The following is a 57,671-nucleotide window of genomic DNA, read 5'->3' as shown; positions in this document are numbered from 1 at the left end:
TCAGGCTACTTTAGGAAACGTGGGAGAATGTTTAGCTGCCATGGACGACATCCGACTCAGGGTTGCTCATCGCACTATTGAATACCAAACCATGGTAACAAGAGCACTATTGAATGCACATTTTTTATCCCGTGAAGTTATTGAAGAAGTATGGAGATTTGTAAAAAAAGACATCCGTCGAGATCCTCGACCAGCCATCTACTATGTACCGAGACCATTTAGTTCCGATACGGCTGTCCAAATTGATCCGGAAACCTATGAATTTCCTCCGGGAAGGAAACCAAGTTTATTTGTACACGGAAAAGGGTATTCATCCTCGAAAAATTCTGCCTACTCATTTTTCTCGGATATAGAAGAGCATGTGCAAATCTTCAGCAACGGACATAACGAATTGAATGACGTGTACTTGGTTAGTTATGATACCGAGTTAACTGATGAGGACGAGATAATTATACGAGCAGCATTCCAATTATTGCTTGGTATTGGAACCGCAGGAGAAGCAGATCCTTTAATTTTGGCGGTTTTCTGGAGAGAACTAGAACGTCGTGCAGCCATTACTGGCGATTATATTCTGCCCTTCCTTAGACGAATAGCAGAAGCTCAAACTCCTGATTTAAGCCTTGCTGGGTTTGCCATCACACACTCTTTAGGATGTTTTACATTTGCATCAGCTGCTCAAAAGCTAATAAGAGAAAACGAAAATAATCGTTGTTTCTTAAACTGGCTTTGCATGGCAGCAGCTATCCCCTCCAATGGATTTACCTCCACAGGGGGCTTTACTTTTGCTCCTCTTATCGCAGGTGGAGGTGATGGGCCTCGATATGGTACGAGCGTTTGGTACTCGCGGTTAGACTTAGTGTTGAACCTAGCATATACTCTGGCCACTGGTCATTTAGCGTTAGGGGCGACAGGTTCTCTCGACTCAGTCCCTAGAGTTTATATCTCCGATATGGATGTAACCCAAATAACAAAAGAAGACCACTATATCGCATATTTTAAAAAGTTAGGCAATATGCTCCGAGATGAGGTGTTTAACAGATGAAATAATTTACATTATAAGAAATAACATCTGATTACTGTCTATATAGATCAGAACCTCAATCGGTGAAGCTCTTATTGCTGAGTTGCTGTTAATTAGTTGAGCTTTAATTAAAAAACATCCAGTTAATTTACTGGATGTTTTCTTATTTTGAAAGAGTGTTGGTTCAGCAACCAACTGGAATATAAAATTTACCTCTTGCATAAAGAACGTGTGTTCGGTTTATAATATATACAAACATACGTTCTTTAAATGTACGGGAGTGATACCAATGGCAACTAAACAACGAACAATCATGCTTATTGACATGCAATCATTTTATGCTTCAGTTGAAAAAGCAAAGATGCCCCAATATAAAAACAAACCCCTAGCCGTAGCGGGAGACCCCGCAAGACGTTCTGGTATTATACTTGCTGCATGTCCACTGGCTAAAGCAAAAGGGGTATCTACAGCTGAACCACTGTGGCAGGCACTTCAAAAGTGCCCGGAATTGATTGTCGTGAAACCCCATATGCAGGAGTATATCGAGGTTTCAACTCAAATTATGTCCATTATTGAGGAGTTTACTGACCTGGTGGAACCCTACAGCATAGACGAGCTATTTACGGACGTGACTGGATCACTGCATCTGTTTGGTAACGACCCCATAGACCTGGCCCAACAAATTCAAGCCAAAATACTTAATGAGACCGGCGTATATGCCAGAGCAGGTATTTCGACCAACAAAGTGATGAGTAAGCTTTGCTGTGATATGATCGCTAAAAAAATTGATGGTGGAGTATTCTTTTTAAAGAAGGAAGAACTGCATAAACATATCGGGCATAAACCTATACGTGAAATGTGGGGAATTGGATCGAGGATGGAAAAACATCTTTGGAAGATGGGGATCCGGACAATAGAAGATCTTGCCACTACACCATTATCCAAGCTAAGAAGCAAATGGGGGGTTAATGGAGAGGTCATATGGCGGGTTGCCAATGGTTTAGACGAAAGTCCGGTATCGATCTCAACACATAGCGTTCAAAAGGATATCGGAAACGGAATGACTCTTCCCAGAGACTATGCAGAGGCCTGGGAGATTGACGTGGTCATTCAAGATATCTGTACAGAAGTTTGCAGAAGAGCCCGCAAAAAGGGGCTGATGGGCAGCGTCGTTTCCGTCAGCTCCACTGGTGCAGATTTCGACCGGCCAACGGGGTTTCATAGACAGATTAAGTTACCCGACCCCACAAACATAACCGTGGATGTGTGTAAGGTTGCTAAGAAGCTCTTTCATCATCACTGGGACGGACAGCCCGTTCGTCGTGTCAGCGTATCACTCTCTGATTTATCTAATGCGGACACGTACCAATTATCTTTATTCGACGATCAAGAGCAGAAACGGGCGATTGATCGAGTCATGGATGACATCAAAGATCGATTTGGCGACATTGCCATACTACGAGCGAGCTCGATTACGGCTGCGGGTCAAGCGATAGATAGAGCATCTAAAATTGGAGGACACTATAAATGAGCAAAAAACTGGTAGCTAACGGATTATGGGAATCCAATCGGATGATGTTGCCGCAGCATAAAGAACGAATCAATGAACACCATGCAGAAAAAGACTATAGAGATAAACCGCTCTTACACGAAGATGAACGAGAGATCATTGGACAGAACATACGGATGTCTCTTAATTATACGTTGGAAGCTACCCTCGAAGTGTTTAACAAAACCGGGAGTACATTTATACAAGGGATCGTTACGTCTGTAAGTAACACTGGAAAACGAATTAAGATCGAATTAGAACAGGGTTATGATTGGATAGATTTTGATAAGCTACTCTCCGTTCGACTTAATGATGGAGGACCTGACTTTGAAACAGACATCTGAAGAATTAGCTTTAGTAAAGAGACACGTAGAAATCCCCTTCTTAATGGATACGATCGAGGAGGATAAAAAAAGAATATCCGCTTCAACGTTAAAAATGAAGGCTGCTTATGCGGATCATCTGGACACGATTCAGAGAAGGATCACTATCGAAATGGTTGAACTGAAGAAAACGCTCAAGCAAAAAGATATTAAAATAATCAAGCAGTACAGATCTACGGAAAGTTTAACTGTAGACTATTCCACTCGCGGATATGAACATAAAATGACACTATTATGGAGCAAAGTGAAGGTGGATATCACATTGATTCTTACAGAGTACATGCATGTAGACATCACAGCTTCACGTTAGAGGGGAGGGGAGAGTCAAATCCACACCTTAGACTTAGCTCTCAACAACGTTCAACTATTGGAGACCCTAGGACTGCTTCCCTCCGAGAAATGCTCCAGCCTTCCTATTGTCCATCTTCCCTAATTAGGTTATAATCACGATATTACGAATAACTATTAATTTTCTCGGCTGATATAATTCAGCTGTAGATGGAGCAGTTGTCAATCAGACAACGTATAAGATTGCCTTGAGGTAAATTAGTGTATGGCCTATTTGGTCATGCCTATTTTAACTTTCAGGGCTTTTTTTGTGTCTAAAAACAAATGACATTAAAGGGGGCTATAGAGATGGACCACATGCAAAATTATTGGTTAGATGAAATGGAACGCATATTAAAAGGTGTTAATAAACAGGATGGGTACATCACTACAATTTCCCGCCACTATATCAATGATCGTCTGCACAATGAGAATTATCCTGATCGTGTATTCGATGAACTTGATATCGTCTGGGCTATCGCTCATGGACAAATTGTCGAAGGGTTTGATAGTGGAGATAAGGGACGTAATCCTGAGCCTGAACGCACCATTGTTGGGCCAGCTATGTCTGGTGACTGGATTGTAGCAATCGTTCTCCTGAAGACAGATAAGCGATTTATCGTAAAGACTGTTTTTCCGGTGAATGACAATCCCAGATACACGAAGTACATACCTAATAATGATTAACGGGATGTGAGGATATGCCTACAAAAGATCGCCAGCAAGCACTCATGCTGCTAGCTTATATCATCGGGATCATCCTGGTGATCGATCATTTGGTTTTTGGCTAAAACGGACGGAAATCTTTTGGTGATTTTCTAAACTCATGATAAAATAAGGTCATAGGAGGGATGCTGAATGAGCTCTCAATGTGACCGGTGTAAAAAGGAGATTATAGAAATGACGACTTCAAATCAACGGCGTTTTGACGGGGGTACTTTGATTGTTACGGATATCCCCGTACAGAAATGTGGATGCGAGGAAGAGATTCACCTCGCGGATGGCGCGTTAATGGCAGGCTATGCACGATTGCTGGCTTCACACAAGATTGTTGGCAACGTCACCGTCTCATTAATGGATTTGGAAAAGAACTTCTCTATGCAGGATTTCTTTCCAAAAAGCGCCACTTTGTAATTAGTCAATTTTTATAGGATGAAATAGGGATGCTGCTATATGCAGCATCCCTTTTTTTGTTCCTAAAAACAGGGAGGAAATAGATATGATCAAAAAAGTTTCGATTCGCCTTTGCCAAAGCTTTATTTTTGGCGGGTTAGCCATTGTTGAAGTTGCTGGCGAAGAGATCTGTATTGACTTTGATGTAGCCACAAGTGGTCCTAAATTGATTGTGGTTGTGGGTGGACGTGGAAAAGCAAATAAAGTTGAAGAGTCTGTTGCGGCTCATTTTGAAAAAGAGCTACTAGAGCTCATTTCCAAACATAACGTGCTGCAACAAATCGGCGACTATCTCATTTCCGCATAAAAAGTCAAACAGGGGAGGTTCTATAGATATGGATTCCAAGAAAAAGAAAGTATGTCTTCTCGTGAATCTGGGTGGGTTTGAAAGACGAATGAGCGAAAACCTGCAGATGGCAAAAGCACTTGGTTATACCGTTTATGCCTTAACTGGAGATGGACTTGTTGATGTTGATGTTGTTCCGCTTGTACCAGTCAACGTGATGGAGTTATCAACCGCGGAATTGTTCATTTGGTCTTCATTGATCAACGAACAGTTACAGGACAGTGGCTTTCATCGTGAAGATATGGTTTTATTCGCTGCCGGCCGAAGCTATCGCGGAATACTCCCCGTTGGCACTACCATCGGTCAAGGCTTTCGGATTGGAGCGTGAGCCACATGAATATTCGTTACATCGCCTTCAAATGGCACGTGGATGCCAGGATTGATGCAGTTAAACCTGTAATTGAGCAGCTCACCTTCCGCCCAAAAGGACAGAATAACTGGGTTAGGAAGATTAACGAACATACGTTGGAAATTGAACATCGTGTTCGTATGAGCGATCAGGAACGGTCCTATTTTTGGATACGGTTTTCCCATCCTTCTGGCAATACAGATAAGACGGCACTAACCCGCGCGTTGTCAGAATGTTTTTTCGCAATGAATGGTCATTTCAAAACATATGTAAATTGGCTGCAAGTAGCCTTTGATAGGGATAAGATACGCTCCGTTTTAGGTTATACAGAAAAAACATCGAACATATGGACCAAAACTGTTGATAAGCAACTCGGTTTTACCGTGTATCCCATTCAGGATTACTATCTTTTTGAAGTCAAAAACCTGGATATACGGAAAACGATTAAACATCAGCAATACGCCGTATGGATCGATGAAATTACATATAACTTAACGGGGAAAGAGCAGCCAGACGATCAAATAGGATTCGAACTGGTTGGATAGTTATTTAAACAAAAGTTTCGAGGAGGATTCTGTAATGACAACCGAACTATCTGATGCACAACATGGCAACATCCTAACTTATGTAGCGGCATTGCCTGGAGATATTGGCCAAAATATCTTGTTGTGCGTTGAAAAATGGGTGAACGGAGAGCAGGCTTACGGGTACCCCCACCCGGTGCAGGTATGTAGTAATGTTCAAGCCATGCACAGCCGCCAGCCGATTCTAACAGATCAGCAGTGTCTAGATTTACAGATCTTAAAAATGCATTTAGGGCAAGCAGTCTAAACGCTCAATCTGGTGAACATATAAAAATCATTATTGGAGGGTTACAGATGAAAAATGTAGCTGAATATAAAGGGAAATTGATCGTGGCCACTTTTAATTTAACTGGTGATGTTCTTGCAAAAGGTAGGGTCATTGATACGGCTGGTTGCAACATGATTTTTGTTCTACAGGAATCCGGACATGAAGTATCTGTGACCGTTCATGAGAACACTACGATTAAAGTTATCGCTTAAATTCACAATAGACATTGAAGCAACACATGCAAGAAGCTGGAGGCAATAGATAATAACATATGTTGAGGAGGGAGTCCCTCTGCCGCAGTTTGGGGCAGTGCCCCTTCTCGGTATGGGCGCATAACGATGAACATGAATAACATTCAGATGATGAAATTACAGTATCAGGCTGCACGCCGTAAAAAGTTGTTGACCTACACTGTGATCGGGAAGATTCTTTCTCGTAGTTAAGTTCTGAGTTCCTGCAAGAAGCTGGAGGCAATAGATAACATTATACATTGAGGAGGGAGTCCCTCTGCCGCATTTGGGGCAGTGCCCCTTCTCCGGTATGGGCGCATAACGATGAACATGAATAACATTCAGATGATGAAATTACAGTACCAGGCTGCACGCCGTAAGAAGCTGTTAACCTACACTGTCATTGGGAAGATTCTATCCAGGAGTTAGAGGACTGGATTGATTATAGATAACTGAGACTTTTAAGAGTGAACCCCTGAATTAATAAGGGGTTCTTTCTATTTTTCTGACAATGAGGAGGTAATACGTTGAAACTGAAAGCGATAGAAATGACTGGCTTTAAAAATTATGCAGAGTACGCTTCTATATCTTTTGGCAGGATTAACCGCATTGTCGGTGATCGGGATAGAGGAAAAACCGCGCTCTGTGAAGGTATCGTATGGTCAGTCTTAGGTTGTGATCTTCAAGGCCACACCAAAGGGATTAAAAAATATGTGCAAAGCTGGAACACCAAGCATACCCGAGTTCTTACCGTATGGGAGTTTGAAGGGTATGACCAGCCAGTATCCATTTGTAGAGAGATAAAGGGGAAAACCGTTCATCTCTTCTTAGATGGAGTTGAAACCACTCAGAAGGACATAGACGCTATTGTGGGCCAAACCGATACATTCCTTTGCATTTTTGTTCCTGGCTATTTTGATTCTCTTACACCGGTGCGTAAACGGAATGTACTCCTGTCCCTCATGCCGAAGATTGAGTATTCAGCAGCAATGGCATGTCTCTCTATCGAGGATCAAGAGCGCCTAAAAACGATGACGGATCCTGTGGACCTTCTCAATGAACTTAATGACGAGATGATCGAATGGAACGAATACATCGGAGATATCGAAACCAGAATCCAGAAAATACGTATTGCCAGTAATTTCAATGGTGGTGCAGATACAAATTCTGAGATTACTCGAGAACTAGAAGAAAAAACGGCAGAACTGAATGAACTTTCAGCGGTCCAAGGTCCATCTATCCCTGATTATGTTACTGAATGGGAATCCGATCTTATTCTTCTCGGAAAGCGATATAGAGAAACGCACGATGAATGGCATGCCATTTATTACGATTGGAAGCCGGAGGATGCAGAGGGAAAGAAGGAACGTGCCCTTCTGATACAAGTAAAGAAAACGGAGTGCCAAGCCCTGCTAGATGAGGGTGTGCAAATAAAAGAGAACATTTCTCGTATGTATACACAGCACGAGGAAGAGACAGAGGACTTTAAACAGCGGAAGGAGCAGGAAATGCAGTTTTTGCAATCGGATATTCAGCGTCTGCAGGTCAAACAAACAATGTTGGCCAAAACCAGTGTAGATTCCGAGAAACTGCCACATCTGCAACAGAAGTTGTTGGAAGGACAGAAAGAGCAAAGAGAGATTTCTCTTCATATTCAGGCTGTTCAGCACTTTCTACTGCAATATGCGGAGCTGCAGGTAAGTAAAGCCAACCTGCAGATGACCTCATCTGAAATTGTGCTGGAACGGCGATCTGTGAAGGGTGTAATCCGCCTGCATCACAAATTGCTCTATCAAGGAAAAGAGTTTGGTTTAACCAGCTCAGAGCAAGCGCGGGTTTCTCTTGATCTGTCTCGTTTGGAGGAAGAAGTAAACGGCCGTTCAGTTCCCGTTTTCATTGAACACGGTGAACCTGTACAGAATTTTGGAGAAGAACAAGGACAAATCTTTGTGACGTCCATGATCCCACAGGCCGAGCTTTCTTATGAAATCATTGTGGCGTGAATAGGATAGGAGACAGTGCTGATCCAGCAACTGTCCCTATTTATTTTGAAGGAGGTAATATAAATGCATATGTTCATTGTAGGTGTACTGAGTACTTTGTATTTTGTAGTTCTGTTTATTGTAGCGATCATCCTGGGTTCCCTCTTGGTGACAGCTAAAAATAAACTGACGGGGAGATATTTAAACCGGTATTATATTGTCAGTTATAAGGGGAACGGCGTATACGAGCTGCATTTCAATCCACTTTTTGGTTTCTACTATGCCAAACCAAGCAAGTACTTTGAATTGAGACGTGCCGCGGTTAGCATTTTTGAATCCAAGTATCCGGATACCAGCCTTTTTGCGATTACGTCTACTATACAAGGTAAATACGCTAAAGATGGTATAGAGGGTATTACAATAGAGGAAAATGCATGGAAACGTTTCGTTGGGAGACAGATCAATTATTTTGTGATTCTGAGAAATCTGGCAAACTATCAGAAACGCACGGGTACCTTTGAGTGGCAATGGATGCATTTGATTCGGCGGGTCCGAGAGACACCCCCACGCAAATACTGGATAACAAAGAATCCGGAAGGAACCATCCACCATGAATCCATTTAAATCGTTGGTTAAAAGAGTAACCCGCTCGTTTGAAACTCTTTTTGGATTGGTCCCCTGGGTTAACGTCTACACGGTGAGCCGTGCTTATGGTGGAGCAGAAGCTGGCGGATGGTATTACCGGAAATATAAATGTGAGCAGAGTAAACAAACTTGGCGATGGGCTGCTGATGCACTTCAGTGTCAGTTACAACGGAAATTCGAAGGGTTAGCCTGGGGAATTCTCTCATCTGAAACGGATGGACAAGAGATCGTCGTTCTTATTGAACAACGTAAGGCCGGCAAAGAGTATGTATCTCGTCCGCCTTATGAGCCCCAGTATATCGTAGAGCAACCTGATCGAGCGAAGTTGGAAGCGCTGGAGCAACAGAAAGCAGCACAGGAGATGAAGCCTGCACCCAAGGCTTATAGAAAAAAGAGACCTTCTTTCTGGTCCAACTCTTCTTCTCATAAAACCAAGCCTTTAAAACAAACCTCATCCAAACAAATGAAGCGTTGTCTCCGATGCAATGGTACCGGAAAAACTCGCTATAAGCATATACAGAATGGTGTTTGTTTTATGTGCAAAGGCAGCGGGAAAGTAAGAACATACCGAAGTAAGGCTTCATAGAAATGGAGGAGCTCTATTATGCTTATAGAAAATCACTTTCAGAAGGATTGTTACGAGATTATGCGAGCTGAATACCTTCAAACCCTTACGAAAGATGAGATCCGGCGATCGCGCATTCACTGTGAAAAGCAACTTCAACAGTTCGATAGCATGGATATGGAGAAACGAAATGAATATATCGCTCTGGAAGTAATGAATTGGTCCCGTCATACGGTAGAACCACCATTTTACATTACTCAGAAAGATTATCTTAAAGTAGATTCCTTTCAACCTGCTCAGGAAATAGGGTCAGCGTTCCTTGTCTTTAATTATGTACTGGTTGAAGATAAAACATCGCTGGTAGCATGCGGGTCCGGTAAGGGCCGATTCTGGGCTGTCTACTATGAAGATACGTTCATTGGTGTTGGAGAAACAGCAGAAATGGCTATTTGTAAGGCATCCATCGTAATTAATGATGCTGTAGTCATGAAGCTGAATACGGTTTGATGTAATATGCCTCTTTCTGCTGCAGGTACTCCATATGGAGTCTGCAACTAAAGAGGTTTTTTCATCTTGTCCGGAAGAAATACTATAAAAGGGGGGAAAGCTCCAATCGTTAAATGTCGGCTTTATTGCCGTAATTATCACTGGAGCACATGTATGAATCCGAAAGATACATTCTATAACCGGAAAGCCAGAGAAAAGGAACGTTCATTTTTCTCTAACAGAGGGAGAGCCGGTTCTGTTGTCTACACTATCAAGACAGGACGGATCAATACGATTCAAAAAGTGACTGAGAGATATGTCTATATCCGATCAGAGAATGGACGCGCCGACAATCGTATCCCTCGGGATAGCATCCGTCGAGCACTGGCTCTATTATTTTATAGACGTGTGACTACTCTCAAGGCTCTTATTAAGATTAACGCCTATTCAAGTGCGATGGCAGCCATCATCAAAGCTATAATGGTGGACATATGCAAAGTGGTGAAGACGAAGTCCGGTGCCGTTCGATTAACACTCCGAGGGTTGCGGTATATTTTTAGTGGATTAAGTAAATCGAAAAGGGATATGGAAATTGTGAAAGAGTATGGGGGGCGCTTTATTCTGCTCAATTATTTCACGATCCGGAATGACCATACAAACCAGTGGAAGCAGACCATCATAGAGTTAGGGTTTGACTATAAATGCGTCATTATAGACCCTGGGGAGAAGACATTACATGATGCTGCCAAAAAAGGGCTGCCTGTTAAGCCTATCAACATTGATGATTATGCTACATTTATCAAGCAGCATAATGATATCATATACCAGTACCTTACACTGGATATTATCGGTGATTCAGCCGCCACCCAACGTAATACGAATTATTTGGCTCTGAAGGTTGGCCGTAAGCCGGTACCGGTATATCATATCCAAAGCGATATGGCTGCTCTGCAAGAGTTAGTTGATGAAGAACATGAACTAATTGCAATTGGTGGCAGTGCACTGAGATCCGTGAGTACACAGCGGAGAGAAAGAGCGTTTGACGAGATATTTAGAAAGTATGGAGACTCTGTTAATTTCCATGCTTTAGGGCTTGGATCATTTAACTTGCTGCTCAAGTATAGTTGGTTCTCTGCTGATGCCAGCTCCTGGCTTAATGCTCGTATATTCGGGAAGTTACAGACGTTGACTGGACAATCTATCGTGCCCCCTTACATGTCAAGCGAGGCAGCACTCGGGTTTAATGTAAACCTGCTCGTCTCTCTGGAGGAGAGGTACTATGATCTTCAGACAACGATAGACATGTTTGTATAAAACGAAGAACCTCCTTGCGGGGGTTTTTCGTTTTATTACAGCCGTGGGTTATAATTAGATAGAGGTGATTAGATGACAAATGATGAAGCCGCGTTCTATTCCAAGCACTACCGTACAGAATATTTTTTACTTGATCGCGAGATGATTCTAGGGGATGGAGATAATCAAGTCTGTCGGTTTTGTGGATTGAACCCTACACGAGTACAATTTGAAAAAAAGGCTCATGCCATCCCTGAATCAATAGGCAACAAGCATGTGCTGACCTATTACGAGTGTGATATGTGTAATGATTTCTTTGGTAAAACTTTAGAGAACGATCTCGGACGCTACAGTGCACCATTAAGAACACTCTCACTGATAAGAGGGAAAAAAGGAATTCCTGCACATAACAAAAAAGGCATCAATGTAAGAGCAAAAGATCATATGGTTCACATTAAAGTTGATCCAGATTCCTCACTTGTTGAATACGATAAGGAGGCGGGAGAGATCACACTTACCTTAACAAGGTTGTCTTACATACCCATGGCTGTCTATAAGGCATATGTAAAAATGGCCCTTACAATGATGGATGAATCTGACTTCAAAGATTTCCCCATGACGTTAGATTGGATTAAAGAGACTGACCATCTGTTGAAACGGCCCCAAGTAAAGTTATATGCCTATACTAAATTCGTCGAAGGGTTACATGTATTTCCCGTACCTGAGGTTCATCTACTGTATAGACAATCGGATGCCCCAACTTATTTGCCATATGCCTGGTTGGTTCTTTGTACAGGAAACCAAGTGATTCAAATCATGATTCCCTACAGTGATAAAGATGAGGGTTTCAAAAACCATTTGGAACAAGGAAATACCTGGAGGTTTATTCCTCATCCAGAACTACTCAGAGAAGGTGCTTCAGACAGATTAGACTGGTCTGGAACGGAGAAGATTTATAACGAGCCTTTGCAGCTTACCCTTGTTTCAGGGCCAGGTCAGATAACAGAAGAAGAGGGGTATGATTTTAGTGAGTTGCTGCTAGAACTAGGACTTGAAGAAGACTTTAAGAAGTTCATGGCCAGTAGGGAATCTTAAACTCTAGAATCCTTATATTTTATTTATTTGGAGGAACCTCATGTTTTATTTCGGATGGATGGCCATTGGCTTTATGGCCATAGCGGGACTCGCAACGGCAACACACTGGTACAATCGTGGTTGGTATGAAAGCAATTTGTTGAACATCCGTAAAACGTCCTATGCCATTATGGCACTTATTTATTTTGGAATGATTTTAGCAGGTCACATTCTATTAAATGATTGGGTACAAGCCGTACAATTCGCCAGTATAGCTATCTTCATTGACCTGGCTATTTTAGAAACGCCAAGTATTCAAAAGATCGGAAATACAGAATTCAAAAAAAATGATCAAATTATCGAAAACACAATACGTGATAATGAACGGATCATTCTCTCTAGTTTTCAGAAAACAGCTCAATTTACTGCAGTTGTTCAATACTCACAACATCATCTAACCGAGCTCACAGATGAGCAGAAGGATCAGTTGCCAGAGTGGGATTTGTACTCGTCTATGTTAAAAGAGTATCTTCGATATTATACGGATACTTTCGGCTTACGGATCTCAACTACATCGATTCAATTCGATAGCGACCCAGAAATACGCATGACTAACATAAGGAATTCTCTCCCTCAGATTGAAAGAAGCAACAGTATTCTGATCCCTGAAGAGAACAAAGAGGAAATGAGTAACGAATTAGCAGAAGCAGCAGTTTACGTGGTTGAGGAAGGAAATACGATTTGTGTACCTTTCTTCGGATCTACCAATAGTTTCATTATCACTATCCAAGCAGCGGAATCTGGAGCCATATTGAATGGGATTGATGCTAATAATATTGTTAATCTAGTCCAGATATTTGATTGGTTCATAGATGGGTAGTGTGGTATATTAAGTATACGAGGTGATATTTATGACACTTTTTAAACAGTCTAAAAAAATTGATGCAACCCCGGATAAGGTTGTTGTTCGTCGGCCTAAGACCACAATTGAGAAGAATATGGGCCTAGAGAAGATTTTGAAAGCAAACGATAACGTACTGAATATCCTTAAAAATAGATAATGGCTGTTTGTATGATCCGAGGTGCTCTATGAAATTTCATAGAGCACCTTTTTGCGTTACCTTATTCACCGCACAGACCTTCTCTAATAGGTTAATAGGTTTAAATGTCTCTCATTATGCCAATCCTTGTTAAAAACGAAGAAGGGGCGTATAGACATGGAAAAGAAACCTCTTAAACCTACAGCTAATACTAAACCTAAAACAACCGTGCCGGACTGGGGGATTAAGAAAGTATTGGAACAGAATAAAAAAGTATTGGATTTCTTGAACAAACGAAAATGAGCAAGTGCCCCCGAGGGCACACCTTGTTTACATTCCCTTTTAAAATGGTTTGGGTAAAGGCGGTATTCTGATCCCCGTAAAACCACCCCCGGGGAAACCAATACGTTTGAAAAACCGTCCGACTTCATTTACTGTATCCGCAGGAAGACGTGCAAGTTTTACTAAGTCGTCCATAAATGCCGCATCTAATCGTTTATCATCAATTGGCCATTTTACAAATACCTCTTGGAATAGGGAGCTACCGGGTATTTGGGAAAATCCCTTGGCAATACCACTTGCCTCAAGATACTCTTGATCGAGCCCTGGTACACCGAGTTTGTTCAGTAAATCATTTGTGAAAAAGTTGCAGTTATGACCTGCAACATCATATCGGGTTCCGTTCCAATCATTACTCACCATATTGAGTACCGACTTTATGCTATCCAAGTTTCCTGGTACGTGCCGTACTATTTCCCGATGGAATATAAAACGAGAATCCATCATCCTCGGATAACAACTCTCTACGCGGTTACTCATCTGGAAATAATATTCCCGATCCCCAATAACCGTCCCTGTATGCCAGATAGGAGCAGTATAAATTTTATATACGTTGACTACGATCTGCGTCAGTTCATTAATATTCGCATTATCCGGAGATACAATACGAAAGCCCTCCCACGATTTAGGCACATCACGATTGGCCGTAAGTATTCCGTCAGATTCTGCACTTAAATATTTACCGTTATATGCAGATATAGCAACGAGCCCACTTTGATCGATGTACATTTTGAAAGTCTCTTTTTCTTTTTCCTCAGGGCTGATTGCTACTACAAGCGATCTACCTTCTTGTTCAGCGCTTAGGAATTGGCCGTTATGAGCCTTCAAAGTAATGTGAACCTCATCCAAGCGATGGAGTTCAAATGTTTCCCAAGCCCTAGCTCCTGGTCGATTTACAACACAAAGATTACCGCCCCCATTCTCTGCACAAACATAAGTGCCCATCCAGGTTTGCAAGCATACACGTGATGTCTCTCCAATATTCGGTATCAATGATGTGCTCTTATTAGGAGTGCAGAATACCTCTTCATAAAAAGGCATGTTAAGAGCTGAAAGAGGTACCTCACTTAAACCACCAGCCTCACCTTTTATAAGATTCGTACCAAATACCACACCCTCACCGTAATCAGCCTGATGAAAATTAGGGAACCCCCATTGTACGGAAGAGAAATACTGTAGTCATTGACTGCTCTAAAGCGTTCAGCGATATCCGTTGGATTACCAAGATCAGTTGCTTTGACATCTTTCCAATCAACATATCCTGGTTTGAAAAAGTAAAACCCATACAAATTATTTGTTCTATCGTGATGGAGAGAGGGGATTGCTGCAGGATATCCATCCTCTGAAGCAAGATTGGCTGCAATTCTGAACATCTCCATCATATTTGTACGATCAGGATTACCTATACGGTCTCCAGAAATGCTTTTAAAATCTACTGCGGTCTCTTTAATACAGAAAATCGCGATAACTGTTCCATTTCCATGGTCAGCTTGATGGAAATTAGGGAACCCTGCAATGTACCCTTCGCTTTTAAGTTCTCTCAATACATAATCCATGGAAGCATTGACCCGTGCTGCCTCAATACACATGTTTCTTTACCTCCTCAGGTGTGAAATAACTGAAACGTACGAGGATTATTATTGTACAATATAGAATTATTATCCCGCATATGATCATGACTTTGGATTCCCTCATCTCGACGTCAACCATATATCGTTGTACAATGCAGAGATTATCATTGAGAGGAAGCCAGCATATGAGACTAAAAAGAGATTCATTAACTCCAGCTGAGACTCTTTCCGCAGGAGTATCTACATTAGATTTGATCTTGGATAAGACCTGTTTTGATTACAAGGTGGGGGACCGATTCTTTTTCAAAAATTCTCCAGATACCGTATTCACTGTGTTGGCTGAGTATGCAGATGATTTCGTGTACGAGGGGGACAGACAGCCAAGTACGAAGAAATCTTCCCAATATTTTCAGTGGGTATGCTCCTGGAATTCCTAACCGAATTACACCCGTTCATACTGAATTCATTTGGTGCTGGGTGGATTCTTTTGTGGAATAGCGAGATAGTGATTGAAAGTAAAGAGGATGAATTGAGCGTCCTTTTCTTATGGAGGGCTCTTACTGAGATTGTACTATCAGGGAAGTATGTGTGGTAAGGCGAAATACCATTGAAGAATTTTTTATAAAGAGAGCTTCTGATAACTTTCTTAATTACTTCCTGAAGGAGGAAATGTGATGAGTACATTCGCAAAAAAAATTGAACTTATTGAGTTAAGTGATATTGAAGCTCTAATTACTAATAAGGTGAAAGAAGGGGGGACCATCGAATATAAATCCCAGATGGTTCGATCTGAGCAATTTTGTGCAGCAATTTCTTCTTTTGCAAATGCGTTCGGAGGAGATTTTTACTTAGGGATCGAAGAGGCGGAAGGAGATCCTACTTCTACTCCAGGTATCAAGGCGGACGATATTGATGCATATATGTTAAACCTTAATCAAATTCTACACAATGGTCTCGAGCCTAGACTTGCACGATATGATATCAAACCTTTTGAAGTATCCCCCAAACATTACGTCATTTTAATCAGGGCTTATCGTAGTTGGTCCCGCCCTCACAGAGTAAAACAAAATAATCAATTTTATTCTAGAAAGTCGAATGGGAAGTTCCCTTTAGATGTACACGAACTACGTGAAATGTTCTTAGGAACAACGGAATTTTCCAAGAAGTACGAGCTCTTCAAAGAGGAAAGAGTTTTAACCACATTTAATTCATACAGAGATGTTCCATTCTTCCTTGCTCACTTACTTCCCTTATCTTGCTTCGAAAATCAGTATACTCTGGACGTAAATCTAATTAGCAAAGTAAATCTGACCCCTATTGCTTCAGCGGGTGGCGACCCTCGAATCAATATACATGGCTTATATTCCGAATCAAATAAGGGCGAAGCACGAATGCAAATCTTCAGAAATGGAGTTATTGAATTGTCGACTGTACGCATGACAGACAATTTAACGATTGCTGCGTATGCTTTTGAAAGACAGCTCATTCAAGCTCTACATCGACAGCTTTCCAACTATGACATCATGGAGATCAGCGAACCATTTTACCTTATTTGCTCATTCTATGGTGTACAAAATCTTATTTTTATTTCTAGTCCAGATTCCTTTATGGATACATGGCCTTTGAGTGAAGATAAGATTACTCTACCGGAAGTTCTAATTGATCCAAAAAACTTCTCAACTAGAAGTCCCGAGGAAATCGGGCTTGCCCTCAAGCCTGTATTTGATGGACTATGGAATGCATTTGGGATGGCCGAGGCCCAGTTAAGATTTAAAGGCTAATTGTATCATAGATAACTTTTCATGTAATCTTGATCTGATCATTCGAAAAACTTTTCAAATTGCTTTCTGTTTGCTAAAATAAAAATATTACGATTATTTTATTAGTTTTCCTTGCTGCCCCAAAACTGAGCATGCAATGATTGAGTCGCTTAACAGCTAAAAGATACTGATTCAAAAAAATGGAGACAGATAGGTATACGGGACCCGTATGCCTTTTTTTGTGTCCATTTTTTTGTGTCCAAAAAAGGAGACGATGTAGATATGAGAAGGATTGCTTTGATTACTGAATCCTCCGCTCGCCCGGATACGGCTATGCCTGCCCACCTTTTCTACCAAGGGAAGATGAGTCGGTGGATCAATACGGTGATTCAGTACATGGAGACAAGAAGCTTTCCAACAGAAGATATATTCTTCTTAAGCTTCTATAAAAATCGAATCATCCCTTACCAAGAGGTGATCGAACCCTATCCTAAGCAAAAAAATCACCCCAGAGCTAGTGATGCCAATGTGTTCGCAAAGGAAATCTTAGCTCACGTCCATTCCATGGGAGAAGCTGTGTTCGTAGAGATTCACGCAGGTAGAACGTTGGCAGATCCTCTGAGACAGTTGTTAGATGAGAATAATATTTCTTATCGACTGTATGCAGATGGCGTTCCTTTAGGAACAAAGCCTACTTACTATGAAATGCTAATAAGTGATGAGCTGGAGCAAAGGCGATTTAAAGAAGTTCAACGAGAAAAGTGGAATATCTCTTCTTTAATTAGTGAATTGTCCCCTTCGGAAGCCAGCAAAATTATCAACACATACGGCAGTTCAGCTCAGTTGTATGGTGTTGAGCCCAATGTGGAGGAATTGAAGAAGCTTCTCGGAGGACTCCGGCAAAAAAAGAAAGATGAAGATAAAGCTTATCGAGATTTTGAGTATGCAATGAAAGAGGAAGATCCCAAAGGGGAACTTCAGCATTTTCTTCAGTATCAAGAGACGCTATCTGATCTTCATAAAAACAAACAGTTCGAATTATATAAAAATAAGTATGGAAAGAGCATTGCTAAGTTCACATGTTACTTGATCAAGAAGGGCTATGTCCGATTAATTGAGAACAGAATTAGCGAAGCCTTGTTTCGTACCCAAATCGCACTCATAAAATAAAGGTGGACTATATGAATAATAGGATTATGAAAATACCCCATCCTCTCTACTAACAGGTGTGATGAAGGAATGGACGATGTAGTTCATTTAGAGGTTCATTGTAGCCCCTTCAGGCGAGCTCCCCATAGAGGGATAAGTAGCACTTACGCGGCCTTCGAGAAAGCGTAAGAGGACAAAGAGAGTCCTGCCTATTTCCGGATCGATAACACATGATACGGAAACGGGAGAGATGGAAATGACAAAATCTTATGTAGATGTAAATAGAATTGATAGTGTAATTCGATGGTTTGGAGGTAAACACTTTTTATCGCGTGATTTGATTCCATTAATTCCGGAACATCATTGCTGGGCTGATGTATTTGGTGGGGGTGCCCATATGACTGTTGGGAAAAAAAGAAGCACGGTCGAAGTCTTTAACGATACGGATGAAGAATTGATTAATTTCCTTATGGTACTCCGTACCCATAAAGCAGAACTAATTGAAAACCTTAGCTCACTCCCAACAAGCCGCAGCTTATTTGAACGATGGCAGTATGAGCAGCTACCTACAGACCCATTCGAGCGAGCAGTCCGGTGGTTTTACTTACTCCGGCAATGCATCATTCCCGCTAATGGTATTAAGAGCGGCTGGCGATCTGGAAAGATCAAAAACACAGCAAATGATTATCAAAACGCGGTAAGTAAGTTGCATGAGTTTGAGAAAAGATTCAGCAGAGTAATGATCGAGTGCCTGGACTATAAGGAAATCATCAAACGGTATGACTCTGAAAGAACTTTTTTCTTCATCGATCCGCCGTACAAAAACCGGGAGCACTATTATAAGGGAGCATTTAATGAGCATATTCAGCTTGCAGATATGTTAAACAACATTAAGGGAAAGGCCATGGTGACTTATTATGGTGATCCGCTAATATTGGACCTGTATAAGGACTGGCATTGTCTAACCTTTAATTCAAAAGTGGGGACGGTAGCAAAAGCTGAGTTAGGACAAACACGACGGAATGAAACCGAGTATGTCTTCATGAACTATTTACCGGAGCAGAATACTCAAATCCCACTTTTTTAAAATAGAAATAGAAGTCACAACAGGAGGAACACTATGCCAAGATGTATTTACTGTAGAGAAGAGATGGAAACAATGGAGTATTTAGAAACGGAAAGTGGATTTACTTCTGCAGAGGTGTGTATAAACGAGAACTGTGTCATACACAACATCGTGAATCTTTATTTTAAAGAGTGGAAGTTAACTAAAGAAGAAATTGAAGCTAGATTAAATAAAATGGATGTTTCCTGGAACTGGATGGGCAAATTCTTTGTTCTTGTCGATCCAATAAATCACTACAAAGTACGAGCTAAACTCGTTACATTAAACCTGGAAAACGGGGCCATGTTGCTTGATTCCACAATCGATTACGTTAATATCCCTGTGTTATAGCAGCTTATGATTCATGAGTCACTGGAGTTAATAAAATGAGTTTAGGGAGAGACTTTGATGGAAAATATCCTTGAAGTACAAGAATTAGAAAAGGCGATCTCATTAGCATTTGGTGGAAAAACCAGTTTTGATGTTGAAGACTGTCATGCTAGATATTTCAATAATATCGATGTAGATGGCGTCGAGTATGAATATAAGAGCATACATGATGGTTCTATAGAGACAGGGATACAAGGAGAAATTTGGTATCGTCCAGCTGAGTCTGAAGACTGGTACGACACTGGCTGCGATGAGAAGTATTTGGGGGAAAACTTAGAAAACACATGAGACAGGTTAGTTAAGGTGTAAGCCTGTCAGCCAAAAGCATATAAGAGCTTTATCTTACTAGCGCGTGCCGGTATTCAATCGGTACGTGCTTTTTTCATGAGAATACTCTTATGGCACATACAATGGACAAAAAAATAAAGAGCCGTCCCAATAAAGGACAGCTCTAACAACTGCTGATCCTATCAGTTAGGATCGATGCTGAAGCAGTTCCGTTTCATCACTTATAAAGACAGCATCATCGACTTGAAGTATTTCTCTCGCTCCTTTTAAAAGCATACGTCTGTAAAAGGAAGGGACCATACATGTCTACAAGTTACTCAGTAGGCTTCTCGTGTTCAAAAGATGATAAATCTGATAAACTAATGCTATTACGAATTCATGAATAATTTTCATTGAAGCACAGTCGTTGCAGTCAATGAGGGAGACGCTTATTAAGCAATACATATAGAGTCAAACACAATGGAGACAAATAGGTATACGGGACCCGTATGCCTTTTTTTGTGTCCATTTTTTTTGTCTCGAAACGGAGGATGGTTTAATGGGTCTAGCTTTACAGCCGGTTAAAAGAAAGAAACGCGTATTCATTCGACACATGGAGGTTGTAGACCGGTCACTTGAGATTTTTGTTGATAATTTTGCCGGTGGCGGCGGAGCGAGTACCGGAATAGAAGAGGGAATCGGACGTAGTGTAGATATTGCCATCAATCATGATTTAGCAGCAATCGCGATGCATAAAGCTAATCACCCCGAAACAGAACATTATTGTGAATCTGTGTGGGAGGTTGACCCTCGTAAGGCTGTTAGAGGGCGTCCAGTTGCACTGGCATGGTTTTCTCCAGATTGCAAACATTTCAGTAAAGCGAAGGGTGGGAAGCCGGTAGACAAAGACATCCGCGGGCTCGCATGGGTATCCGTAAGATGGGCTGCTACCGTAAGACCACGTGTGATCATGTTAGAGAATGTGGAAGAGTTCACTACTTGGGGACCAGTTATTCCAGAGCGTGATAAAGAAACAGGGCGAATATTGAAAAAAGTATACCGAGAAGAAGAGGATGGCTTCGATCTCGTAGTTTCCGCGCCGGGAGAAGTGGTTCCTCCTGAACTACGGAGCATGATTCCGGATCCGAAACGGAAAGGTCAAACATTCAACTCTTTTGTAAATGCACTGCGCTACCTTGGTTACGAGGTAGAATGGCGGGAGCTGCGGGCATGCGATTATGGTGCACCGACAATTCGCAAACGCTTATTCATGGTTGCACGTTGCGATGGTGAAGCCATCGTATGGCCAGAGCCAACACACGGAGCACCAGATAGTTTGGAAGTGCAATCAGGTAAACGACAGCCATGGCGGACGGCCGAGGAAATTATTGACTGGTCCATACCTTGTCCATCCATTTTTGAAAGAAAAAAAGAGTTGGCTGAAAATACTCAGCGCCGGATCGCACGTGGTATTCAGCGATTCGTTATAGACAATCCAGATCCCTTCATCATTCCAGATCCATTTATAATGCGGGTAAACTTTGCCGGGTCGAATCATCATTATTGTGACTCTATTAAAGAACCTCTGAAAACCATAACTGCAAAAAATGGATGGAGTGTGGTTACCCCGTATATTGCTCGGATCGGTCAGACTGGATTTGGTGGAGATCGGCTGCAGTATAGAATTACAGATCCGCTTACGACTGTCACTACCAAGACAGAGCACTTACTGGTGACTCCAACTCTTCGTGAGATGGGAACCGGAGAGAATTCGGATTACTGTTCTGATCATACTGAAGTCCACGGAGAACATAAACAAGAATTGGTAGCCTCTTTTCTTGCTAAACATTACGGAGGAAACTACACCGGTCCTGGTGCAAATTTAAGGGATCCACTACCAACGGTCACTACAGTAGACCATAACGCCTTAGTAACGAGTCATCTTGTAAAGCTTCGGGGAACATGTAAGGATGGTCAGCCTGTTAATCAGCCGATGCCTACCATTACAGCAGGCGGTCTGCATGTGGGAGAAGTTCGAGCCTTCCTGGTGAAATACTATGGTTCTGCGGAAAATGGACAATCGTTAAATGAGCCACTCCATACAATTACAACGAAAGACCGGTTTGGATTACTTACGATTCATGGCGTGAATTATCAGATCGTGGATATAGGCATGAGGATGTTAGAGCCGCATGAACTTTTTGCTGCCAACGGTTTCCCGAAAAATTACATCATCAACAAGGATGCTAACGGAATTAAATACTCCAAGAAAGATCAAGTCGCACGTTGTGGAAATGCTGTACCACCTCCGTTTGCTAAAGCATTGGTCCGTGCAAATCTTCCAGAGCATTGTGTTGGCTCAGGTACCCACTTAGCGCTGGAGAGATATGTAGAACATGAACCTGGACAGTTAGCATTTAGTATGTAATGAGGGGGAGTCATCATGACTACAGAAAAACAACTTGACCTATTCCAAACCGATTATACGGACCACAGGAAGTACCTAGATGGATTATTTAAATCCAAAGAGGAGCTAATTAAACAATTCCAGGAAGAGGGAAGAGATAAGATATTTCATGTTTTATCTTTTGGAGCCGGTACTCAGTCAACACATTTACTTGAACAGCACTTTAGAGGTTTGATTCATTACGACTTTATCATATTCGCTGATACAGGGGCTGAGCCGGAATTTATTCATCAGCAAGTAACCTGGTGGCGTCAAAGGCAACAGGAAGTTGGCAACACCACCCCCTTCATTACAACGCAACATAATACGATGGAGCGTGGGTTGGAGGAAATGTTGATGCGTTACATTTATACAGACTATCAACGTTTTCAGCTTCCTGTATACTGCAACCGGTTAGATCCGGAGACAGGAGAGATGATTCGGGGTGGTTTGATGCCGAGACAGTGTACAGTCGATTTTAAGATTGTACCTGTTAAACAAAGAGCCAGGCAGCTTGTATTACAGTTGTACGGTCTAGGACCAAGGCAGCAAATGCCAGACCACGTGGGATTTATCATCGACATTGGATTTAGTGTTGAGGAAAACGTAACGACAGATGATAGCATAAGGTTCCTGATTGATAATGACTTCCCTACACGGAGATCTCGCTGCTATCTATGCCCATTCAATTGCTCAGCAGACAGAGCAATCGGTATGGATTGGGACGAGATCATTCGAGAAGAGCCATTATCCTTTCTAAAGGCCTGTTGGTTTGATGAGCAGCTGCGCGAAGTTCAGGCGAGTGGATCAAAAATTATGAGGAGTATTCCCTTCCTTCATTATAGCCGCCGGCCTTTACGAGACGTGTTCCCTGTGTACGAGCTGCTACGGAGTACCTATAAAAAAGATTTTGCCATGTGGCTTGATGAGTGGAAATGCTATATTAGCGAGAAATGGGGTAGAACTAGTCCCGCCTATAAGAAAAGTGCTGGTTGAAGTCAGGAACTAACCAATAGAGATTCTGGCTCACAGTTTGGTTGTTAACATAATTAACGAATAGGAAGGAGGGAATCCCCATAAGGTTGAGGGGATTCCTCCTCACCTATGGGGAAACTCAAATATGAATAATCGCAAATTGACTTTAAAAAAAGTCTACACGGTAAGTAAAAAGAATAATGCTCCACGCTTGTGGCTTCAACACATGGTATGTGAGGCTGCAGGTCTGATACCTGGATCAGAACTATTCGTTCAAGTCGATGAAATGAATAAGCAAATTACGATCCGGAATAGTCCATTCGATGAAACACAAGATGTGTATGAGGTCAGCGTTTCGTCTAGAATGAACCGTACTAGCGGCAAACCACGTCCACTTGTGGACACATCCGGATCGAAATTTTCGTCTATCCTTTGCATTCAGGATAAGATTGAAATAAGTGTATATCGCAATGGCCAGCATGCAGAGATTGTTGTGAGACCACTCCGATTCCGCTTATTCGATACTGAAACATTTGAGTCATCAGACGAACGCATTCGCCTTCTAACGGTTTGTTCAGGATCTGGGATAGGAGCTTCCATGTTTGTAGATAGCCAATACTACACGGCCGTACAGGAAGTTGAAATCGAAGAAGATTGCGCGGAGGTTATCAAAGAGAACTTTCCTTATTCCTACCTATTCAATGGTGATCTAAGAGATTGCAACACGGTGGCTAAGGCTGATGTAGCTTTCATCTCCTTGGATTGTTCCGAACACAGTAGTATAGGAGACGGCGGACAAGGTTATTTCGATAACATTGTCCTAGGAACATATAAAATATTGAAAGCCGCGGATCCCCGTGTTATTTTTTCTGAGAACGTCCCGGCTTTCTACCAATCTACTGTGTTTCATAATCTTCAGGAACTTTTGACTCCTGATTATCCATATATGATTGGGCCTATCACGATTGATAGTTATAACTTTGGTTCTATAGCGCATCGGAAGCGTTCCTATACACTCTTTGTTAAGGATAAAGAGGACTTCGATCTATTCCGTGAACCAAAAGCTCCAGTATTCCGAAGACACAAATTAAAAGAGTACCTGGACACTGCAACAGATCATGAATGGAAATCGGTCAAAACTTGGTGGGATAGTTTTCTAGGAAAGAAAGCGAAGAATAACTCGTGGGCAGATCGCAATACGGATAAAACCTTTGTCAAACCAGAAGAGTGTACTGAACTACAATGCATACCCGCAAGATATCGAAGTCATAGTGCCAGTAACTCCTATGTTCTAAACGAACAGGGCGACCAATGGCGTTTCTTGACTATCAATGAATTACGGCGTATTTTCCAGATTCCAGCATGGTTTAAATTCCCTGAGCACACTCCAATGTCTCGTATATACGAGATGATTGGACAAAGTGTATGTGGCCGTGTAATCCGTGCCTTTGCCAACGAAATTAGTTCGTTGTTCTTCCGCAGATTTGCGGGGGTGAAGCATAAGAACAATGACAATATAGGCGTGATAAGGGACCAACACGGCCAGATAGGATTTGCGTTTTAACCGTAAGTGACGAGGTGAAATTTTGAGCAAAATGGAGTTTGATGTGTCATTATTTTTGAGTTTCTTTATTCCAGGCATACTTGTGACTGCAATTATGATTTCAATTTACTATCTGATCGGAAGAAGGAATCCTAATACCGACCGGTTATGGACCTATCCTATGATCACATTTGGAATTGTAGCCATTGTTTATGCCCCCATTGCAGCAGTAACCCGCTTTTAAAAAATCTAAAAAAAACAACCATCTTGATTATGATGGTTGTTTTTTTAGGTGACGTTTATCGCAAATTCATGAAAGACGACTAAAAATCAACGTGATTACCTCAAGAATTCATGGCAAGAGAAAACCCACCTCATAAGGTCGGACGCCTGACGGTGGGTTTCGCTTGAATAGCATTATTTAGTTCATGTGCGCTTTGGCAATCCACAGCCTTTTGGGTCCTCAGAGCCTTCACCGCTCCAACAGTAAAGACTCTTTTACGTACATGGTCGAACCCGATCTCCATATACACAGGTTGGTAGCCTGACGGTAGGTTTCGCTTGAATAGCATTATTTAGTTCATACGCGCTTTGGCAATCCACAGCCTTTTGGGTTCTCAGAGTCTTGACTGTTGGCAGCAATGAAGACTCTTTCTCGTATATGGTCGAACCCGATCTCCATATACATAGGTCGGAAGCCTGACGGTGGGTTTCGCTTGAATAGCATTATTCAGTTCATGCAAGCCGTGGCCATCCACAGCCTTTCAGCTTCTAAGAGTCATAACCGTTGACGCGGTAAATGCTCTTCTTAACGCAAACAGCATAATCATAGGTTGGCGCCTGATGGTGAGTTATTTATAACTAAATGATAACAAATTTCAAGGGTATTTTCAACTATCAGAGTGCATGGATTAAAGAATTAGTCTTTATTTTTCTGAACTCCTTAAATCTAAAGTATCTGCGGGTAACTCTTCACTTTTCAATGTCTTCGCAACCATGACAATGGACTTGTTTAACTGAATTAATCGTTTATCTAACGTATCTAAACGCTTGTTGAAATTCACCAATACAGTCCTTAACAGAATAATTGCAACCAGACACGGAAAACCCACTGTGCCTATTAAAGCTCCAATACTCTCCATTGATAAGTTCTCCATAATGTACTCCTCTCAAAAAGGATTTGAAGCCCAGCATCAATTGGATGCTGGGCTTCTTGAAGGATTCTTGGACAAGTATTTTAAAGATCAGTCCACGGACTAGGGAAACGTTGTTGTGGCCAAGTTGTATCGAAGTAAGCTGCTACAAGTTGAGCATTCGTTGTTACACGATGGCGAACGACTTGCTCAGCTCCATCCTGAGGCTGATGTCTCAGACGAATCGAAGTAGAACTTCCTCCGTCAAGGTGAATCCCCATCGTACAACCCAAATCTTTCATGATTGTACGACCGTCAAACATCGTGATCCCTTTATTGGGGTTACCAGGATCTGCAGCATCCACGGCAATAGCAAGCACAATCTCTTGACTGCTTGGGATATAGCCCATCAAAGTACGTGGTCGCTTGTCTGACACGCCTCCAACACCCTCAGCTTCACTTGCAATTGCCGAGTTATATGATGCACTCGTCAGCGTTTGATCCAATAGTAAGCTAATCCCTCCGATAGCCCATCTCAGTGAACTTAAAGCTCCCGTCAGGTTCTGTGCGAGAACCGTCTTTTTGACTGCAACGGTACCACCGGTTGTACGATACATTGTCCCACGATTACGATCAACAGTAGAGCTACCATTTTTCAAGCAGGCCAGATTCCATGAGGAGGAGGGGCGTACTGCAGCTCCATTTTGAACAGCAATTCCAAGCATAGTTGAACCATAGAATGTTCCGTTAACGCCCTGCAAAGAAGAAGTATATACACTATTGCTACCCAGCGAACCAACTTTGAAATTATCAACGTGCATTACAAGTGTGTAAACCTCAGTTGATGTACCATTTACTGTGCGTTTGAAATGTTGAAACATAATATCACTCTCCTAATTTTATTGTGCTGATCAGCTAGAGAAGTTGGCCGTTTCTTGCTTCTCATATATAAGGGAGTTTATTCAGGATAAAGTACAACCATAAATTTCGGATTTTTAAAAAAAATCTAGTAAATGAGAAGTTCTCACCTCACCAGTTGAAGAAACAAGTAAAAAAGCCTTCACATTAGAAGGCTTTTACTTCTCTCTATGAAGAAACTCCAAAAATTCAACTAAAATCTCAGAAGTAGCTTCCTCGGTTGGGAGATATATGAATCTACTAATGTGTTGTATATCTTTCTTAAATAACTCGATTAATCTGAGCGTCGCATCTTGATCTTTATTCTTCGCTGCTGCGATCAGTGCATTGAAATCGGCGTTTGTGATATCCGTTTGATCGTTTTTCTCTTCCATTTGTTCACCGCCTGTTGGCTCATGTTATAGATTTTTGCTAATTCGGTTTCTGTGTATCCTTTTACGTATATGCTCAATAGTATCTCTCGATCCTTTTCCGATAGTTCTTCCATTAATTGTTGTAATGTAATTTTCAGATCCGATTCTTCAGTGAAAGAGACCCCCATGGTATTGAATTCATAAATAGGGCATTCGCTCTTCCTCAGTTTCTTAGCTCTATATTGTACTCTCCAGCCAATACGATAGATCTCTCTTTTATAGCGTTCATAATCTGATTGCTCTGATTGCATGTGAACTATCCCCTTTCGTAAGAATTTACTTCTACATATGTAGGGTGATTCAAACAATATTTAACAACCATAAAGAGAACATTTGTTCTTATTTATTATAACATTTCTGTATGAAATGGTGTATACTTATCACCATAATGTGTAACTTTAATTGGTTAGATGGCGTTTAATCTATAATTAGGAAGGAGATGTGGAATTCAATGAAAAAGTTAGTTTTTATCCTGGCTGCCATGTGCCTGTTATTACCGGCTTGTTCAAATGAAAACATTACGGAGACGAAACCGGCTAATGTACAAAGCAGCAATACACCTGATAAGGATAACCAAACGGAGGCTACACAAGAGTCATCCGGTTCCGTAGAAAATCAGAAGGAAGAAGACAATAATGCTGAAACAAGTAAATCAGTTGAACTAGATCTAGATCACATCAATAATGTTAATGTCAAAGGAGATCTCCTGGAATCTGTGCTTAGTGTATTTCAAGCAGTAAAAAATAACGATGTAGCTGCTAGGCACCAACTGACATATGATCCAAAAACTTTTGATCCATTTGATGGGTTGACAGAGGCCACAGCTATTACAAAAATCGAGCAGGATGACACCAGGGTTCAAGCAGTTACTGATGAATATAGTCTGAATACTTTTGCTGATGATGTAGCTATTGTCAAGGTTTCGATAGAAAGTCGCGGCAGTGTTGGAACAGGGGATTATATTTTTGTCAAAATAAAAGATCAATGGAAAGCATACCGTCATCAATAATGATTTGGCCCATAAAAGGACTCAGCCAAGGATCACACCTTCGGCTGAGTCCTTTTATGTGAAGTGTAGAAATGCTCCGTTCGATAAAATTTGTGGTTAGATTTCTAACTTCTATAAATTTACATTCATCATATTCTACGGTATACTATTCTCATTAACAGTAAGTATTAATTTTCTTTGACCCAATAATGGGACAGAGAGGGAGTAGCTGAGTAGCTTAGCATGAATATGACCATTAATTAGGAGACTGAAAACACGTGATACGTGTATTTGGGTCTCCTTTTTTGCGTCCGAAAACAGGAGGATTGTTTTTTGCAATAACATGCAGTCACGATCAAAAAGAAATTAGGGTTCATTTGTAACCTAGGTAAGAACCACATGCAATCCCAGCCGGCTGGCGGAGAAAAAAACCTCCCGCCTACCGCGGGAGAGTATGGAGGTAATAAATATGAATCAGCTTTCACTTTTTGACTATTTTCCAAATCAAAATGCAGTCTTATCTGCAAATGCTCTTGTACCTGCGGAAACAAAGGGTAGGGTTCATAGGAATTCGAAGAATTCCTATGTTTATGATGTTGGGGAAGAATTACTTGGTGCAAAAAAACACTTGAGTCAACAATCTAGAGTTGATTGGTCCAAAATTGAAGAGAACCCTTCGGTGGCATACCAAATGGTCTGCAAGAATGAATTACTAAAGGATTTTGATCTGAGAAGTCTCCAGGTTGAAGGATTTACTTCAGAAGCTGCCTTCGCGATTAAATTGATATGGGCACGAGTGTGCCAGAATCCGGAGGATACACCACAAAAGCGGGCAGACTATATTCAGGGCATAGGAGCACTACAGTCCATCTTGTCCGGAGCCAAGGATGAGGATCGCATGAATAAAGCTTTCCAGATGCTTAAAGAAGCTTTGTATCAGGCTCGACTATCAACCTATTCCCATAAAATTGATGAGCAACCTGAATTGGTCCGTTCTCAATTTTGGCTCGCATTGGGAGATCGATTTCAATCACTTTTCTTTAGTACTCGGCGCGGCCGTCCTGGCTTGTACAACTTGATTCAGAAAGCATTTTATTCTGAACAGGGTAAGGACTGGAATTGGCTGAACACAAGTAGAGTGAAAAAGACAACCATTAAAGAGAACAAAGAAAAGTGGGAACGGCTCGTTCCTGAAGAGGTAGTCCGAAAATCCAATGAACCATCTGGAGTTAATAAACCGGATGATCTAATCGATATCTTTGGTGTTAGAGGGGTTCAGTTTGGTAATTGGGTTCAGGATGTCGCTGGGAGGTATCATGTTTTAAGTTGTGGCCACGCCCTAAACGATCTGGTGGGCCTGTTAGACATTCCAAACATGGCAGCATCTTTCCATGGCTTGTTAGGATTAGCCTTTGGTGCAAGAGGATCTGGGTCAGCCTCAGCTCATTACGAGCCTGGCAGCAATATCATGAACATTACTAAACTCAGAGGTGGGGGATCCCTTTGCCATGAGTGGGCACATGCATTGGACTTCAACTTATATTCGTTCTCTCATCAATTCTCCAATGGCAAACCTCTCTCACTGACTGGACATAAGCCAGGTAACTATTTACCCCGTAATGTTGGTATCGCCTTTACTGAACTTATGAAAATTATAAAAGAGGGAGATGGTGTGAAACGCGTGATTGTTCCGGATCCGCTACCATCTGAGGAATACCAATATCGGGCTCGTGTTGTTGAATTACTCGAAATGAATAATTATGACATTGATGCTGCAATGCAGGTTCTTAAAAACGGTAATTTTAATGTAAAACCGCGAATGTGGAATGATATCGGGTTACTCTACTGTAACATTCTACAGCGTAAAGGATTAGAAGTTCCGGATTCATTCGGTGTTCCCACGGATGAAAGTAACTTCCTACTTGATGCCAGATCTCGCGGACCATACTGGAAAAGAGACCATGAACTATTTGCAAGAGCATTCGAGTCATGGATTGAAGATGAACTTCATACAGCGCAGCTGGACAATTCATATTTAGTCACCGGCACCAAATTCGGTGGGCCTTATCCATTACATGAAGAACGTGAAGACATTAACGATGCTTTCCGCAATTGGTGGCAGACATTAAACGATTCAGGCATTTTTCATGATGACCAAAATTGGAATAGATAAATGCTGAGACTGGGAAAACCACTATCACATATTCTATCTGGAGGTTATACAATGGATAAACCAACCGATATCTGCGAGGAAATAGAGATTAAGCGATTAGAGATGCATGAAGCTGGAACACTTCATGGGTTAATGTCGCCAGAGGTGTTAAGAGTATCTCAGGAGTTAGATTTGCTCCTTAATGACTTTAATAAAAGATTAAACAGAGAATGCGGCTAATCAGCCGCGTTCTTTTTTTATGATGAAAACTATTCTTCAGTTCTAATTCTTTTTAAAGCTTATTTCTAAGGATTAAAGATTGTTATTATTTATTCTCAATATTTGAGAGGGGGTCCATCAATATCTGAGATAGGATATCTCGAATTCTGAGATACCTTCTCTCAAAATTTAAAGGGGGGACTATCAAATATTGAGAAGCTAAACCGATTGTACAATTTTGAGACGCAGCTTCTCAAATTCTGAGAAGCAATAATACCGCTAAACTCTCGCTTCTCAAATTCTGAGATACGCCGCTTCTCAATTTTTGAGATGCAGACTTTCAACCTTCGAGAAGCAGCTTCTCAAAATTTTATAGACAACCTCTCAATTTTTGAGAAGCGGAATATGAGGACCAGTTCATCACTATCAGCGAGAAAAAGTTAGTTCATGGTGCTACTCAATTAACCAACTTAAACTCCTTCAGAAACTAACAAAACTTGAGTAATTACTCAAGTTTTGTTATTATTAAAGTATGGGATAATGTAGTTTTGTGGGGGTTATTATGTTTGAAGAATTCATTAAACAAGCTCGTATTAAACTTCGGATGACCCAAGAAGAAGTTGCAGATAAAGCTAATGTAAAAGCTACATATCTGAGCAAGATGGAAAGAGGTCAGCTTAGAACGCCTCCATCCGAGCAAGTACTGATTAGATTAGCATTAGTGCTTCAGCTTGAACCACACGAAGTAGTAATTAAAGCAGGGCGTATACCTATAGAATTCCAAACATTGATCCTTAAGGATGAAAATGTAGTGAGATATCTAAAAGGTAAATTAGAGGAGAATTTGGATAAGGAAGAGAGATTAACGGAGGAAGCTAAGTATGATTCTTCTGATCGCTTTCGCGATAAAATCAATTGATCAATCTAAACTAACTAGGAGAGTGAGTGTTCACACATGGATCAAAACGATGATTATCAATACTGGGTTGTTCAATTAGGACAGCTTTATTACGCAGGTGGGCTTGGCAGGACGAGCCAGATAGAAGATTCATTTAGCTATGAGTTTGTAAGCAATGAATCCCTGGCATTCCCTTTTATTCTTGATGTAGCTGCTACTCATATTGCTGAATCATGTGGTGGTACTGTCTTATCAAGACATGCAACGTTAAGAGAATACTCAGTATTGTCTGATCAAAATTCAAATTACATTAAAAGTGAGAAAGAATTTCATGCAGAACAATTACATGAAATCATAAAGACTCTAACAACCACTAAGTGACAATGTTATAACTAGAATACATCAAATTAAGTGATGAAAGCCCTCACTTGGTTTGCGTAGATTGCATTTTAATTTAGAGAGGAGTTAAAGACTATACTTACTGGATGGAAATTATACGTCACGGGTATTCTGATAATTGGTATTATGTGTGTTTTGGCACCGTTTCTAAATATTGCTGATTCAAAACAATCCATAGCATTATTCAAACTATTTTTCATTTTTACATTGGCGATATTCATTTGGGAACATCTAGATAAAAAGAAATCAGTTGATTAATTTTTATTACCTAGAACCATCTATCTCGGATTAGAAGCATTTCAACACTACATTCTAGCTATTCGAAGGGAACATTATTATATGGGTGCGGATACATGGTGTTTTAAGGAGTATCAATTTAATCCTGTTCTAACCGGGTTTTCACTAGAAACCATTGGTGATAAAGACTCTGTGTTGTACAGAGCAGGATACCATTTTGACATTGACAATTTGCTAGAAGCCCAAGGGATAAAGGGATGGTATTTATTAGTTCCGTATTTCACTGGTTACAACTACGACAATCTCGAAAAAAATGAAAAAGAATTCATCGAAGAATGTTTAGAGGGACAACCCTATAAAGGTCTTGAATTTATTAAAAGCAATAATGTCACGACAAGAATTGAAAAGGATCTTCCCACTCATCTTGATTATTTAGAATTTCTTATTAACGCCTGGAAGGACGGTTTCTATCTTTTTCATGAATATTGAAATTCTGCAGAGTGTATAATTACTCTTTAATAAAGAGCCCATTGTAAATTAATAGTTTCTGGAAATTGGGGGTTAGAATTGTGAGACACATGACATGGGTTGCAGACAATCAAATATATCTACTAGCTGCAGCGGGTATATCAATTGGTTTGCTAGCTCTTCCGCTTTTTGTTAATTATCTAATAGCTTTAAAAGCAAGAAACAAGAAAGTGATCGGATATATATACCCTGATAAAGAGAATCGTTTTTTAGTATACACCGAAAAACAGTTAGAATACTCCTCAACTGATATTTTACAAATTGAAATTTGGAATGGACTTGACTATACAAGTATTTCTAAAGAAGAAATTATCGTCCCTGAAATGTCTGGAACTCGTGCAAGAGTTAAAGTGAATAGAACCAGTTAAAACTTTGGCTGAGAGTCAAGTGAACATTACATAACCGCTGAGAATTGGAGGGGTTTGTTGTGCTACATAAAATAACAATTGATAAATCTATTGTTGAAGAAACGTTCATAACCACATTAAAAACAATAATAAACGGGATACACCCAGGAGTTTATGTTGTGTTTTTGGTAATGGCTATACTAGCATGGGGGACTTATTACCTTGAAGATAGGCAATTTAGAAAAACATTTGCGTTTTTACCAAGATACCTCTGGCCCACTAAACAATATTGGCGAGATAATAAACAAAATTTCACGAAATATTGAATTACATAAATCTTTAATCCGATTTTACAGTTTTGATTTTGACGAACTCAACTAAACGCAAGCTATATAAAAAACCGCAGTCCTCAAGCTAAGTGAGTACAGCGGTTTTTTATAGTTTCTTCATGAATTATTGGTACAAATAATCATACCTTATATCCTCTATACTTTGATCAACCTGCAGCAATGCCTCACGTATCAAAATATCCATTCGGGTACTTAACCATTCTGAAGCGAATTGAGTTGGTGAATAGACAGTCACAATGCGATCACGTTTAATACAGAATGAATCTTTAAGCCAGGTATCAAAAGACGGCTTCGTCATCTTTGTTTGTAGAATGTTGAGTGCATCAATCCATAAGTTTCTGTCCTGGTCCGATCGTTCCATTTCGAGTGATTTAACTTTGGTTTGAGTTTCCTTCTCCAATTTTTGACCTGTTTTTTGTTTTCTAACAACCGTACCTTTCTGAATTACGTTGTCATATACTTCCGTAAAATCAACTGATGGGTCCAGATGAATGACATCATCCATGTCCTCCACGATCCGCTGCATGTACTTATCGTGATCTAACCTTAATTCTGTGGGCAGCTGCTCATACAATTCAACCGGTAGAAAAGGTACCTTCTTGCGCACCTTATAAAGTGGGCTTTCCTCCAGATTGTTCTTGTCAGCATTTTGGACATTGAAGACGACAACAAATCCATACTTCTCTAAAATGCCGAGTATTCTTTTCACTGTATTGCGGCTTTTATTCATTTTTTGTGATATCAGCTTGAGGTCAGGCCAACAGTAGTCTTTATCACCGTAGCAGAAACGCTTAAGATGGCCATACAAAGCAACCCCTTCAGCGCTAAAAAAGTGCCCCCAGTAATCCCATATGTAATTACTTATAATCGTCATGTGACCATCGACGTGCGGTATGGGTTGCCCATGTTTATCTAAGCTGAACCGTCTTATTTCTTCTTCAGGTATATAGATTTTTTCGATTTCTTTTTTGGTATAAGCCTGTTCTTCTTCGTTTACGACCCGGATCTTCGATTCCTCCGTACCCGTGGGTCTATAACGATAGTACAGTAACTTATGAGGGGAACCCTTCAGGTTTTTTTCATACATAAAAACTCTCCTTTAATTGACACCCAATTAGGCAACATTGAAGAAGAGTAGGGACTTCACTTTTAAAAAACTCTGTGATAAGATGGTTTCACAAATGTTTGTAAGTAGAGTCCCTAATCTTCTAGCAATTCATGTCGTACGCTTGGCGGCCGAAGACACGATTTGCTCTCGCGATAGGGGCTTTTTTCTTTTACGGTAGTTATTTAATATAGTAATTAATTAGTAATGAGAGATAAAAAAAACACACAATTTTGAATTTGTGTGCGACTAAACAGAGGTCCGTTTCTTCGTTACGAAGAGACTTCACCCATTGCTTTGCACGCACTTCGACTATAGCATATTAATATATTAGGGTAAAGATAATTTTGGCAGTTTCTATCAAACTATGTCGTTGTCATAATTTATGACGTGTGATAAACTTAATTCAACTTAATAACGCACGCAAAGGGGCAATGATACGGCATATAAGCTGTTTATCATTGCCCCTTTCATTTCTTAACTTTACCCACCAAATGACAAATGGTATAATCACTTTAATACGAAAACGAATTGATTTTCTTCGCATCTAAAGATGGTGAAGAGTGAGATATGCTATTAAGCATCGATTTTAGATAAAGTAACAGTTGCTATAAAGGACGCCCACTATACGTGCGTCCTTTTTTTGCTATCTGTTTACGCCAGGAAGGCACATTCACTCAATGAATGTGCCTTTTTTTGCATAAGAATCGTTTGCAGCTGCAGATCTGGAAGAAGATTGACTGCTGGTGTACAGATGACTTTTCTTGGCGGGTAAATCGAATTCACAACACTAAGTCTGTACTGAATATCCAGTAGTTCAATTAAACGTCAACAATAAGGGAGGAAATATGCTCATGAAGCTACGTAGATTAAGAAATCAGCCAGGATGGTATGAGATCATGTCCCGTTGTCCGATTTGTGGTCACAAAGGATGGTGTGCAATTGATAGTGATCAGTCCGTTGTCAATTGCATGAGAATTGCATCAGACGATTACTTCGATTCCACCATGGGCAGGCAGTATAAACATTATCTTGATCCGGATAAGAGGCCTACGACTAAAGTGGAAATCATGCAGGTAGACTCTGTTGACAAAAAATCTAATCGTCACCTTAATCGTGTCTATCGAGTAATGACGCAAGAACTTCCGTTATCCGTTTTCCACGAAAATCATTTATGTGATGTTCGAAAAATGGAGGAATCGGTCATTAGAACCAGGGAATACCGGACAATGCCTGTTGGTGATCGATACAAGGTTGCCAAAAAAATCATTCATCGGTTAAGTGATGAATCTGATTTGTTGGGCGTACCAGGTTTCTTTGTAAATGAGGGACAATATGGTCCGTACTGGACGATGGCCGGATACTCTGGCCTGATGGTGCCATTTCGGTCCATCTACAATGAAATCACAGGTTGGCAGATCCGTGTAGACAATCCTCCTCTGGAGATAGACATGAAGGGAGCAATCAAAGGAGTCATTAAGAAGGAGATAGAAAAAAATGAGCTGGGTAAACGTCGTGCACAGTGCGAAATAGAAGTTCAAGGGAAAACAATGATTGTTCAACTGACAGAGAAAGAGAAGAAAGTGTGTACTTCTAAAAGCGGTCAGTTCGTTTTCAGTATTGAACTTAAACAAACCCAAAGATACTGGTGGTGGAGCAGTGGATCCAAAACAAACGGTTCTTCAATCGGTGGGCCCATTCCTTATCACTTTGCTTTACCGGCACCATGCATGCCCTATTGGCAGCTTGGTGAGAGTCCGGAAGGATTAATCGATTGTTCCGAGGTATGGGTTACCGAAGGTGCCTTAAAGGCAGATAAAGCCGCGGATGGTTTATTAAAGCCATTTTTCGGTCTGCCTGGTGTTGGATCATATCCCCTTATTTTAGAGCCGCTTAAACAATTAGGCTGTAAGCATGTTGTACTTGCTTTCGATGCAGATGCGGTGTCCACTCCAGAGGTGCAACAGGCCTTGGAATTATGCGCTGCTTTCTTCGCAGAAAATACAGATATGAAGCTTAGCTTGGCTCTGTGGGATATGTCACAAGGTAAAGGAATCGACGATTTATTGGACCTAGGCTTCACCCCCCAGGTTTCACTCATGGTAGAGTAAATAAAAAAATTTAGGGAGAGTGTTACATATGTTGAACAGAGTGGTATTGATTGGTCGGTTAACTCGTGACCCTGATTTGCGCTATACTCCGAGTGGAACTGCCGTAACTCAGTTTACTTTGGCAGTGGATAGACCTTTTACAAGTCAAGGGGGCGAAAAGGAAGCAGATTTTATCCCGATCGTCACTTGGCGTCAATTAGCAGAAACGTGTGCCAATTATTTGCGTAAAGGCCGCTTAGCTGCAGTTGAAGGTCGAATTCAGGTTCGTAATTATGAGAATAACGAGGGAAAACGCGTCTATGTCACAGAAGTTATTGCTGACAATGTTCGTTTTTTAGAATCGGCCAACCGGGATAACCGAGGTGGTAATAGTCAAAACAGATCTGATGACTCATCCGGTGGAGGGAGAAGCCAGTCTAACTATAATTCTCGTTCCAGTAATCAGGATCCATTCTCTGAAGATGGAAAACCGATTGACATCTCGGATGATGACTTGCCTTTCTGAGGTAGGAGCACATAAAAACGTTGTTGCCAATTTCATGTGGGATCTCATGGTTTGACTTCTAAATCATCAATCCTTTTAAGCCCCTGCCGCGGGGAAGTTTCTGAATCCCGCGGCGAAAGGGGTTCACATGGAGGAATATATATGGAACTGACAGTGGGAGTTACTATTTATATCTTGCATCTTGTAGACGGGGGAATTATAAGAAGAACATGTGCTAGATATGAACTCTCTGAGTTACTACCTTTAGTTGAACAAGAGTGCTTTAATTTCCTAATGGATAATGGTTTTACTGCAAGCGACACAGTTTTATCATTGGACGACGGATATGCCGAAATTATTCGCGTTAATATGTACCCTTCCAATGATGAAGAAAAAATTTGGACCTATCATTTTGACGGTACCGAAAGGTTAGATGATTCATTGAAACAGATCAAATATCCGGTTGAAGCAGCTAATCCAACAATCCTTACGGAAGAAAAGATGCGTACGCTTATCAATGTATCTTTAGGTAGAAGTGTTCCACTGATGGGGGATATCATTGTCGATATGATGAGAGGAATGTTCTCTCCTCAATCTAATGGCAGTGATTCTGAGAACTGATATGACAGATAAAACGGGGAATTTGATGCAAAATTTAGGTGTAATTGAAAAGAACTATGAACTTGGGGCAGTGAGTACACTTGAGTGTGACTGTTGCAGCGGCATCTCATATCAGCACGGTAAAATCACGGTATGCTCTTTTTACCCAATTGGAGATCCGTACACTAATTTATGTGTACATGAGGTAGAAGGAAAGTTGAAGTTAACCATACGATCATATCATTTGGGACTAAGCATTTCTTATCCTGCTATGGACAAAAAAGAGCTGCTTGATTGCTGGTTTATGGATTGCATATGGTTGCCAGACATTTCAAAGAACTTGTTTAACACAGCAATTTTACGTCTCATCCCAAGTTACATCACACGAAATGAATTAGATCTTCATCGTAATTCCATGAGAGCGAGACAGCCGAGCATACCGGTATGCCTATTATAGATATCACATAAGGAGAGTGTTTTATTATGTTAACGGATAAAAACTTTAAATTCTTCGCACAAGGGGCATACACCCATGAAGACGAGGATGTATTGGATGCTGCATTTCGTGAGTTATTAAAAGCACTGGGTGGTAACGTTACAACACTTAACGGAAAAACGATTGTCCTTCGTTACCCGCAGTTTGCAGCTGAAGAAGTTGCACTTCCAATCGTAAAGAAACACGGATTGAAAAGAGCATAATAGAACGACAGATTAATTAGAAACACAGTTGAATTAACGGTAACCCTTCCAGATTTCATTAGTGGAGAGGGTTACCGTTTTTTTCTGATCATTGGTTCAACTAGTGATTGGTAGAAATAAGTAGTCCAGTTGGAAGTTATACTAATTTTTGCTACAATCATCAATGTGTTGTTTATAAACTGCCGATTGTTGGGGGAATTAACGTGCGAGATAATTACGAAAATTTTAAGCGAATGTGGGATATGAATTCTTTGATCGTGTTGGATACAAATGTTCTTTTACGTCTTTATAGCCTTAGTCCTAAGGCTATAAATCAAGCGCTTACAATTCTAAATTCCTCAAAAAGTAAAATTTGGCTTCCAGCTCAAGTTGTGAAGGAATTCAATGATAATCATAAAAAAGAACAATCCCGTAATTTCAAGAAATATGACGACTTCTTAAAGTCAATTCGCAATGTTATTGAGAAAACCCGTTATTCTCTTGAAGGAGACTTCATTAAATATCAAGAATTTGATTACCCTTTTCTTACTGAATTTAAAAAGCGGATTAATGATAGTATCAAAGAGATGCAAGAAGCCGCAGGTATGTACGAGAAAGATATCAAAAATGAAATCGAGATAAATGCTAGAACGCTTCATGATGATGAAATAAATATGTTTCTTGTTGGAATTATTGAGTCGGGTGCTACTGGAAAGCCCTTCACTCTCGCGAAATTAATATCAATAATTCAGGAAGGTGAAATTAGATATAAGCATCTTATACCACCAGGATTTGAGGATATTAAAAAGGACCACGATGATGCATCCAAACAGCGGAAGTATGGTGATTTGATCTTATGGAAGCAAACACTTATCAAAGCAAAAGCAGAAGCCAAGGCATTAATATTTGTAACAAATGATATAAAACAAGATTGGTGGAAATTCGAAAATAAAAAGCCTATTGAAGCTCGACCAGAACTTACTGACGAATTTAGAGATGAAGTTGAGAAGGATTTCATCATGATAAGTGGAGCAAACTTTATCAGTTATGTCTCAGAAATGAATGATATTGATGATAAACAAGCTTACTTAGAATTGTTTTCAACAGAGATGTGTCAGGACATATTTCAAAATGAGGATTGGAAACCATTGTTACTAGATAAGATAGACATGTATCTCAGTCTTGGTGGAGATTTGGATCAATATATAGGAAACGCCTTGCTTTATAAAGTTGATATTATTGGGGTTGATGATGAATTAATTGAAATGTTAATGGTTAAGGGGATTCATATTGACAAGGAGAAGGCTCATATTCAAGGGCAATTTACTATTCAGGTTGAGCTTACTGCTGATACTTCTATATTTACTGGTTATACAGTTCATTCAGCAAAAGGAATGTGTACAGTAGATGTTACCTTCTCTGTAGAATTTGAATTAGAAACTTACGAAAAGAAAGAGCATTATAAAAAGGGAACCGTAGACTTTGATTTTGCAGGATTTAAAGTAATAACTTATGTTGAATTCGATTAACTCGAAGTTACGGGGGCAACTCTTTGATTAGAAATTGGATTGAAGTAGAGAGGATATGCATATTTTGATATAATATATACCAAAAGGTATAAAGAATTTTAATAGTATTGATGTTCTTATACCTTTTGGTTGAAAGTTACATAACAATGCTGTATTATCAGCTTATTACGATTGAATTATTTATTTTCACTGCTGTTCAATACAGCTAGTGAGGGAGCCGTTCAAAGAGAACACATAAAAATTGGCATCGTTTAGCCATGGAGAATTAAAGGAACATACCACAGGTATGTCTTTTTTTATTTCCATGGCTTTTTTGCGTGCCCACATCAGGAGGAATTTCAATGGTTAAGCTATTAGACCTGCAAGAACAAGAGATTTCGGAGAACGTAGTTGTCAATGATTTGCAATTTGAAATTGAGCATGAACAGATTCTTGACGTACTCACTGTATGTGCAAAAATCGTTCCTAAGTCAGGGTCAATTCCTATTTTGCAAAATCTGAAATTTGACATTAAAGGCGAGACGTTATTTATTACGGCGATGGACACGGAACAATCTTTACTTCAGATGATACCCATTACCAATACAGGTGGTTCTGCCGGTAGTTTCCTGTTTCCGGCTAGAGAAGGTATTGATTTGCTGAAACGATTGCCACATGGGAATTTAACCTTTGTGAAAGAGGGATGGACTATTCATATATCGTATGGGAAGAGGGGAAAAGCGAATCTGAAGATCTTATCTTCCGAGGAGTATCCGAATTTACCTCAGCCTGTCACAGATGAATTTTTACAGATCCCGTCTCAAGTTCTTAGAAAGGCAGCTAACGCTGCAAGGTTTGCTTTAGGTGATGATAAGACACCGGCATTAACAGGAGTTCATTTATATAATCATGAGGGGAAGCTGGGTTTTGTGGCTACTGATCGGCATCGGGTCTTTCGTTACGTCACTGATGTAGACATTTTAGACCCAGATCAATTCGTATCAGCCCTTATACCAGCAATTGCTTTTAAGCAAATTGTAGATTCCTTTCATGGTGAACAGGTCGATCTCAGTATCACTAAGCATTATTTGATCCTGAGAGAAAAGAATTCGATATATTTTGGGAGACAACTCGATCTCACCTTCCCACTAGATTCACTAAACGTGATCTTCAGGGGTGAGAATAAAGGCATGCAGCTATCAATTAATCAGAGTGAATTAAATGATACTCTGAATCGAGCACTGTCTTTGGATGCAACGAACAACCGGGTGACGTTAGAAGTAGATGAGTATGGTGTGTTTGTGGTTCATACGGAATCTGAAAACAGTGAGGTCTGTGATCCCTTTGAAGACGTCGCTGTAGGAGAAGATTTTCCTGTAATGAAATTCAACGGAAGATACCTGAAAGATGCAATCACGATTTGTGACAAGGGCATTCAAAATATTCATCTTCGGGTGAGTGGGAGTAGTCTACCTGGATTTGTTTCCTTTGAAGGAGATCCTTCTATCATGGTAGTCATCAATCCAGTGAGATAAGAGTGAATTAAAACAATGAGGAGCTGGCCGAGCTTGTGCCGGCTTCTTTATTTTTGAGGAGGATAATATGAGCAATCACAATCTAAAGGGTATGTTCGATCGAATCCAGAGAAATAAGGTCCGGATGGGGAATTACGAAACAACCGAAAAGGACCTGCATTGTCTACGCAGTCTGCTTCAGTATCCCAATGAAGCTTTTTCAGTAGCCGACTTTTGTGCAGGCAGCGGGAATGCTCTAGAGACTCTCAGCGACGATTCTCAGGCTGTTACCTTTGGGATTGAACCCAACGAGAACAAATATATGGAGTTACGTCAGAGAGCGAATTTCGCTTTGTTTGGGGGATATGAGGAGTGTCGTATCAGTAGGGATACCTTTAGGTTGATGTATCTTAATCCTCCTTACGATTCTGATAGTGAGACTGCAAGTTCGAAATTGGAGAGGAAAGAGAAACGATTCCTCCGGCAGCTCCTTCAGTATGTTTCTGCAGACGGGATTTTGATTTATAACATTCCCGCGGCCGTATGACGAAAGATGTGGTCACGATGCTTGTGGCCAATCTGGATGATATTCGAATTTATCAGTCACATGATGATACATATCACCAGGTATATACGATTGGTCGAAAACGTGCGGAGAAGATGATAAATCGTAATGAAGTCCAACGTATCTTGGATCTTCTACATGAGGACAATGAACTGGAACGAATTCCTTTTTTAGAGCAACCGCTTTACAAAGTGAAAGCAGGTAATTTTAATTTAAAGCTATTTCGCTCGAGTCACATGGATGTGGAGCAGATCGTGAAGGTTTCTTTGGCATCGTCATTAACGAAGAAAACAATGGACTGGACGACTCCCAAGAAACCATCAGAGAAGCTGCAGCCACTCTTACCAGATAAAGAGATGCATCGGGTCATGAGGATGGCTTCAGGTAAACTGAACGGGAAAGTCGGTTCAGGTGAGCTCCTGCATGTACTAAAGGGGATTGTGAAGAAGGCTATAATTCAATCCGTTGAAGAAACTGCTACTGAACAAATCATTACGGACAAAGAGGTATATAAAATTACGTTTAAAACTGTAGATCGCTACGGCACCATTCGTACAATCGAAGGTTAATTCAGGAGGTCATATAAATGAAATTTATGGAGTTTCGACATAAGGATATCTATGTAAAAGTACACTCATCACTCATTGTAACTCGTGAAGTCTTTGAAAAAGAGAAGAAACTTCGGGATGAACTAGTGTATGCCAATGTCATTGATATTGATTCCAGGGTACAGGCTGTATTTGCCCAGTTTCATTCCGCGAGAAAAGCAAGTGACGTGTACTTTATGTTGATGCATGCACCAGGAATCGGAGAAAAGAATTATGATAAATCATCGTTTTCTGTCCGGCCTGCAGGAAAGTATAAACATCAGTCACAGCGTGAAGATGAGACCTTAGTATCTGGGGTTGTTGTTAGTGAAAGAGCCCTACAGCGACAGCAAGATGGGTATATCATCTTTGCTTGGGACGGGAAAATAGAAGAGAAATTGTTTTGGGCGATGGATAGCTACTATGAGACTCCGCTGCTGAGAGAATGGACAGCGTATCTCATGGACATGTTGATCGAGGACAAACGTTTTGTTCCACTCACCGTGTATGATTTTGATGGGAATTATTCCGAATTGGTAGTGTACGATCTAATCGCTAACGAGGATGTATTAGATGAATATGTTACCCGCGGATTACAGAACGGAAAGATCACATTGACGGAGATTGAACAGGAGGCCATATAATGCAGACAGAAAATCAGATTGCAGTCCTAGAAGATCGTCCACTTGAGACCTTAGGTGACATTCAGAGTATAAGTGACTATTTGCACATGTTTGGTCCTGATTTGATCAAGCGCCTAAATAGTGAGTATATCCCTGTTCATCATCCTGGTACAGATAGTCCTTTAGAGGTCCTCGAAGAGATTAAACGGCCTTTATTTAATGCTCAAGCCCATGTGGTCACAGCTTTAATTAAAGGGTTCCAGAAGCACAAAAGGCTCTTTTTAATAGGAGGCATGGGTACCGGCAAAACTGCTATATCCATTTCTACTTTTTTTTCACTTATACGCGAGATGTTGAAGGGGACAGGTAGAGTCATTTACATGGTTCCAAATCATCTGCTAAAGAAAACGAAGCGAGAAATCTCTATTTTATTGGATAAGGAATTGTATGAAGCTCGTTATCTAAAGAGTTATCAGGATGTGATTCAACTGCGGGACAGCGGGATCATGAATTCGCCCCCAACCAAAATAGAAGTTTATATCATTGCCAGAGATACGTGCAAACTCGGTTACATGTATGAACCTGTAGCGAAGTGGGTTGACCGTACATATGAGAAACATGTTGGTCATGGAGAGCAAAAGGAATCTTTCATGAAGACCAGTTTCAAAGGATGGGTTTGTCCTGATTGTGGCGGGCAACTGATGAAAAAGGAAGAGGGGGATGCCGTCCCTCTGGAGTACGATGATTTTTATAATAAACATGGTAAACCTGCACGTCGGAAGTATAATCTCTCATGTTCAAATCAGCTTAGATTATATAAGAATGCAGATCCAGATAAAGATGAGTACCGCGAGTGTGGTGCACGTCTGTGGTCGGCAAAGAATAAAAACAAAATGAACATTGCTGGAGAACGCGTTAAAGTGTCTGGGGCAGCACCCCGAAAAGTTTCGCCTGCAGATCTGTTCAAGCGCTATTTCAAACGTAAATTTGATTTAACAATCGGAGATGAGTGCCACGAACTCACTGGTGGGAGTGCTCAAGCCCATGCATTTCATGTGCTTATGGGTTGTGCCAAAAACACAGTCGCTATGACCGGTACTCTGATGAATGGTTACGCGAGTAACTTGTTCGAACTGATCTTCCGGATGTATCCTAACCGGATGAAGCATATGGGCTTTATGTGGGGTGACGTCGGTAAGTGGATTGATCTTTATGGTGTTAGGGAAAAAACGACGAAGATCAAGAAAAATGTAGAGATGAATAGTTCAAGTAATGGCTCACCGGTGAAGGTGAGCACGAAAGAACTGCCTGCAGCAGCTCCTCAGCTCTATACAGATATTTTAAGTGATGTATCATGCTTTATTCAGATGTCTGATATGTTTGAGGTTCTGCCTACACTTGATCAGGGGCCTATGTTCGTGGACATGGAAGGTGAAAGACGATTTGTAAATAACGTCACTAAGATTCATAAAAGACCAGGTAGCAGACGACGTCTAAAAAAAGGGATGCGGCTAGTGGCTCCGTCCTGGTATCTTCAGAATAACCTAGATATAATCTCGAACAAACTGAGAAGCGCGGTTGAGAAGGAACTGGCGGTGGGACAATCAGTTTTGTTAGGGAGTTTGGTGAATACATTACTGTCTTATCCCGATGTTCCTTTTAACTTCAAAGGTGTTTATCATCCGGACACAGGTGAAGAGATCGTTTCACCAATGTATCGTTTAAGTGACCGGGTAATCTATCCAAAAGAGCAGCAATTGCTTAAATTTGTGAAGTCACGGATTAGAGCGGGCCGTAAGGTAGGTATCTATGCAACGTATACCGGAAAATTGGGTACTCTACAGCGATTACAGTTGCTGCTGGAGGAGCAAAACATTAAGACAGCAGTTCTTGAGTCTAATGTTGAGGGTCCGGAGCGAGAAGAATGGATTGCACAAAAGGAAAGGGAAGGGATACAAGTCTTGTTGACGAACCCGATACTTGTGAGTACGGGGCTGGATCTACTTGGCTTCCCTTCACTGTTTTTCTATCAGACTGGTCATCGTTTGACGATTGTTCGTCAAGCAAGTGGAAGACATTGGCGCATTGGTCAGAAAAACGCTTGTGAGACTGTCTACAGTGGGTACAAAGGGTCTATGCAGGAACTTGCCATTAATCTAATGGCAACTAAAATGAACGCAGCCTTAGCCCTTGAAGGACAGTTTAGTGAGGATGGTTTATCCGCATTGACGGATAGTTCTGGTGGTGGTAGTTTGGCTAATGAGTTGGCTAAACGTTTCATTGGAAATAAAATAGATGGTGTAGAGAGTGCAGAATCGATCTGGGGTAAGATGACCATAGATGCTACTCAATTTGCGACTCAAATAGAGTCGGCCACTGTCGGTGCAGTTGAAGTAGTAGTGGAAGAAAACTTTAACAGCGAATTGCTTCCTGTCAGCAATCGCTATCACGGAAAAACGCTTGAGGATGCTATCTTGAGCTGGGCTAATCACCATATTCCAAGTGATCTTGTTCCTCGTTTTACGAAACATATTGAATTTGTTTCACAGCATGTTTTACGTGGAGTAGAGGGTCTGTCGTACTCAAGAGCGTCACTCGTTGGTGATATGGAACTTGTGTGGGATCCATCTGCCATAAGCGGGGATGAAACAGCATTCCGTAGATGGGCGTTTAATCTGACGAATATGCCTGTACAGGTGAGAGCCGGTATAGATGAATGGACTCCGTCAGTTGTTATCGAAGGAAAGAAAGGGAAGACGAAAAGAAAGAAAATCTATAACGTATCTGAAGGGCAAATCGCTTTTATTTTGTAAGCATTAGTTCTTGCTCAGATCCCCCTCCCATTTTCTAATAGGGTGGGGGATCTTTTATTTCAATACATTATATATAGCAGTTCACAAATTGTTATATGAAGTATTGTTTGTAGAAAGTATACTATATTTGTTCGTATTTTATTCTGAAGGAGAGATTCTAAATGCTAGGGAGAAATGATATTTGTTTATGTTCAAGTGGAAAGAAGTATAAGAAATGCCACGGCAATGATGAGGTATATAACAAAGAAATTTTAATTATTCCATTTGAACATCCTCAGAAAAAAGTAATTTGTGATACATATGTAGCAATAAATGAGGATTTTAGACGTAACCCTAATCCTGGATCTTGCCATATCACATCGAGCGTGATGTATGTACTACTGCAAGAGCAAAACGTTGAATGTGAAGTATGTATTGGAGAAGTTGAGGTGCCTGGCTTAGGATATTTTGATCATTCTTGGATTGAGATAGATGGGGTACCTTTTGATATTGCTATTCAATTGACGTTGGATGAGAAGCGACATTCACGAGTGTATGCTGGACATGATTTAAATGAATGTTCAATTGATCCATCTATGGTGAATTATCGATTTAGTAAAGATGGTTTAGATAATAGAGTTGCTGGAGAAATCTATAGAACACCATTAACAAACTATCTCGATAATGCACCGGATCAGCGGGGATGGGAAACAATTGAAAGAATTTCATCGAAATTGGGAATTGATATTAGTCGTAATGTTTTAAGAGAAAAATACAAACACACTGGACGTAAATTGATAGAGGTATAGATTTAAAGTAGAAGACGAACAATCCTAGTGGTTGTTCGTCTTACTTTTTCGATGTACAAAGCAATTAGATTTTTTATCATATATTAATTAGTTAATTAATTAATTGTTTGGAGAAAATGAAAAACCGTTATATGATAAAAATATAACTTGAATTAGGGGGAACGAGAATTATGAGTACAAAACAGAAAATTTATCCAACTTGCAATCTATGCGACAAATTAAATGCAGATATGACCCACTGTGCAATATATGGACCGGTATCATTAGCAGAAACAAACAACACAGCCATCGGAGCTGCTTGTACTAAATCTGGTGATTATGTACGTTTATTGCATGCTGTACCTAATGATTTTAATTATGGCTTCACATCTGATGGTAAGACTATAGATGAAGCTGCTGACGAGGAATTGTTGGTCTATGATGCCGGCAAAGAACTTGATGGTTTTAAGTTGAAGCACGGACTTACTCTTCAAGAATGGGCTGAACAAGCATTTTCAGAGAGAAAAAGAGATTAGGGGATGTCGAATATGTTTATCCGTTCAAAAGGTGTTCTTGCTTTGGGATTATTATTTTTTCTAAGTGCAGGTTGCTCCTCAACTGATTCATTTGATCGAGTAAGTACGATGTTTACTTCTTCTTTTTCAGATCCAGAGCAATCTGTGAGTATTCAGTCCTCTAACATTGAATATGCTTTTACTCAAAAAGATCAGCATCCGGAAAAACTTCTTATCCAGGTGATTGATGATGCACAAGATACTTTAGATATCTCAATCTATAGTTTGACTGAAAGAAACATTACGAATTCAATAATTAATGCTCATCAACGTGGGGTAAAAGTTCGAGTTATTACAGATCGCTCTCAATCAGAAGGTGAAGCACAAGCTAAAAGAATACATCAGCTTTTAGACGAAGGTATAAAGGTAAAGGAAAATACACATAGTGGTTTGATGCATCATAAAACAACGATCGCGGATCGTTCGGTTGCTACTACGGGTTCGTTTAACTATTCAGCAGCTGCCACAAAATATAATGATGAGGTCCTGGTTGTGATTCATGATAATGTTATTGCTGAATATTGGTCAGACGTTTTTCAAGAGATGTGGTTGGATCAAGAAAGGTTTGCTGCAATATCTTTGTAGCTGTGGATCCAAAATTAATTCATGAAGGAGATAGGTATGAATAATACTTCTATTAATCAGTTAGTCTCACATGGGTGGACGTTAGAAGTGTGGGAAGCTCGTTATGGGGGAGACGTGTTGGCGATGATTGGCCCTGCAGATTATGTTGATCAATTACGTGATATTACAGGTGGTGGAGATATTGAAGCAGTTGAGCTTGAATGGTATTTAGATAATAAAGGATCGTGGATTCCAGCAGCACAAGCTAAAAATGTTGGTGAAGCGCTTAATAAACTTGAAAATAAGATAAAGTTACTTGTTGATAATAATGATTGGAAAGATGCTGTTCATTCTGTATACCTTCGAATTATTGAGGTGAGTGATGGATCGTATGGTTTAAAAACAGCTACAATTGACCTGAATGAGAAAATTTTTTATCGGCCACAAGGCATCTGAAAGTGCGGGGAAATGATTCTAAGCCTATGTGTTGAAGCATAAACTACTGAAGGATGTAGCTGTATTTCATGAGGTAAGAGTGATAATTGTATGAAAGGCCACACGAAAAGGGTGACTTACGACTTTATCTGAATCTATTCTTCTTTAGATATATATTTTTATTATTTTAGTTTTTATTTTTAATGTTTTGCTTGTTTAAGAGATTGATAGAGTAAAGCCACGACTGGCTTGAAGGACCTTTAATGCCACATTTAAGGGAGTAAAGGGCCACAGATATAGGAGTGAAAGGCCACACATACAATTCCTAAGAAGCCACACCAAAGGGAGTCAAAGGCCACACGTAAGGGATCAGCAAGGCCACATTAACGGGAGTAGGGTAGTGAACGATTAGCAAATGTTGGGGATAAAGCAACCCAATACTCCTCTTTGTGTGGCACTTTAAGCTAAAAAAATCGCTTCATAAGGTAATTTATTCAGCTTTGTTACATACTTCACTCCTTTTGGTGTGGCAGTTTGTTTCTATAAAGATGATAACCGCAATGTAGTTGCCTTAGCATAAGAGATAAAGCATGATGTGTGGATATTTTCTAAATTAACTCCTTTATATGTGGCCTTAGGAGAGATGTATTGCAAAAGGCCACATATAAAGGAGTATCATCGCGAGTTATCCACAATTTTAACGAAAACAACTCCCTTTAGTGTGGCCTTTTTTCAAAATCGGTGTTGTTTGGGTCTTTTCTTCAAGGACAAACTCCTTTTTATGTGGCATTTCAAATATAATCCCCCTCTTATATGAGTACAGAAAGGCCACAAGAAAAGGAGTGGCTAATACATTGATACTACCATACAATCTAATTATCAAAGATATAGTGAGGATAATAACATGGGTGAGGATAACCAGTTAGAATTTGAATTTGAACTTGATACGATCTCAGACCACTACATTGTCTCCGAGTCCAATGCATTAATTGAGGCACGGACAAATTTAACTTTACATGAAGAACGATTGATATATATTTTAGCTTCACGGATTCATCCGGAAGATACGAGTTTCAAGACACATCACTTCCGAGTGAAGGATATTGCTGAGAAGCTGGGCTTAACTGAGAAAAACTTCTATAAACGGGTTCGGGAGATCATCGATAGTCTCCAGGACAAGAAAGTAGTAATAGAGGAACGAAGTATGAACTCCACCTTATCGGCACACTGGCTTGCTGCTGCACGATATTATCATGGTAAGGGTATGATTGAGCTGGAGTTTTCTGAGATGCTGCGGCCTTATTTACTGCAACTCCATCAGAACTTCACTAAATTCAAGTTATGGAATGTACTCTATTTGAAGAGTTTCTACTCCTCCAAATTGTACAAGCTACTTAAACAGTACCTGCCTCTGCAAAAGCGTAAATTCACCATGGAACAGTTGCGGGACAAACTTGAGCTGGAAGAAGGGAAGTATGTAAAGTATAGCCATCTCAAAAACCGGATACTTCTTTCATCTCAGGTGGAACTCGAAGCCAAAACAGATATAAAATTTACTTTTGAAGAGATTAAGAGTGGTGCAAAGGTGATAGGAATCATATTCCATATCTTCCCTAACCATAAAGGAGAACGGGCTAGCCTTAATGATGATGAATACATTGATAAGGAAGATACGCTTGAGCTTTTAGCCCGGTTTGAAATTAAAAAGAAACTCGCTAAAGAATTACTTTCTAAACATGGCGAAGAACACATACGGGCAAACATCAAATATGTGTACGAAAAAAAGCGTAACATGGAAGTGAGTAATATATCGGGATACATCATTAGGGCTATTGAAGAAAATTATGCTGATGCCCTAAGAGTGTTTGATCCGGAAGATGATGATGACATACAAACCTCCATCCGAATGTTAAATGACCGCATTGGAAGATATATTGTTTTCCACGATCAGTGTATTAAAGAAGGAATGGAAACGGAGCAAGATGGAATTCGCGGAATGCTTACGAAGATAATGCAAGAGATAAACAAGGCTTCAGAGCAACGGCTACTTCATAATAAGAGACCGCTGGTAATCGAAGATTTTTACCACCACCGGGCTAAAGAGGCTTTTACTTTTCTAGCTGTTCAAAACAATTCCCAGCTACAATTGGAACTTAGCTAGACTATGCAGGAAAGAATCCAAAGGACGTAAAAAGAACAGAGAAGGAAACTTCAAACTGTTCTTTTTTTCATATCGCAAAAGAACTAATGTTCGCATAAAATAATACAAATGTTATTATATGGAGGTTCTGAGTATGCCGATGAAATATTTAGGATGGCTGGTCGAGATCATATATGAGGACCAAAGCGGGAAGATCACGAAACGCAGGATTCAAATTAAGAACATCCGATCCGGGCTGATTAAGGCACATGATTTGCTCTCGGGCGGGCCGAGAACGTTTCGTGAGTCTGGGTTATTGGCATTTTTTCCAATCATGATGATAGAAGGGGAGGCAAGACAAAGGTTTTTAAAGATATAACAATTGGAGTAAAGACCATTTAAATTGTAATGCAATTTTCGATATATATTAATTAATTAATATATTATAATATAATTATAGGATTACCTAAACTTCTTTAAATGATGAATTTACACATTGTCTTTGGTTTGGGGAAGGAGGAATAAACTTCGATGAAATCGAGTGATATAAAAGGTGCGGCAAATTCAGCAGATAAAATATTTAACTCGCCCAGATTGCTGAGTTCAAAAGCTAAGAGTAGAAGAATCTCATTTACTAAAGGTGACGAAGAAGCATTCGAGATCCTGTGGGGAATATTTAATGATGAAATTGAAGCATCAGGAGAAGATTGGATGTCGGCAGAAGACCTTGGAAAAATAAGCAAGTTGTATCAGAAAGTCAAGCGGCGTACTTCATAAGCGATGGATACATTGAAAGGATGAAAATTATGATATCACGTGTAAGCATCTGTAAGAAATGTGGTTGCACAGATACCCAGGCTTGTATTACAAATGATGGTCTCTGTTTTTGGGTAGATAACAACCGAGATTTATGCAGTGCATGTGTTGGTAGCTGTAATGGTAATAAGGAAAAAGAATAATTCACAGGATATTAATTATAGATTAAACCTGGTTGAGTGGTGGTGATAGTGAAAATCTGAACAATAACGTTAACAGGCTATATTTCAGTTATTCTACAGTAGGATTACCCATTTTGTAGCTAACAGTGGGGTATTTTGCTTGTAAGGATTATGGGGTGTAGGAACAAGTGGGAATCGGAGGCTCTTAATAAACAGTAAAACATTCTGTAGAGGACACATCAGATATTAGCAATTGTCGCCGTTGGTCATTGCCAGTTTTCAGATTAGGTACTTCATTAATACTACAGAAAAAGGGTGAACTTATGAATGGAGAAATGAATGATGTTTCAGTGATGCTTCAGCATATTCGAAACGAAAAAATTAACATAGAGCTATCCCAAAAGGAAGGGTTCTCATTTAATCCTAACAAAAAATCCATTAACATGCCTTATTCAGTGGATCTAGGCAAACCTGAAAGTGTACATATTCTGGCACATGAATTTGGACATTACTTACAGCGAAATAGATATAGTAGTTTAACCTATCCAGCTAGTGTCATGAGGGGAATGGCTAATAAAGGGCACCTTGTTCCCTCTTGCTATATTTTTTTAGAGGAAATTGATGCTTGGGTGCGGGGTTTTGCTTTATGCAAAAGGATAGGCGTATCTACTAAAGGATATTTAGGAAGTGTTCTAAAACCTTTGGGATCTTATCTAAAACCAATATACAGAAATGTGTTTATAACCATCAAAAAAGTTATTTCGTTATATTTGATTTCTTTTACAATCACTAAGATTTTGAAAATCAGTTCGGAGAAGGACATCCCACCGAATCTACCAACTTTTTTAAAAGATGATATGCTACTTTTCTGGAGTGAGATCCAAAATTATACGTTGGATGCTCATTTCACTTTAGCGATTTTTAATGTTCTTATAATCATCTATTTTTTTGGTCGCATATTGCGGTTCCTCAAATCATTAATGGAAGTTTAGATGGACTGTGAGCAGCGAGTGTATATAAAACCCTGACACATATACAGAAGGTAAGGAACAAAAGCAACTTTAAAGAAAAGAGTGATTTAGTGAGTTTGGATATTCGATTGACAGTTGAAAATGAAGCTAATGTTGTTGATAAGAATATTACTCACAATCTTACGAGAATGTGGAAGGAAGCAGGCGTGTACGAAGTGCTATATAAATCAGATGGGAAGGTTTCTAATGAGGTACTGCCCACGCTTAAACATGGATTAAAGCAATTGCTTACGGAACGTGAACGTTTTAAGCAGGATAATCGTTCCAATGGAGCCCGGCATTACAAAATTGCTATCCTATGGCTGGCCGTTCTTGTTGAAGAACTTATCAAGTATCCTGATGGGACAATCCGAATAGATCGATAAAGAGATCAAAATATTATCAGATGAAGCATATTAGGTACACTTTTCAATCTTTAACAACCGACATCTCATTGGGTATTAATGGCCATAGTTTTTTAGGGTACTCGGTATTAAAATGAACATGTTGCGTGTTTTAATCTTACGTGTTTACACGCATCATTTTTTCTTTGATGTGTCCCTTCGGCTATATGACAGCGAGGTTCCTGTTACGACATCTGAGTCACTATATGTTTACGTACGTTCGTTGCTGCACCTTGGGACGTTCATTTCAGATTCACTCGCACTAGTACCTTGTCTCTTCATACGGGGACCATTTGCGCGGATTTAGTTTCCCTTAAGGTAGATAATCTGTATCATGAACCAAGTTACATTATTTTCCAGATTGGTTTTCCTTTGTGACCCGGTTTTCGCGATCCAGCCGCGCCCCCATTCTATCGAAAATTGTTACTTTGTTCGTATATAGAAACAGAATTTCTGTTCTGCTATAGATACGTACTTAGCAAAAGAATAGATACGGATATAGTAACTAATTTTGCTGTTTTGTTTCTGAGTACGAATCTAGATACAGAGAATAGCTGGGTTTTAAAGGAGAGGGGAGATACGGAGATAGAGGGGAATGATGCAAAGGCGGAATCAACTTACGTGTTAACACGTAAGTTGTAATCACGTAAGTTTGTGTTATACTTGAGTTACCCAGTTCTTCAAACAACTTTATAAGGGGTGTACATATTGAAAATTGAACCGGTTTCTAACCTTGCACGTCTTGCCCAGTGGAACTTTGAGTCAGCATCAGTTGCATTAATCGTAGAACATATTGAAGAACATAAGAACATCCTCCTTACCGGGCCAGTTGGCAGCGGAAAGACATCTCTGCTGAAGGATTTGATATCACTGACTAATCCGGAACTTCATTTTGGTTACATTTATCGAAATGGAGCTAATACAACATATAATGAGAGACACATCCATCCTTGGGATGTTCATCGGGTTGCCGGAGCAATTAATGTAGATTTCGATCAAGCAGCGAGTGATGAATTAAAAATAGGTAGCATCCAAGCTCCAGACTTTTTTGTAGTAGATGATGTAGGTGCAGAATTCGAATTGATCACGGAGATGCTTACTTCTATGCGTTGCACAGGTACCCTAGCAACAAATCATGTGATCTACAGAGATACCTTCGGTCCAAGCTTTTTTAGAAGACAAAAGTACTATGATATGGTCATTAAATTGGAGAAGTATCATCAGGGTGGTGCAGTGTATACTGCCAAGCATCCCCAGTTACGTTAATGCTCATAACTCAAACCGGAAGGAGACCTGAATGTGTCTCTCAAACTCAGAACATATCTTGAATTTTTAGAACGGAATCCAGGTAAGGCTGAACTCACTGAGTACATGACTGGTCTGACAGATTCGAACCAAATTGAATTTAAGAACCTGTTCTTGTTTAGCTACTACGGCATGGAACAACTGGCCAAGACAGAAAAACTTCATAAGATCATTGACTTTTACATCACAACCTCTACCATCGTTGCAACCATTGGATCTTTAGTTTGTACTGCAGTTCTAAATAATTTGTTTTTTGAATTTGGTTCAGCTGGTTTTATAGCGATTTTTGCTTTGCTAAATCTAGTTAGCTTAATGTTTGTTTTGCACTACCAAAAAAAGCCCATTTATGTGGCTCAGAACACGATCTGGCAGATTACCATCAAACAGTATTTACACTGGCTTGCACGAGATTCTGAAGACTTTACTACCATTCTTAAAGAATTCACTGACCAGTTTCCTGAAAAGAAATCAGATAAGTTCATGAAGTTGATCTTCAAAAAACTCGTTCAATAAAACAAAGGAGGCAAACCTGCATGCGCAAAGATACAACCAAAATTGATAAACAGTCATCCTTAGGGCATGTGGTCAAAGTACAGCAAGTTATCGACTTTTTAGTTCTGGCCGAGTTACAATCCGGACGGCGATTCGGTAAAGAACTCGATCAAGTCATTACCAAAACACTGAAGGGAGTAGGAGTCAACGACTCCTACCTTACCCAAAGGCTTAAGAAGCTTGCTGAAAAAGGCCATGCTCATAGTTATTGGGAAAGCGAGAACCGTTATTACCGCTATTACGAAATCACCGAGTCTGGTATTGAATATTTCAAACAGCTTCAGCGAGATCTTCCAGACCGGGTCTCATTGGCATTACGCGTTTATAAGGCGTTTGAGTCCACATTGAAAAAATATGAGTGAAGGGACGAATACCATTGGAAAGAGATTACAAAGAAATAGTAGCCGAGCTGAAACGTACTTTTGCCAATGGTACAGTTCAGTTTCGCAGTGATAACAATAGACCATATATACCGAACCAGGTGTACACCGATCGGGTGGAGTCAGCAACTGAAAGCCGGTGGAACTTAGAAATCAAAGAACTCGAAATCAACGTACCCCATCGATATGTAAAATCCATTGTCAAGATTGAAATTGATGTATATTCTCGTGACGGTTACGGCTTTGCTGTGATTCCAGGTGATCCTGCTACTGAACCAAAGAATATCACTACAGCTGTTGACCAAGCTGTGAACGAGGCCTATCTTACCGCATTGGATTCGTATCAAATGGGTTGGCGCGATCTGGCTCCATACAAAAAGAATGATTGGGCAGGTAATCCTGCTCTGCAGCATCTTTTGGAACATATGAATCCTGGCAAGGAAGCCAAAATCGCGCATTCCAAAGAAGCAATTCATCGGACATGCCTGGTATGTAATAAAGTGCTCACTGCAGATGAATGGGAACTACTGAGTCAGGTCCCTAACTTAAACCGCGAGAAAATGACCTATTGCTTTGAACATATACCAGACCACCTGAAGCGTAAGATTAATAAGGATACTTTGAGAAAATTTGAAGCATAAACAGCAACAATTCCAGTGGAAAGGATTACTTTCCGCTTCTAATTTGTTAATATATTAGTATATTAATATATATGATAGGATGATGCAAAATGGACGATTTCATTCAACGCGCATTTGGGGCAGATGGGCATCTGTCTAAAATGATAAATGGTTATACGCCCAGGGCTCCGCAAATCATGATCTCTACGAAAGTAGGACATGCGCTTGAGAAAAGTGAACATTTGCTTTGTGAAGCAGGAACGGGAACCGGTAAATCATTGGGTTATTTAACACCCGCTGCACGCTGGGCCATTCAAAACAAAAAAACAGTCATCGTTTGTACCCACACCATTCCCCTCATGACACAAATCGTTAATGTTGAACTCCCCGAGTAGCAAGCATCTTAGAAATGGAAGACATGAAACTCAAGTATCAATTGGTAAAAGGTAAGGATCACTACCTCTGTCATACAAAGGTAGAAAAGCTGTGGCAAGAAAAACTTTTAAGTGCGGATGAGGATGCAAAAGTCATCCAAAAAATACATTCCCGTATGAGCCGAGATGGGATTGGAGAACGTACCGAGCTTGGGTTTGATGTCGAGGACAAACTTTGGCGGCAAATTAGTGCATCCAGGTGTCCTGCCACGTCCAAACCAGACAATTGCATGCTTGAAGTACTCAAAGGACAGATGCAAAAAGCCCATGTCATCGTAACCAATTTCGCATATTTCTTTAATGATCTGAAAATGAGAAAGAAAACCGGCGGAAATGGCTCTTTACCGCCCTATGATGCAGTCATTTTTGATGAAGCTCATGAAATTGAGGATGTATGCTGCAAAGTTTTCGAGAAAGAAGTCAGTGTAGAACACTTCGAAAACTTATTTGAAAATCTATATAAACGCAACTCAGTAAATTCACTCGGATTGGATCAACAGATGGAACTGAATGAGCTGCGGCAAACTTTTCAAAAGCAGATTGATGATGTGTACCAAGAAGTACGCGATCACATGAAGAACGAGGATGGTAAACAGATCGCATTTAAACTGATGAACCAGGGCATTGAGGTATCGGAAGTCGTTAGCACACTCGGTGCTTTTATCGAGAAGGTTAAATCTTATCGCTTAAAAGGCGTTTCAGACGTATTAGAGCGCATGTTTGAATCGAACGATGACTTAGACTTCATTAGCTCAAATGAAAGGAAATCATGGGCATACTGGGCCACGATTGAGAGCAGAGGCCAGCTTATACTCCATGCAGCTCCTCTCTATCCAAAAGCTGTCTTGTCTAAAGGTTTATTCGATAAAGTGACTGTTGTTCTTGCCAGTGCCACGATGTCTACGATCACATCCAACGGTAAAACATTCGCATTCTACGCTGGTCGTGTTGGGGCTAAAGGTTATGACTACAGTAGCATTATCGTTGACAGCCCTTTCGACTATAAGAATAAAACGATGATTATCTGTCCGGACGACGCACCAGATGCGAACAGCTCTAACTACAACACGTACCTCGGTGAAAAGTTAGAAGAGATCCTGATGTATACCGGTGGCCGCATGCTTGTTTTGTTCACAAGTTTTGAAACCATGAACCAAGTCGCGAAATCCATAGAAAGTTTCTGTGTCGAGAGTGGGTTGAATCTGTTGATTCAGTATCCTGGTTGCGATCGAGAGTTCATTATTAAGCAGCTGAAGACGGAACCTCGGACAGTGGTGCTAGGATGTTCTAGCTTTTGGACAGGCGTAGACGTACCAGGAGATGCTTTGACGACCGTTGTCATTGTAAAGCTACCTTTTCCTATGCCCAATGAACCTTTAATCCAAGCACAGCTTGCTGTGATAGAAAAGGCAGAGCGTAGCAGTTTCTTCGATTATATGTTTCCCAAGATGATGGTCAAACTGCAACAAGGATTCGGACGTTTGAATCGATCCATGCAGTGCCAAGGGGCTGTCATC

Annotated in this window: 66 protein-coding genes (2 of these 66 cut by a window edge); 60 read left to right on the top strand and 6 right to left on the bottom strand. The window is 40.4% G+C overall.

Going from position 1 to position 57,671, the window contains the following annotated elements; translation table 11 throughout:
• The 19 genes from C0Q44_RS28470 to C0Q44_RS31345 form a co-directional block, all read left to right on the top strand.
• Positions 1 to 1,042: the 3' portion of a hypothetical protein gene (locus C0Q44_RS28470; RefSeq protein ID WP_105410514.1), read on the top strand. It extends 116 nt beyond the left edge of the window; only the last 1,042 of its 1,158 coding nucleotides appear in the window; the start codon falls outside the window, past its left edge; it ends in the stop codon at positions 1,040 to 1,042.
• 268 nt (positions 1,043 to 1,310) lie between these two features.
• Positions 1,311 to 2,552 (top strand): DNA polymerase IV, encoded by a 1,242-nt coding sequence (locus C0Q44_RS28465; RefSeq protein ID WP_105410513.1) that lies wholly within the window; start codon positions 1,311 to 1,313, stop codon positions 2,550 to 2,552.
• A complete protein-coding gene (locus C0Q44_RS28460; protein ID WP_105410512.1) occupies positions 2,549 to 2,914 on the top strand; it encodes a YolD-like family protein in 366 nt (121 codons plus the stop codon). Before C0Q44_RS28465 ends, C0Q44_RS28460 begins: the two co-directional genes overlap by 4 nt.
• 43 nt (positions 2,915 to 2,957) lie before the next feature.
• Positions 2,958 to 3,263, top strand: coding sequence for a YhjD family protein (locus tag C0Q44_RS28455; RefSeq protein ID WP_181151211.1), 306 nt, complete (start codon positions 2,958 to 2,960; stop codon positions 3,261 to 3,263).
• Positions 3,264 to 3,589: 326 nt separating this feature from the next.
• Positions 3,590 to 3,967, top strand: coding sequence for a DUF4258 domain-containing protein (locus tag C0Q44_RS28450; protein ID WP_105410510.1), 378 nt, complete (start codon positions 3,590 to 3,592; stop codon positions 3,965 to 3,967).
• Positions 3,968 to 4,180: 213 nt separating this feature from the next.
• Entirely contained in the window at positions 4,181 to 4,414 is a 234-nt protein-coding gene (locus tag C0Q44_RS28445; protein ID WP_258166600.1) for a hypothetical protein, read from the top strand.
• A gap of 85 nt (positions 4,415 to 4,499) precedes the next feature.
• Positions 4,500 to 4,760, top strand: coding sequence for a hypothetical protein (locus C0Q44_RS28440; RefSeq protein ID WP_258166599.1), 261 nt, complete (start codon positions 4,500 to 4,502; stop codon positions 4,758 to 4,760).
• 28 nt (positions 4,761 to 4,788) lie between these two features.
• Complete coding sequence (locus C0Q44_RS28435) at positions 4,789 to 5,127, top strand: hypothetical protein (protein WP_024633918.1); 339 nt, start codon at positions 4,789 to 4,791, stop codon at positions 5,125 to 5,127.
• A gap of 5 nt (positions 5,128 to 5,132) precedes the next feature.
• On the top strand, positions 5,133 to 5,693 hold the full coding sequence (locus tag C0Q44_RS28430; protein ID WP_105410507.1) for a hypothetical protein: 561 nt from the start codon (positions 5,133 to 5,135) through the stop codon (positions 5,691 to 5,693).
• Between the two features lie 34 nt (positions 5,694 to 5,727).
• Positions 5,728 to 5,979: a hypothetical protein gene (locus C0Q44_RS28425; RefSeq protein WP_024633920.1), complete on the top strand. Its 252-nt coding sequence runs from the start codon at positions 5,728 to 5,730 to the stop codon at positions 5,977 to 5,979.
• Positions 5,980 to 6,026: 47 nt separating this feature from the next.
• Positions 6,027 to 6,212: a hypothetical protein gene (locus tag C0Q44_RS28420; RefSeq protein WP_105410506.1), complete on the top strand. Its 186-nt coding sequence runs from the start codon at positions 6,027 to 6,029 to the stop codon at positions 6,210 to 6,212.
• A gap of 545 nt (positions 6,213 to 6,757) precedes the next feature.
• Positions 6,758 to 8,233 (top strand): hypothetical protein, encoded by a 1,476-nt coding sequence (locus C0Q44_RS28415; RefSeq protein ID WP_105410505.1) that lies wholly within the window; start codon positions 6,758 to 6,760, stop codon positions 8,231 to 8,233.
• Between the two features lie 63 nt (positions 8,234 to 8,296).
• A complete protein-coding gene (locus C0Q44_RS28410) occupies positions 8,297 to 8,836 on the top strand; it encodes a hypothetical protein (protein ID WP_105410504.1) in 540 nt (179 codons plus the stop codon).
• A complete protein-coding gene (locus C0Q44_RS28405) occupies positions 8,823 to 9,443 on the top strand; it encodes a hypothetical protein (protein ID WP_105410503.1) in 621 nt (206 codons plus the stop codon). Before C0Q44_RS28410 ends, C0Q44_RS28405 begins: the two co-directional genes overlap by 14 nt.
• 18 nt (positions 9,444 to 9,461) lie before the next feature.
• The gene (locus tag C0Q44_RS28400; RefSeq protein WP_105410502.1) at positions 9,462 to 9,929 is read left to right on the top strand and encodes a BC1872 family protein; all 468 of its coding nucleotides are present in this window, start codon (positions 9,462 to 9,464) and stop codon (positions 9,927 to 9,929) included.
• Positions 9,930 to 10,082: 153 nt separating this feature from the next.
• On the top strand, positions 10,083 to 11,222 hold the full coding sequence (locus C0Q44_RS28395; RefSeq protein WP_105410501.1) for a hypothetical protein: 1,140 nt from the start codon (positions 10,083 to 10,085) through the stop codon (positions 11,220 to 11,222).
• 72 nt (positions 11,223 to 11,294) lie between these two features.
• Positions 11,295 to 12,296: an HNH endonuclease gene (locus C0Q44_RS28390; RefSeq protein WP_105410500.1), complete on the top strand. Its 1,002-nt coding sequence runs from the start codon at positions 11,295 to 11,297 to the stop codon at positions 12,294 to 12,296.
• A 40-nt stretch (positions 12,297 to 12,336) separates the two neighbouring features.
• The gene (locus tag C0Q44_RS28385; protein ID WP_105410499.1) at positions 12,337 to 13,155 is read left to right on the top strand and encodes a type II toxin-antitoxin system SpoIISA family toxin; all 819 of its coding nucleotides are present in this window, start codon (positions 12,337 to 12,339) and stop codon (positions 13,153 to 13,155) included.
• A gap of 337 nt (positions 13,156 to 13,492) precedes the next feature.
• Positions 13,493 to 13,618: a hypothetical protein gene (locus C0Q44_RS31345; RefSeq protein WP_258166598.1), complete on the top strand. Its 126-nt coding sequence runs from the start codon at positions 13,493 to 13,495 to the stop codon at positions 13,616 to 13,618.
• 39 nt (positions 13,619 to 13,657) lie between these two features.
• Here the strand turns inward: C0Q44_RS31345 and C0Q44_RS28380 are convergent, their stop codons facing one another.
• Both C0Q44_RS28380 and C0Q44_RS28375 read right to left on the bottom strand, forming a co-directional pair.
• Positions 13,658 to 14,767, bottom strand: coding sequence for a DUF7910 domain-containing protein (locus C0Q44_RS28380; RefSeq protein ID WP_105410498.1), 1,110 nt, complete (start codon positions 14,765 to 14,767; stop codon positions 13,658 to 13,660).
• Positions 14,743 to 15,243 carry a hypothetical protein gene (locus C0Q44_RS28375; RefSeq protein WP_105410497.1) on the bottom strand — a complete coding sequence of 167 codons (501 nt, stop codon included), beginning with the start codon at positions 15,241 to 15,243 and terminating at the stop codon, positions 14,743 to 14,745. Before C0Q44_RS28375 ends, C0Q44_RS28380 begins: the two co-directional genes overlap by 25 nt.
• Positions 15,244 to 15,410: 167 nt before the next feature.
• Here C0Q44_RS28375 and C0Q44_RS28370 point away from each other — a divergent pair, with 167 nt between their 5' ends.
• The 10 genes from C0Q44_RS28370 (at position 15,411) to C0Q44_RS28325 (ending at position 25,104) form a co-directional block, all read left to right on the top strand.
• Positions 15,411 to 15,662: a hypothetical protein gene (locus C0Q44_RS28370; protein WP_105410496.1), complete on the top strand. Its 252-nt coding sequence runs from the start codon at positions 15,411 to 15,413 to the stop codon at positions 15,660 to 15,662.
• A 237-nt stretch (positions 15,663 to 15,899) separates the two neighbouring features.
• Positions 15,900 to 17,006 (top strand): AlbA family DNA-binding domain-containing protein, encoded by a 1,107-nt coding sequence (locus tag C0Q44_RS28365; RefSeq protein ID WP_105410495.1) that lies wholly within the window; start codon positions 15,900 to 15,902, stop codon positions 17,004 to 17,006.
• 261 nt (positions 17,007 to 17,267) lie between these two features.
• Positions 17,268 to 18,155 carry a DUF6884 domain-containing protein gene (locus tag C0Q44_RS28360; RefSeq protein ID WP_105410494.1) on the top strand — a complete coding sequence of 296 codons (888 nt, stop codon included), beginning with the start codon at positions 17,268 to 17,270 and terminating at the stop codon, positions 18,153 to 18,155.
• A gap of 235 nt (positions 18,156 to 18,390) precedes the next feature.
• The gene (locus C0Q44_RS28355) at positions 18,391 to 19,221 is read left to right on the top strand and encodes a DNA adenine methylase (protein ID WP_105410493.1); all 831 of its coding nucleotides are present in this window, start codon (positions 18,391 to 18,393) and stop codon (positions 19,219 to 19,221) included.
• Positions 19,222 to 19,254: 33 nt separating this feature from the next.
• On the top strand, positions 19,255 to 19,590 hold the full coding sequence (locus C0Q44_RS28350) for a hypothetical protein (RefSeq protein WP_105410492.1): 336 nt from the start codon (positions 19,255 to 19,257) through the stop codon (positions 19,588 to 19,590).
• A 57-nt stretch (positions 19,591 to 19,647) separates the two neighbouring features.
• Positions 19,648 to 19,917, top strand: a complete 270-nt coding sequence (locus C0Q44_RS28345; RefSeq protein ID WP_105410491.1) for a hypothetical protein — start codon at positions 19,648 to 19,650, stop codon at positions 19,915 to 19,917.
• A gap of 592 nt (positions 19,918 to 20,509) precedes the next feature.
• Entirely contained in the window at positions 20,510 to 22,324 is a 1,815-nt protein-coding gene (locus C0Q44_RS28340) for a DNA cytosine methyltransferase (protein ID WP_105410548.1), read from the top strand.
• A gap of 15 nt (positions 22,325 to 22,339) precedes the next feature.
• On the top strand, positions 22,340 to 23,338 hold the full coding sequence (locus C0Q44_RS28335) for a hypothetical protein (protein WP_105410490.1): 999 nt from the start codon (positions 22,340 to 22,342) through the stop codon (positions 23,336 to 23,338).
• A gap of 124 nt (positions 23,339 to 23,462) precedes the next feature.
• A complete protein-coding gene (locus C0Q44_RS28330) occupies positions 23,463 to 24,881 on the top strand; it encodes a DNA cytosine methyltransferase (RefSeq protein ID WP_105410489.1) in 1,419 nt (472 codons plus the stop codon).
• Positions 24,882 to 24,903: 22 nt separating this feature from the next.
• On the top strand, positions 24,904 to 25,104 hold the full coding sequence (locus tag C0Q44_RS28325) for a hypothetical protein (RefSeq protein WP_146113529.1): 201 nt from the start codon (positions 24,904 to 24,906) through the stop codon (positions 25,102 to 25,104).
• A gap of 682 nt (positions 25,105 to 25,786) precedes the next feature.
• On the opposite strand, the gene C0Q44_RS28320 is transcribed toward C0Q44_RS28325, so the two are convergent.
• The 3 genes from C0Q44_RS28320 to C0Q44_RS28305 form a co-directional block, all read right to left on the bottom strand.
• Positions 25,787 to 26,017, bottom strand: coding sequence for a hypothetical protein (locus tag C0Q44_RS28320; RefSeq protein WP_105410487.1), 231 nt, complete (start codon positions 26,015 to 26,017; stop codon positions 25,787 to 25,789).
• A gap of 80 nt (positions 26,018 to 26,097) precedes the next feature.
• Complete coding sequence (locus C0Q44_RS28315) at positions 26,098 to 26,874, bottom strand: phosphodiester glycosidase family protein (RefSeq protein WP_105410486.1); 777 nt, start codon at positions 26,872 to 26,874, stop codon at positions 26,098 to 26,100.
• A 356-nt stretch (positions 26,875 to 27,230) separates the two neighbouring features.
• A complete protein-coding gene (locus tag C0Q44_RS28305; RefSeq protein WP_105410484.1) occupies positions 27,231 to 27,575 on the bottom strand; it encodes a sigma factor-like helix-turn-helix DNA-binding protein in 345 nt (114 codons plus the stop codon).
• A 200-nt stretch (positions 27,576 to 27,775) separates the two neighbouring features.
• Here C0Q44_RS28305 and C0Q44_RS28300 point away from each other — a divergent pair, with 200 nt between their 5' ends.
• From C0Q44_RS28300 to C0Q44_RS28270, 7 genes are all read left to right on the top strand, one after another.
• On the top strand, positions 27,776 to 28,333 hold the full coding sequence (locus C0Q44_RS28300; RefSeq protein ID WP_105410483.1) for a hypothetical protein: 558 nt from the start codon (positions 27,776 to 27,778) through the stop codon (positions 28,331 to 28,333).
• A gap of 448 nt (positions 28,334 to 28,781) precedes the next feature.
• Positions 28,782 to 30,485 (top strand): LPD1 domain-containing protein, encoded by a 1,704-nt coding sequence (locus tag C0Q44_RS28295; RefSeq protein WP_105410482.1) that lies wholly within the window; start codon positions 28,782 to 28,784, stop codon positions 30,483 to 30,485.
• A gap of 51 nt (positions 30,486 to 30,536) precedes the next feature.
• Positions 30,537 to 30,704 carry an aspartyl-phosphate phosphatase Spo0E family protein gene (locus C0Q44_RS28290; protein ID WP_105410481.1) on the top strand — a complete coding sequence of 56 codons (168 nt, stop codon included), beginning with the start codon at positions 30,537 to 30,539 and terminating at the stop codon, positions 30,702 to 30,704.
• Positions 30,705 to 31,245: 541 nt separating this feature from the next.
• The gene (locus C0Q44_RS28285; protein ID WP_105410480.1) at positions 31,246 to 31,602 is read left to right on the top strand and encodes a helix-turn-helix domain-containing protein; all 357 of its coding nucleotides are present in this window, start codon (positions 31,246 to 31,248) and stop codon (positions 31,600 to 31,602) included.
• A 36-nt stretch (positions 31,603 to 31,638) separates the two neighbouring features.
• Positions 31,639 to 31,962, top strand: a complete 324-nt coding sequence (locus C0Q44_RS28280) for a hypothetical protein (RefSeq protein ID WP_105410479.1) — start codon at positions 31,639 to 31,641, stop codon at positions 31,960 to 31,962.
• A gap of 357 nt (positions 31,963 to 32,319) precedes the next feature.
• Entirely contained in the window at positions 32,320 to 32,706 is a 387-nt protein-coding gene (locus tag C0Q44_RS28275; RefSeq protein ID WP_105410478.1) for a hypothetical protein, read from the top strand.
• 89 nt (positions 32,707 to 32,795) lie between these two features.
• On the top strand, positions 32,796 to 33,113 hold the full coding sequence (locus C0Q44_RS28270; RefSeq protein ID WP_181151210.1) for a hypothetical protein: 318 nt from the start codon (positions 32,796 to 32,798) through the stop codon (positions 33,111 to 33,113).
• Positions 33,114 to 33,545: 432 nt separating this feature from the next.
• Here C0Q44_RS28270 and C0Q44_RS28260 read toward each other — a convergent pair whose 3' ends face one another.
• Complete coding sequence (locus C0Q44_RS28260; RefSeq protein ID WP_105410475.1) at positions 33,546 to 34,529, bottom strand: helix-turn-helix domain-containing protein; 984 nt, start codon at positions 34,527 to 34,529, stop codon at positions 33,546 to 33,548.
• A gap of 872 nt (positions 34,530 to 35,401) precedes the next feature.
• On the opposite strand from C0Q44_RS28260, the gene C0Q44_RS28255 reads away from it, so the two are divergent.
• The 24 genes from C0Q44_RS28255 to C0Q44_RS28135 all read left to right on the top strand — a co-directional run.
• Complete coding sequence (locus C0Q44_RS28255) at positions 35,402 to 36,658, top strand: toprim domain-containing protein (protein ID WP_105410474.1); 1,257 nt, start codon at positions 35,402 to 35,404, stop codon at positions 36,656 to 36,658.
• Positions 36,659 to 36,686: 28 nt separating this feature from the next.
• Complete coding sequence (ssb, locus tag C0Q44_RS28250) at positions 36,687 to 37,163, top strand: single-stranded DNA-binding protein (RefSeq protein WP_105410473.1); 477 nt, start codon at positions 36,687 to 36,689, stop codon at positions 37,161 to 37,163.
• 141 nt (positions 37,164 to 37,304) lie between these two features.
• Positions 37,305 to 37,763 carry a hypothetical protein gene (locus C0Q44_RS28245; protein ID WP_105410472.1) on the top strand — a complete coding sequence of 153 codons (459 nt, stop codon included), beginning with the start codon at positions 37,305 to 37,307 and terminating at the stop codon, positions 37,761 to 37,763.
• A gap of 462 nt (positions 37,764 to 38,225) precedes the next feature.
• Positions 38,226 to 38,441, top strand: a complete 216-nt coding sequence (locus tag C0Q44_RS28240) for a hypothetical protein (protein ID WP_105410471.1) — start codon at positions 38,226 to 38,228, stop codon at positions 38,439 to 38,441.
• A gap of 203 nt (positions 38,442 to 38,644) precedes the next feature.
• Positions 38,645 to 39,949 (top strand): PIN-like domain-containing protein, encoded by a 1,305-nt coding sequence (locus tag C0Q44_RS28235; RefSeq protein ID WP_105410470.1) that lies wholly within the window; start codon positions 38,645 to 38,647, stop codon positions 39,947 to 39,949.
• A 341-nt stretch (positions 39,950 to 40,290) separates the two neighbouring features.
• The gene (gene dnaN / locus C0Q44_RS28230; RefSeq protein WP_105410469.1) at positions 40,291 to 41,463 is read left to right on the top strand and encodes a DNA polymerase III subunit beta; all 1,173 of its coding nucleotides are present in this window, start codon (positions 40,291 to 40,293) and stop codon (positions 41,461 to 41,463) included.
• A 67-nt stretch (positions 41,464 to 41,530) separates the two neighbouring features.
• Complete coding sequence (locus C0Q44_RS31960) at positions 41,531 to 41,989, top strand: DUF6094 domain-containing protein (RefSeq protein ID WP_105410468.1); 459 nt, start codon at positions 41,531 to 41,533, stop codon at positions 41,987 to 41,989.
• Positions 41,986 to 42,576 (top strand): hypothetical protein, encoded by a 591-nt coding sequence (locus C0Q44_RS28220; protein WP_105410467.1) that lies wholly within the window; start codon positions 41,986 to 41,988, stop codon positions 42,574 to 42,576. Before C0Q44_RS31960 ends, C0Q44_RS28220 begins: the two co-directional genes overlap by 4 nt.
• A gap of 17 nt (positions 42,577 to 42,593) precedes the next feature.
• Complete coding sequence (locus C0Q44_RS28215) at positions 42,594 to 43,238, top strand: hypothetical protein (RefSeq protein WP_105410466.1); 645 nt, start codon at positions 42,594 to 42,596, stop codon at positions 43,236 to 43,238.
• Positions 43,238 to 46,030 (top strand): helicase-related protein, encoded by a 2,793-nt coding sequence (locus C0Q44_RS28210; protein ID WP_105410465.1) that lies wholly within the window; start codon positions 43,238 to 43,240, stop codon positions 46,028 to 46,030. The genes C0Q44_RS28215 and C0Q44_RS28210 overlap by 1 nt, the downstream gene beginning before the upstream one ends.
• 161 nt (positions 46,031 to 46,191) lie before the next feature.
• Complete coding sequence (locus tag C0Q44_RS28205) at positions 46,192 to 46,818, top strand: YecA family protein (protein ID WP_105410464.1); 627 nt, start codon at positions 46,192 to 46,194, stop codon at positions 46,816 to 46,818.
• A gap of 170 nt (positions 46,819 to 46,988) precedes the next feature.
• Positions 46,989 to 47,333 carry a pepsin/retropepsin-like aspartic protease family protein gene (locus C0Q44_RS28200; protein WP_105410463.1) on the top strand — a complete coding sequence of 115 codons (345 nt, stop codon included), beginning with the start codon at positions 46,989 to 46,991 and terminating at the stop codon, positions 47,331 to 47,333.
• 12 nt (positions 47,334 to 47,345) lie between these two features.
• Positions 47,346 to 47,957, top strand: coding sequence for a phospholipase D-like domain-containing protein (locus C0Q44_RS28195; protein ID WP_105410462.1), 612 nt, complete (start codon positions 47,346 to 47,348; stop codon positions 47,955 to 47,957).
• A 36-nt stretch (positions 47,958 to 47,993) separates the two neighbouring features.
• On the top strand, positions 47,994 to 48,392 hold the full coding sequence (locus C0Q44_RS28190) for a hypothetical protein (RefSeq protein ID WP_105410461.1): 399 nt from the start codon (positions 47,994 to 47,996) through the stop codon (positions 48,390 to 48,392).
• An 883-nt stretch (positions 48,393 to 49,275) separates the two neighbouring features.
• Entirely contained in the window at positions 49,276 to 50,532 is a 1,257-nt protein-coding gene (locus C0Q44_RS28185) for a replication initiation protein (protein ID WP_105410460.1), read from the top strand.
• A 510-nt stretch (positions 50,533 to 51,042) separates the two neighbouring features.
• Entirely contained in the window at positions 51,043 to 51,288 is a 246-nt protein-coding gene (locus tag C0Q44_RS28175) for a hypothetical protein (protein WP_105410458.1), read from the top strand.
• A 484-nt stretch (positions 51,289 to 51,772) separates the two neighbouring features.
• Positions 51,773 to 52,441 (top strand): hypothetical protein, encoded by a 669-nt coding sequence (locus C0Q44_RS28170; protein ID WP_105410457.1) that lies wholly within the window; start codon positions 51,773 to 51,775, stop codon positions 52,439 to 52,441.
• A gap of 89 nt (positions 52,442 to 52,530) precedes the next feature.
• Positions 52,531 to 52,845 (top strand): hypothetical protein, encoded by a 315-nt coding sequence (locus C0Q44_RS28165; RefSeq protein WP_105410456.1) that lies wholly within the window; start codon positions 52,531 to 52,533, stop codon positions 52,843 to 52,845.
• Between the two features lie 726 nt (positions 52,846 to 53,571).
• Positions 53,572 to 54,129 (top strand): hypothetical protein, encoded by a 558-nt coding sequence (locus tag C0Q44_RS28160; protein ID WP_105410455.1) that lies wholly within the window; start codon positions 53,572 to 53,574, stop codon positions 54,127 to 54,129.
• Positions 54,130 to 54,162: 33 nt separating this feature from the next.
• Complete coding sequence (locus tag C0Q44_RS28155; protein ID WP_105410454.1) at positions 54,163 to 54,681, top strand: hypothetical protein; 519 nt, start codon at positions 54,163 to 54,165, stop codon at positions 54,679 to 54,681.
• Positions 54,682 to 54,701: 20 nt separating this feature from the next.
• Positions 54,702 to 55,082 (top strand): PadR family transcriptional regulator, encoded by a 381-nt coding sequence (locus tag C0Q44_RS28150; RefSeq protein WP_024634259.1) that lies wholly within the window; start codon positions 54,702 to 54,704, stop codon positions 55,080 to 55,082.
• 14 nt (positions 55,083 to 55,096) lie between these two features.
• Positions 55,097 to 55,741 (top strand): hypothetical protein, encoded by a 645-nt coding sequence (locus C0Q44_RS28145; protein ID WP_105410453.1) that lies wholly within the window; start codon positions 55,097 to 55,099, stop codon positions 55,739 to 55,741.
• Between the two features lie 89 nt (positions 55,742 to 55,830).
• Positions 55,831 to 56,115 carry a DEAD/DEAH box helicase gene (locus C0Q44_RS28140; protein WP_105410452.1) on the top strand — a complete coding sequence of 95 codons (285 nt, stop codon included), beginning with the start codon at positions 55,831 to 55,833 and terminating at the stop codon, positions 56,113 to 56,115.
• Positions 56,116 to 56,129: 14 nt separating this feature from the next.
• A protein-coding gene (locus tag C0Q44_RS28135; protein ID WP_105410451.1) for an ATP-dependent DNA helicase crosses the window boundary here: on the top strand, positions 56,130 to 57,671 show its 5' portion. 114 nt of this gene lie beyond the right edge of the window; only the first 1,542 of its 1,656 coding nucleotides appear in the window; it begins with the start codon at positions 56,130 to 56,132; its stop codon lies off the right edge, out of view.

This window comes from Paenibacillus sp. PCH8 (assembly GCF_002968835.1).
Classification (GTDB): Bacteria; Bacillota; Bacilli; order Paenibacillales; family Paenibacillaceae; genus Paenibacillus.
This window is presented reverse-complemented; position numbering and strand designations above follow the sequence as displayed.

Bases quoted from the DNA above. Each gene is read 5' to 3' on its own strand.
- C0Q44_RS28465 (WP_105410513.1), top strand. From the start codon at position 1,311: ATGGCAACTAAACAACGAACAATCATGCTTATTGACATGCAATCATTT.
- C0Q44_RS28460 (WP_105410512.1), top strand. From the start codon at position 2,549: ATGAGCAAAAAACTGGTAGCTAACGGATTATGGGAATCCAATCGGATG.
- C0Q44_RS28455 (WP_181151211.1), top strand. From the start codon at position 2,958: ATGGATACGATCGAGGAGGATAAAAAAAGAATATCCGCTTCAACGTTA.
- C0Q44_RS28450 (WP_105410510.1), top strand. From the start codon at position 3,590: ATGGACCACATGCAAAATTATTGGTTAGATGAAATGGAACGCATATTA.
- C0Q44_RS28445 (WP_258166600.1), top strand. From the start codon at position 4,181: ATGACGACTTCAAATCAACGGCGTTTTGACGGGGGTACTTTGATTGTT.
- C0Q44_RS28440 (WP_258166599.1), top strand. From the start codon at position 4,500: ATGATCAAAAAAGTTTCGATTCGCCTTTGCCAAAGCTTTATTTTTGGC.
- C0Q44_RS28435 (WP_024633918.1), top strand. From the start codon at position 4,789: ATGGATTCCAAGAAAAAGAAAGTATGTCTTCTCGTGAATCTGGGTGGG.
- C0Q44_RS28430 (WP_105410507.1), top strand. From the start codon at position 5,133: ATGAATATTCGTTACATCGCCTTCAAATGGCACGTGGATGCCAGGATT.
- C0Q44_RS28425 (WP_024633920.1), top strand. From the start codon at position 5,728: ATGACAACCGAACTATCTGATGCACAACATGGCAACATCCTAACTTAT.
- C0Q44_RS28420 (WP_105410506.1), top strand. From the start codon at position 6,027: ATGAAAAATGTAGCTGAATATAAAGGGAAATTGATCGTGGCCACTTTT.
- C0Q44_RS28410 (WP_105410504.1), top strand. From the start codon at position 8,297: ATGCATATGTTCATTGTAGGTGTACTGAGTACTTTGTATTTTGTAGTT.
- C0Q44_RS28405 (WP_105410503.1), top strand. From the start codon at position 8,823: ATGAATCCATTTAAATCGTTGGTTAAAAGAGTAACCCGCTCGTTTGAA.
- C0Q44_RS28400 (WP_105410502.1), top strand. From the start codon at position 9,462: ATGCTTATAGAAAATCACTTTCAGAAGGATTGTTACGAGATTATGCGA.
- C0Q44_RS28395 (WP_105410501.1), top strand. From the start codon at position 10,083: ATGAATCCGAAAGATACATTCTATAACCGGAAAGCCAGAGAAAAGGAA.
- C0Q44_RS28390 (WP_105410500.1), top strand. From the start codon at position 11,295: ATGACAAATGATGAAGCCGCGTTCTATTCCAAGCACTACCGTACAGAA.
- C0Q44_RS28385 (WP_105410499.1), top strand. From the start codon at position 12,337: ATGTTTTATTTCGGATGGATGGCCATTGGCTTTATGGCCATAGCGGGA.
- C0Q44_RS31345 (WP_258166598.1), top strand. From the start codon at position 13,493: ATGGAAAAGAAACCTCTTAAACCTACAGCTAATACTAAACCTAAAACA.
- C0Q44_RS28375 (WP_105410497.1), bottom strand. From the start codon at position 15,243: ATGTGTATTGAGGCAGCACGGGTCAATGCTTCCATGGATTATGTATTG.
- C0Q44_RS28370 (WP_105410496.1), top strand. From the start codon at position 15,411: ATGAGACTAAAAAGAGATTCATTAACTCCAGCTGAGACTCTTTCCGCA.
- C0Q44_RS28365 (WP_105410495.1), top strand. From the start codon at position 15,900: ATGAGTACATTCGCAAAAAAAATTGAACTTATTGAGTTAAGTGATATT.
- C0Q44_RS28360 (WP_105410494.1), top strand. From the start codon at position 17,268: ATGAGAAGGATTGCTTTGATTACTGAATCCTCCGCTCGCCCGGATACG.
- C0Q44_RS28355 (WP_105410493.1), top strand. From the start codon at position 18,391: ATGACAAAATCTTATGTAGATGTAAATAGAATTGATAGTGTAATTCGA.
- C0Q44_RS28350 (WP_105410492.1), top strand. From the start codon at position 19,255: ATGCCAAGATGTATTTACTGTAGAGAAGAGATGGAAACAATGGAGTAT.
- C0Q44_RS28345 (WP_105410491.1), top strand. From the start codon at position 19,648: ATGGAAAATATCCTTGAAGTACAAGAATTAGAAAAGGCGATCTCATTA.
- C0Q44_RS28340 (WP_105410548.1), top strand. From the start codon at position 20,510: ATGGAGGTTGTAGACCGGTCACTTGAGATTTTTGTTGATAATTTTGCC.
- C0Q44_RS28335 (WP_105410490.1), top strand. From the start codon at position 22,340: ATGACTACAGAAAAACAACTTGACCTATTCCAAACCGATTATACGGAC.
- C0Q44_RS28330 (WP_105410489.1), top strand. From the start codon at position 23,463: ATGAATAATCGCAAATTGACTTTAAAAAAAGTCTACACGGTAAGTAAA.
- C0Q44_RS28320 (WP_105410487.1), bottom strand. From the start codon at position 26,017: ATGGAGAACTTATCAATGGAGAGTATTGGAGCTTTAATAGGCACAGTG.
- C0Q44_RS28315 (WP_105410486.1), bottom strand. From the start codon at position 26,874: ATGTTTCAACATTTCAAACGCACAGTAAATGGTACATCAACTGAGGTT.
- C0Q44_RS28305 (WP_105410484.1), bottom strand. From the start codon at position 27,575: ATGCAATCAGAGCAATCAGATTATGAACGCTATAAAAGAGAGATCTAT.
- C0Q44_RS28300 (WP_105410483.1), top strand. From the start codon at position 27,776: ATGAAAAAGTTAGTTTTTATCCTGGCTGCCATGTGCCTGTTATTACCG.
- C0Q44_RS28295 (WP_105410482.1), top strand. From the start codon at position 28,782: ATGAATCAGCTTTCACTTTTTGACTATTTTCCAAATCAAAATGCAGTC.
- C0Q44_RS28290 (WP_105410481.1), top strand. From the start codon at position 30,537: ATGGATAAACCAACCGATATCTGCGAGGAAATAGAGATTAAGCGATTA.
- C0Q44_RS28285 (WP_105410480.1), top strand. From the start codon at position 31,246: ATGTTTGAAGAATTCATTAAACAAGCTCGTATTAAACTTCGGATGACC.
- C0Q44_RS28280 (WP_105410479.1), top strand. From the start codon at position 31,639: ATGGATCAAAACGATGATTATCAATACTGGGTTGTTCAATTAGGACAG.
- C0Q44_RS28275 (WP_105410478.1), top strand. From the start codon at position 32,320: ATGGGTGCGGATACATGGTGTTTTAAGGAGTATCAATTTAATCCTGTT.
- C0Q44_RS28270 (WP_181151210.1), top strand. From the start codon at position 32,796: ATGACATGGGTTGCAGACAATCAAATATATCTACTAGCTGCAGCGGGT.
- C0Q44_RS28260 (WP_105410475.1), bottom strand. From the start codon at position 34,529: ATGTATGAAAAAAACCTGAAGGGTTCCCCTCATAAGTTACTGTACTAT.
- C0Q44_RS28255 (WP_105410474.1), top strand. From the start codon at position 35,402: ATGAAGCTACGTAGATTAAGAAATCAGCCAGGATGGTATGAGATCATG.
- ssb (WP_105410473.1), top strand. From the start codon at position 36,687: ATGTTGAACAGAGTGGTATTGATTGGTCGGTTAACTCGTGACCCTGAT.
- C0Q44_RS28245 (WP_105410472.1), top strand. From the start codon at position 37,305: ATGGAACTGACAGTGGGAGTTACTATTTATATCTTGCATCTTGTAGAC.
- C0Q44_RS28240 (WP_105410471.1), top strand. From the start codon at position 38,226: ATGTTAACGGATAAAAACTTTAAATTCTTCGCACAAGGGGCATACACC.
- dnaN (WP_105410469.1), top strand. From the start codon at position 40,291: ATGGTTAAGCTATTAGACCTGCAAGAACAAGAGATTTCGGAGAACGTA.
- C0Q44_RS31960 (WP_105410468.1), top strand. From the start codon at position 41,531: ATGAGCAATCACAATCTAAAGGGTATGTTCGATCGAATCCAGAGAAAT.
- C0Q44_RS28220 (WP_105410467.1), top strand. From the start codon at position 41,986: ATGACGAAAGATGTGGTCACGATGCTTGTGGCCAATCTGGATGATATT.
- C0Q44_RS28215 (WP_105410466.1), top strand. From the start codon at position 42,594: ATGAAATTTATGGAGTTTCGACATAAGGATATCTATGTAAAAGTACAC.
- C0Q44_RS28210 (WP_105410465.1), top strand. From the start codon at position 43,238: ATGCAGACAGAAAATCAGATTGCAGTCCTAGAAGATCGTCCACTTGAG.
- C0Q44_RS28205 (WP_105410464.1), top strand. From the start codon at position 46,192: ATGCTAGGGAGAAATGATATTTGTTTATGTTCAAGTGGAAAGAAGTAT.
- C0Q44_RS28200 (WP_105410463.1), top strand. From the start codon at position 46,989: ATGAGTACAAAACAGAAAATTTATCCAACTTGCAATCTATGCGACAAA.
- C0Q44_RS28195 (WP_105410462.1), top strand. From the start codon at position 47,346: ATGTTTATCCGTTCAAAAGGTGTTCTTGCTTTGGGATTATTATTTTTT.
- C0Q44_RS28190 (WP_105410461.1), top strand. From the start codon at position 47,994: ATGAATAATACTTCTATTAATCAGTTAGTCTCACATGGGTGGACGTTA.
- C0Q44_RS28185 (WP_105410460.1), top strand. From the start codon at position 49,276: ATGGGTGAGGATAACCAGTTAGAATTTGAATTTGAACTTGATACGATC.
- C0Q44_RS28175 (WP_105410458.1), top strand. From the start codon at position 51,043: ATGAAATCGAGTGATATAAAAGGTGCGGCAAATTCAGCAGATAAAATA.
- C0Q44_RS28170 (WP_105410457.1), top strand. From the start codon at position 51,773: ATGAATGGAGAAATGAATGATGTTTCAGTGATGCTTCAGCATATTCGA.
- C0Q44_RS28150 (WP_024634259.1), top strand. From the start codon at position 54,702: ATGCGCAAAGATACAACCAAAATTGATAAACAGTCATCCTTAGGGCAT.
- C0Q44_RS28140 (WP_105410452.1), top strand. From the start codon at position 55,831: ATGGACGATTTCATTCAACGCGCATTTGGGGCAGATGGGCATCTGTCT.